Source organism: Pelagicoccus sp. SDUM812002 (assembly GCF_031127835.1).
Classification (GTDB): Bacteria; Verrucomicrobiota; Verrucomicrobiia; order Opitutales; family Opitutaceae; genus Pelagicoccus.
Genome location: NZ_JARXHX010000001.1, coordinates 574,091 through 631,151, shown reverse-complemented (window position 1 = coordinate 631,151; position 57,061 = coordinate 574,091). Strand labels below are relative to the sequence as shown.

The window sequence follows — 57,061 nt, the reverse complement described above, 5'->3', positions numbered from 1 at the left end:
TCATGCCACGGATCTGTCACCTACGGTGATTGCTAAGGCAAAGGAGGGAGTGTATACGGATATGGAAGCACGACGCAGATTGAGTGATTCTTTGAGCACACGCTACTCTACTAACAGGTTTGAAATTGCGATCTCGGTTTGAGATATCGTGGAAGTGTTGGAACATCCCAAACTCGAAGACACTCACGTTTCCTCCGATAATTGCCTGGGATTTTAAATCTCAGAGGCACCTTTATTTCCGTAATCGACTTTCGAAGCGCGATGGACTCGGACAGTTCAGCGAATATAGAGACAGGGATGGTTCTTGTGGTTATTGCGGGGGATCGGTTTTGCGGATTTTTGGTAGATAACATTACCGATGTTTTTGACCACCACGAATCACGGGTCATCCCGATTCCTGGTCTAAAGGATCACAAACGAATAGGTTGTTTGCGTGGAGTGGTTCCGGTTAGCGAAGACAGAAACGTCTTTCTCAACGATTCTAAGGCGCTTAAGACTTTGGCTGCTGAAATCTCGGAGGTGGATGAAATTATCTCTTTTCCAACCGAGTTGATGGAGCCACCCGGATCCGATGGATACATCCGCGGTATGCTGAGTTTACGCGAATCGTTGCGGAAACGTACGTTTTAGTGGTGGCCCGCGACGGAATCCGTTACGGGTTAATAGTCGATTCGGCAGAAGACAGCGTCGACGTCTACAAGAGTTGGATGACCGTCATCCCCAAGGTCATGAACGACAATTCCAATGCAGAATTTCGTGGAGACGTGAGCCGCATTTTTGAGTACGCTCGCCTAGACGGGAAAACAGAGACTCTAATGCTCTACAGTGTGGAGAGCTTTTGCAAAGCTGGCAGAGGGAGTGGCTCCCGTTTAGTCTCTATCGCGAGAGCTTCTTATTTTATTAGTTAGAACGAGAGGGGATGCTCTTAGGTCGGACGTTCCTTCTTTTTGTTCCCCAGGCTTTCGGCCCTCCGAGTATCTCGAACGCTTGTGGAGGAGCTGTTTACGAGGAATAGTGATCTGCAACCTTAAGAGCAGTTTCCTTTAGCTGTGAACGTAGAGACTTTGGTGATAGGGCTATAGCATTTTCACCCCAGCTCAAGATCCAGGATGACACTTCGACTAAGCTCCCGAGGTTGAAACTGATCGTTACAGATCCGTCGTCATGGTATTCGACGGATTGCGATGGGTGCCAGACATTCTCTGATATGTATTCGGAGATCGGATCTAAAAACTTTATCTTAACGCGATGCTTTCCCTCGGGCGAGTAGATGCCAAAACTGCTGCCGAGGTAGTCTTCTGCGGAAAAGCTTTCTGGGACTGAGAAATGGTTTTGGGTCAAACTCGCCGAGCTCGCCCTGCTAAGTAGGAAGGTCCGAATGGCTTCGCGGCTTGTATCCAGCCCGATTGCGTACCATTTGCCGAGAAAGTTAGTAATGTGGTAGGTATGGAGGGTTCTTCGCTCTTTCGACTTGGCCCCAAGTTTTCGATAGTCGAAAGCGATCTCAGCCTTATCAAGTGCGGATCGGGTAAAGGTATTGAGTAAGCTGTCCTCGACTTGCGAGGAACGACCATGTCGGAATGAAATGGTGTCGCTCAGAGCTGCTAAATTCGCGGTTATCGTATCGGGAAGGCTGGCGGCTAGTTTATTCAGCGCATTGGAAAGCGGTTTCTCGAAGGGCGTGCCCTTATAGTAGTCCATCGCTTTCTGGGCGATCGACAGGGCGAGAAGTTCACCTTCGGAGATATCGATCGTCGGCAGACTTTCAACCTCTCGGGTATAGTAATAGCCGTGTTTGGAGGGATGATACTCGACAGGCATTAGCATGCGATCACGGATAAAATCCATGTCTCTCGCTATGGTTTTAGTGCTCACTTCCAGAGCTCGGGCGAGGGACGAGCAATTTGGATACAACCCACGCTTTAGCTCTTGGTGGATCCGAAGCATCCGTTCGATTGCTGGTCGTTTAAGGGAGTGGATTTTTGATTCGTCAGCCATTTCAGGTGTCTACGGTATGATGGATAGGGGATGTCGTGCGGGTAACGTTTTACCGTTTCGTGCACGTTGAAGCGCTACAAACGGACCGCTTTTATAAGGTTACGAATTTTAATTCGGTACAGTAAAAGTACTATCGATAATTATGTTTGAATGAATATAAATGCCTATTTTGGGGATTAATAGAGAATTTTGGTTGATTTATGTACATTGTGACTTTTGTTACGAGACGATGATCACAAATACGCAAAAGCAAATCGCTGCTACAAAAGCCAAGCTCGAAGCTCTCGAAAAGAAGGCTGCGGCTGAAGCTGCAAAGAAATTGACGAATCTTCACGCGGATCTTGGTTTCGCTTCACGTGCCGATCTGATCGTTGCTCTATCGAGCCTCGAATCTGTTAAAGCTAAGCCAGGGCGCAAGCCACAGGCGGTTGTTAAGAAGGCCGGTCGTCCAGCAGTAGCCCAGAAAGCATCCAAGCGTGCTAAGCGCGCCAAGATCACCGAAGAGCTTAAAGCCAAGGTTATCGATGCGGTAAAGGCTGGCGGCAAGGGTGCTGCAATTGCCAAGGAATTTGGTATCTCCATTCCTTCGCTCCAGAACATCAAGAAGGCGGCCGGACTCACCAAGTCCCGCAAGTAGTCAGTCTACTTTTTGTTTTCTAATTTCGAAGCCTGTTCCCTGTGTGGGATCAGGCTTTTTTTTGTTTACTTCAGAAACTGGTAGATCTGCGCGCTTTGTAATTTTGCGTTTGTTGGGGACCGCTCTCTGAAATTCAGCCAGAGCTTTATTTCTACGTTTAAGACTCGGACTCTCTCAGACAACTAATTGTTCTTTGTATGTGAGTTGCGGCTAGTAGCGTTGTAGGCTGTTATCGATTTGAGTCGACCAGGAGTCAATGCCACCACCGACGTTGATTACCCTCTGAAATCCATTTTGTCTAAGGAATTCTACAACTCTAAGACTACGACCGCCGTGATGACAGTGCACTAGGATTTCCTTGTCGTTGGGAAGTTCGTTCATTCGCTCAGGCACCTCGCCCATCGGGATGTGCACGCTGCCGTCAATGGTGCAGATGTCGCGCTCGAACTTTTCGCGAACGTCGACGAGGATGCTCTCTCCCCCGGCTAGGCGTTCTTTGGTTTCGATTACATCAATTTCGATGGGTGACTCGCTCATATTGTATTCTTCGTTCGTGACTGCTTGAGACTGAATTTTAGTCTCACAGGTTTCTTGATAATTCTCTGCTACGACGGATATGTACTTTGGATTGTCGCCGCATAATGGGCAACCGGGATCCTTTTTCAATTTAAGTGTTTTGAACCCCATGTTCAGGGTGTCTATGAAAAGGAGTTTCCCGGACAGGTTTTTTCCTATCCCGGTGATGTGTTTTATTGTCTCCATTGATTGGATACTGCCCACAATACCGCAAAGCGCACCCATTACCCCTGCTTCTCCGCAATTGGGAACAGATCCTGGGGGAGGTGGTTCCGGGAACAGACAACGGTAGCATGGCCCTCCGTCTTTAGGGTGAAAAAAGGAAGCCTGCCCCTCGAATTTAAAAATGCTACCGTAGACTAGGGGTTTTCCTGCGAAGTAGGCGGCGTCGTTGTTGAGGTAGCGAGTCGCGAAATTGTCAGTGCCATCGACGATGATATCGTATTGGGAGAAGAGTTCTACTGCATTGTGTGTCTGGAGGCCTTCCGCATGAAACTGTAACTTCACATGTGGGTTGATTTCCGAAAGCGTGTCTTTTGCCGATTCGATTTTGGGACGATCAATATCGGACTGTCCGTGTATTATCTGTCGCTGTAGGTTGTGTAGTTCTACCTTGTCGAAGTCAGCTAGGCCGATCGTACCAATGCCTGCAGCTGCTAGATACAGTGCGACAGGACTTCCAAGTCCACCAGCTCCAATGATGAGAACCTTCGCCTGCTTTAGTTTTTCTTGGCCACCTACGCCAATCTCATCGAGCAAGATATGCCGGCTGTAGCGGGCGAGTTCTGCGGGGCTAAGTGTAGAGGTGTCAGTAACGGACATGAGTCGGTTTTTGTAGAAGGATTTCCCGGAATCAAACGTATTTGGCAGCGAATCTATTGATCATATGATTGCGTTGAACGTTGACGCCGCGGCGGTCTTGAGCTTTCAGAAGTGGCATGGCAGATCGATACGCTGTAATAATGGCAGGAGGAAAAGGTGAACGCTTTTGGCCCGCGAGCCGTTTGGCCCGTCCAAAACATTTGCTTCCCATCGTTGGCGAGAAGCCGATGTTAACTCAAACGGTTGACCGACTGATTGGACTTCTTCCACCGGAGAACATAATCGTAATTACGAATACCGAACAGCTTGACGGCGTGCGCGATGTATGCCCGATGCTCCCTGAAGACAACATCGTGGCTGAACCTGTCGGTCGCGACACGGCTGCAGCTGTGGGATTAGCGATGTTGCTCGTCAAGCAACGCAACCCGGCTGCCGCTATGGCTATGCTGCCAGCCGATGCTCTCATAAGCGATGCAAATTCATACCAGTCAGCGCTCGATACTGCTTTCAAGGTAGCGGAGTCATCTTCGAGCTTGGTCACGTTAGGCGTCCAGCCAACGGAGCCCGCAACTGGATACGGCTATATCCAATGCGGTCCGGTAAAGGATGTGATCGACAATCGCGATATCTTCACGGTTCGCCAATTTAAGGAAAAGCCGGACCTAGAAACGGCGAAACTTTATCTTCAAAGCGGCGAGTATTTTTGGAATGCCGGCATGTTCGTTTGGAGCGTGGAAACGATTTCCGCGGCGCTCGCGGAGTTTACTCCCGTTCTAAAGGAAGGGCTCGACGAAATCGAAGCCGGCATGAAAGCCGGCAAGGACTTGGTTGGCTTGCTCAGCGACCTTTATCCGCATCTGGAAAAGATCTCTGTGGACTTCGCCATCATGGAGAAAGCGAGCAATGTCATGACTCTCGCAGCGACTTTCGACTGGGATGACGTGGGTTCCTGGCCTGCTATCGAGCGCCATTTCCCTGCGGATCGCGCGGGAAACGTAAATAAAGGTGACGCTCGCTTTCTCGAATGCTCGAACAATATCGTCGTTTCAGGTGACAAGCATCTCGTCGCACTAGTCGGAGTAGAAGACTTGATCGTTGTCACTACCGGAGACGCCACCTTGATTTGCGCCAAGAATAAGGCGGAGAAAATCAAGGAGATGGTCCGCAAGCTGGGCGAAGAAGAAGCGCTCAAGCGCCTACTATAGCCGGTCTTATCGCGGCCTATATGCGGTGTATCGGAGTAGACTACGGCGAACGAAGGGTAGGGGTTGCGTATGGTGACGAAATCGGCGTATCGACCCCGTTGCCTGCTATCGTTAAGGCCACGGAAGCCGAACGTATCCAGGAGCTCGTAGAACTCGCTAAACAACGCCGGGCCACGGAATTCGTATTTGGTTATCCATACAACATGGACGGGTCAGTAGGCTTCAAGGCGAAGGAGGTAGATGCCTTCATCGAAAAGCTGCTGAGGCAAATCGATCTGCCTGTCCATCGATTGGACGAACGGTTGACCTCAGTGGAAGCCTCGAAGGCCTTTCCTAGGGGACGTGACGATGATTTGCGTCGCTCCGGAAAGATCGATTCGGTGGCGGCTAGCTTGATATTGCAGGACTTTCTGAACCAGAATATTGAGCTGCCAGAATACGATCCACACGCAGAGTTCGATGACGGGGGAGACTATCGGTGAGGTGGAAGTGCACCTGCTCGTATGACGGAAGCAGTTATGCTGGCTGGCAGAAGCAACAGGGCCAGACCTCGGTGCAGCAAGTAATCGAGGAGGTTCTGACAACGCTGTTTAAAGAGCCTGCGTTTATTCAAGGCAGCGGGAGAACAGACGCAGGGGTGCACGCTCTCGAGCAGGTTTTTCATTTCGATCGCGAATGGCGACACGGCGGGGAGAGCTTGGTGAAGGCGCTGCATGCTCTGTTGCCTAAATCGATTCGCGTCGAATCGGCGGCAGAGGTGGGCGATGACTTCCACTCCCGCTTCTCGGCGGTATCCAAACGCTACCGCTATTGCTTGAAGCTGGGTGAAGCGGATCCTTTTCAGTGGGCTTACTGTTGGCCAGTCCCCGCCTCGCTGGATTTGAATCTTCTAGGGGCGGCAATGCAGAAGCTCCTTGGAAAACACGATTTCGCCGCTTTCGCTTCCAGCCGCGGAAACGGCTTGGAATACGAGACCACGGTGCGTCACATCACGGAAGCGAAGGTAGAGCAAGATTCGCAATACCTCAACCTCATGTTTCGAGCCGACGGATTCATGTACAAGATGGTTCGCAGTTTGGCGGGAACAGTCGTGAACGTAGGCTTGGGTCGTTTGTCGTTGGAAGCAGTCGATCGTCTGCTGGAATCTGCCGAGCGAATCCCGCTGGTACAAGCAGCACCGGCCAAAGGCCTATACCTTGAAAAGGTATTTTACTCATAGATTACAGAATATAGCATTTAGAGAATTGAATTGCCTGCGTTGTCATAAACTGAGACACAAAATTCGCAAATGTTCGAGAATTGGCCAAACCGAAGCCGAGAATCAGATTCGATAGTAATTCAAGAGTTTGATGGTAAGGTACTTAGTGACGTGCTGCACGAGCACGACATGTTCGAACTGTGTTTCATTTATTTAGGCAAAGGCAAGTGGCAGGTCGGGGCATCCGAGGGAGCTTTTGCTGCTGGCACTTTGCTGCTTTGTCCTCCTCGAGTTTTGCACGCCTGGCGGGGTGGAGAGGGTGGTGGAGCAGGGAACCTTTGTTCAGGAATCGTCCTTCGATTTCGGCGAGAGACGTTGCCAGCCGGTTTGCTGAAACTGCCGGAGATGAGAGCACTTGGAGAGGTCCGAGAAGCGTTATCCGAACCCCTTGTTTTTGAGGTGGTCGACCGGGAGCGTCTTCGAGCGCGCTTGCGTTCCGTGGATCGAGCACAAGGTGTCTTGCGGCTGGCACGTTTTTACGTGGCGTTGGAATTGATTTCAAGTTTCAGTTTTTCGCAAGTTGCTGTACAGCAGGTAGAAGAGAATGGCTTGAGTGCAAGGGAAATGGCTCGAGCAAATGAGCTAAAACGGTTTCTAGCAGAGCGTTTCTCGGGATCCGTTTCTCGGGCTGAAGCAGCTCGCTTAGTTGGATTGGACGAGGCTGCATTCTCACGTTTTTTCCGCAGGGCGATGAGTACGACTTTCGTGGATTATATTGGCAGTTTGCGGGTGCGACACGCGGCCGCCCTGTTGGGAAATAGGCGGGACTTAACGCTCGATGAGGTGGCTGCGAAAAGTGGGTTTGGCAGCCTCCCATCTTTGCATCGGCAATTCAAAAAGAGGCTTGGGACGACGCCTGATTCTTACCGCAAAGCAGCAAATTCCGAATTTCTGGCGCCTTAGCGGAAATTCTAGGATTGTAGTTGCCGAACGGGGTAACGATTCGGATTTTGTTCGGCCTCTAATTTCAACGTCAACCCTCACGCATTATGGGAAAATCATTATTCGAAAAAGTTTGGGACGCGCATACCGTGCGAACCTTGTCCAACGGTCAGACGCAATTGCTGATCGGCACGCACCTCTTGCACGAGGTCACCAGTCCGCAAGCCTTTGGCATGTTGCGCGACCTCAACCTCAAAGTAGCTTACCCACATCGCACTTTCGCGACGGTTGACCATATCGTGCCGACGCATTCCCGCGTTGAGCCGTTTGCGGATCCCTTGGCGGATGCCATGATTAACGAGCTTCGCAAGAATTGTGCGGATACGGGCGTGACGTTCTTCGACATGAACACCGGTAAGCAGGGTATCGTGCACGTGGTTGGCCCAGAGCAAGGCATCACGCAGCCGGGTACCACGATCGCTTGTGGTGACTCGCACACGTCGACGCACGGAGCGTTCGGCGCGATCGCCTTCGGTATCGGTACCACGCAAATTCGCGATTTGTTGGCTACACAGACGATGGCTCTCACACAGCTCAAGGTCCGCAAGATCGAGGTCAACGGAAAGCTTCGCCCAGGCGTTTACGCAAAGGACGTTATTCTCCACATCATCCGCAAGCTCGGTGTGAATGGCGGAACTGGATTCGCATACGAGTACGCGGGCGAGGTTTTCGAGAAATTCTCTATGGAAGAGCGTATGACGGTTTGCAACATGTCCATCGAAGGTGGAGCTCGCGTGGGTTACATCAACCCAGACGAGAAAACGTTCGAGTACTTGAAGGGTCGTCCCTACTCGCCGAAAGGTGCTGAGTGGGAAGCCGCTGTCGAGCAGTGGAAGTCGTTCGCTTCTGACGCGGATTGCGATTATGATGATGTAGTCGCGATCGACGCAGCGGATATTGCTCCGACCGTGACTTGGGGTATCAACCCAGCTCAGGCGATCACCATCGAGGAGAATATTCCAAGCGTGGACAACGTAAAGGACTCCGAGAAAGCCATCACTGCGGAAGCTCTCGAGTACATGAAGCTCGAAGGTGGTACTGCTATTAAAGGGACCAAGGTCGACGTTTGTTTCGTTGGATCCTGCACCAATGGTCGTTTGTCAGACTTCGAGGAAGTGGCCAAGTACCTTAAAGGGCACAAGGTGGATCCGGGCGTTAAGGCAATCGCGGTTCCCGGTTCTCAAATAGTCGATGCGATTTGTAAGGAAAAGGGCATTGACGCGATTTATCGCGAAGCTGGATTTGAGTGGCGAGAAGCCGGTTGCTCCATGTGTTTGGCGATGAACCCGGATAAGTTGATAGGCGACCAGCTCAGCGCGAGTTCCTCCAACCGTAATTTCAAGGGACGTCAAGGCAGCCCAACGGGCCGTACCGTTCTGATGAGCCCGGTGATGGTAGCTGCTGCAGCGATTCGCGGCGAAATCAGCGACTCTCGCGAAGTCTTTGACATCCGCGAAACTGCGAACGCGTAAGTAAAAAGGAACTACACGAAAATGGCTTTAGAAAAAATAACAGAAGTAAGCGGCCGCGGCGTAACCGTAGCTGGCGACGAAATCGATACCGACCGCATCATCCCTGCACGCTTCATGAAGTGTGTAACCTTCGACACCATGGGAGATTATCTCTTCTATGATGTTCGAAAGAACGAGGATGGCAGCGACAAGAAGCACCCGCTCAATGAAGAGCGCTACCAGGGTGCAAGCATCTTGCTCACTGGCGCAAACTTCGGATGTGGCAGCTCCCGCGAGCACGCACCGCAGGCGATCTATCGCTACGGTTTTCGCGGCATCATCGCCGAAAGCTACGCTGAAATCTTCTTCGGCAACTGCACGACGCTCGGTATTCCGTGTTTCATAGCGGCTAAGGAAGATATCGCGAAGATCGCCGCAGCGGTCGAGGCTGACCCAAGCATCGAAATCACACTCGACGTGGAAAACGAGAAGATCGGTTTCGGCTCGGAAAGTGTAACCGCAGTAATCCGCGAGACTGCTAAGAAGGCGTTGGTAGCCGGAAAGTGGGACATGATTGGCGAGCTCAAGGAAGCGGAAACCGAGGTTTCCTCAGTTGCAGCCAAGCTTCCCTACATGGCGAAGTAAGCGGACGCTTTTTTCCTGTGCAGATTTGGTCCGAGGGCATTTGCCCTCGGACCTTTTTCTTGTTCGAAGAGTGTAGGCTGGTTGTTCGGCTTTATGCCTTACGGGGATTGGCGTTTTTTCTGTTGAACAAGCGCTGTGCTTCAGAGTCTTTTGTTGTCTCGGTATTTACAACGCCGAAGCCCTATTATTCGTTACGCTGCATATGCCAGATATCCTCAAAGACGCCGGGATTTTCGTTTATCCTCTCTTAGCTTGTTCACTCGTGGGTGTGTTCGTTATCTGCGAACGCCTCTTCTCTCTACGAAGAAGCGCTATTTTGCCAGACGAGCTCCTTAATGAAGCCACCGAGGGAAGGCGCGGAGCGGGCGAGAACAGTTCCGCATTTGGCCGTATTCTGGGCTATTGGCACAAGCACGAGGCGGATATGAGCGCTGTGAGAGCCTACGCGCGCCTCGAGGTGAATCGTATGGAGCGCGGCCTAGTTTTCCTAGAAATTGTTGTGGGAGCGGCTCCTCTGTTGGGTTTGTTGGGTACGGTGACGGGCTTGGTGACGGTATTTGGTAACGTATCGATGGATACGGGGCTCCCAGAGCCGGCCTTGTTTACAAAGGGGATTTCGATGGCGATGACCACGACAGTGCTTGGTTTGACGGTGGCGATTCCTTGTTTGATTGCGAATAGCTATTTCCAGCGGCGGGTGGAGACTTTTGCTGTGCAGGTGGAATCGCTCCTCGAGCAGCTTGGTTTCAAGGACACATGAGTAGCCTGCTGATACGTAAGCGTCCGAAGCCGACGATCAACGTCGTGCCATTGATGGACGTGTTGACGATCCTGATATTCTTCTTCTTGGTCAGCATGCAGTTCAAGGAGATGACGACCTTGAATTTGACCCTGCCAAGTATCGAATCGGCGGGAAAAAATGAGTTTCCGGATAAGATCCAGATCAGCATCGACGAGGAAGGAGTGATCTATCTCGAGACGAAACCGGTCGGTGTGGATGAGCTAAAGGCTGTTATCTCGCAGCTTTCCAATCTTAGTAACGAAATCCCAGTCCTGATTCGGGCCCACAATTTGACGCCACTAGAGACGGTTACGGATGTGATGGACGCGTGCCGCTTGAATGGTTTGAGCAAGATCCGGCTGCAATCACGCTAGCTTCCTATGGAGTATATTCGGCTAAGCCGAGTCGGGAATCTGCTGAATTTGTTTGTTAATCCAGTGAAGAGGGCAGGCTATTTGGTCGATAACTGAAGTGGAGCCCCGCAGATGCTGGGCGTCTATGGCGTATCTAGCCAACATTTCACACTCACAATGAAAATACTCGGTGCATCGATTGAACGAGAGCTTCCTTACGAAAAGGAGTTAGTGCTACGCTTTGTCGCGGCGCCAGCGATGATCGTTAATTGGCACCCTTGGATCGAGAAGGTTTCAATCTTCGAAGAGCAAGGCCTGCAGTTCCGTCGCTCGGAAATATCAGGAGGAAACTCTGAGTTGATCGAAAAGTATTGGCAGGACGAAGACGGAGACGAGTTCCACTATCAAGTGGTACGGGGTCTCTGGTCGGATTTTCGCTACCGTTCGAAGATCAGCGTGGAGACCTGCAAAGGAGGAAGCCTAGTTTCCTGGCAAGGTCGACTGATGACAAACAAGCCCGATGACGAGGTGGAGCAAATGGAAGCCTTCTTTGAGGAAGGACTGAACGGGCTCGAAGTATTTTTGGCCGATCTTTAGGTTTACTCGCGTATTTGGGTTATATTGGGTCCATTGGGCCTAATGAAATACTACGACTCGCATTGCCACCTTCAGGACGGGCGTCTTTCGGCGTTCACGTCAGATGTTCTGGAGTTGTACAAGCGGCTGGGAGTTGCGGAAGTCGTAACAAACGGTACTGGGCCTGACGATTGGGAAGCTGTGGCTGTACTGGCTCGTGACTCCGAGCTCGTGAAACCCTCCTTTGGCGTGCATCCATGGAAGGTGAACAAAGTGGTCGCACACTGGAAATTGGTCCTCTCGCAGTTTTGGGATTTGTATCCGGAGGCGGGAGTCGGTGAGATTGGGCTAGATCGCTGGATCGAAGGCCATGACCTTGCGAAGCAGGAACCCGTTTTTTTGTGGCAGCTCAGGCAAGCAGCGGAACGTGATATGCCTGTATCCATCCACTGCTTACGTGCTTGGGGGCGAATGCAGGAGCTATTGAACGAGGGGCCGCTTCCTGCACGAGGCTTTTTACTTCACTCCTACGGGGGACCTTTAGAAATGGTACAGCCTTTGGCCAAGCTGGGCGCCTACTTCTCGATTTCTGGGTACTTTGAACTAGAGAACAAAGAGAAGCAAAGGACCGCCTTGAAGGAAATCCCTTTGGATCGGATCCTGATTGAAACCGATGCTCCAGACATGCTCGGCCCAAACTCGAGCGAACGGTATCGTTTCAACGACGACGATTCGCTAAACCACCCAGCGAATATCGTGAATGTATATGCGTTCGTTGCCAGACTTTTCGATATGCCACTCGAAGAGCTGGCCGGTCAAGTTGAGTCAAATTATCTCCGCTTTTTCTGCAGCGAGTAGAAACGTTTTATTCGGCGACTTGTCTCGACACACGGTACAAGTGCCCTTCGTTTTGGTAGCTTTTTGATATCCGATTTTGCTCGAGGATAGTTAGGCTACTCCAATCGAAGTCCATAAAGGCCGCTGGAATATTGGGAGTATTATTAACCTGTTGGTAGAGAACAGCTGCGAGCTGGAAAAGCGTCGCCGGCAAGTTCGTTGCCACCAGTGACCCGCTGCCGACGAGAATCGGTTCGTCACCCTCTGGTTGCGTGAATGATTGGACCTGGTACTCTTGTTCCAGAAATATGTGAAAGCTTTTCAGAGTCCCGCTTCCAACGGTAATGTAGTTGTTGTCGAATGACAGTGCGAGGCGATTGCTAGTGACAGTTGAGTCTCTGTCCCGGTCGACGTAGAGAGTGTTTCCTTCTCGGTTGGCTTTGACGGAGGTAATCTGCAGTAGATTTGGAATCTGGCTGCCTATGATTTCCGTGATCCTTGAATCGCTGCTAAGCTTGAATCGAATCGCTGTGTCGAGAATGACTTGTTCTTGGATATCACCAAATGAGCTTCGACCTGTGCCAAAGTCGAAGGTTTGTAGCAGAGTAGTTTGGGGCTCGAATGCATTCGGAAGCACTTCCTCGAAGTCCCATCCGCTATCGCGTTTAATTTTCGACCTTAGACCGAAGTAAGGGAAATTCGCAAGCGGCGCCGCCTTTAGAAAAGCGTTCTTGATCTGCGATAGCGACTCCCCCGCGTCCAATCCCAGGTGTTCGTAGGAATAGATTGATGACGTGACAAGCGGTTGACTAATGCTCTCGTCTTGGGCTTTGATAGCCGAGACTAGAGGTATGCTACCTTTGTACGTGATACCTGAATACGCAGATTGGTTGCCTGTAAGTTCAATTGCAGACGCGAAAGACTCTATCCGGTTGAGTCCGAGTTCTTCGAGAAAGACTTGCGGTGAAAAGCTGGCTGCGAGCCCTCCGGATGCGATCAGGTCATTTCTTAGGTCGAGGGCTAGCCGATTGAGGGTCGGTAACGCGTTTACGAAAATCGTAATATCTGCCGAGGGGACCTTTTCTGAAATCTCATGTTTATCCAGGAGACCCTGAGTGCTTGGTGAAGATTCTAAGAGGGCGTGATCGAGTAATTTCTCAAGAGATGAGGGAGACGAACAAAGGTAGAATGTGTCTTCGTAAACGCTCCAGCTGAGGTCTATATCTGGGAGATTGGAATCAATTCTAGAAAGAGAAGGGACGAGCGTTTGGTAAGGAATGCTTTTCCGGCTTCTTATGTCCCATCGAAAGTCGATTCCAGTGGACGATGTAGCCTGGCGACTGATCTCGTTCAGTGTTTTGGCAAAATCCACGGAATGCCCGTAGAAGTCGGACAGCAGCGCGAAATCGATCGTACTATTCGCTTCTTTGGAAACCGGTATGGCAGCGATTGTTAGTTGCGTTTTGAAGTGTTTTGAAAGGGAGAGCAACAATGCCTCGTCGATTTCAGAATCCTCTCCAGTTAGATCGAGAGAGGGAATCGATGCTTCTAGAATCTTACCAACCCCCTGAATGACCTGGGCTGAAGCCTGAAGCTGCTCGTCGGTGGCAATTGCGATTCCGAGTTTCCGGAGGTGACGTATTGAGACTGAAGCGTAGGTATCGGCGGGCAGCTTGTGGTCCAGAGGTTCGCGTTCGAAGCCGATGAAATGGGAGTAGAGAAAATAGCTGGCGGAGATGAGCGCAAGAAAGAGTGTGGACCCGATCGCTGTCTTCTTTCCCATACGTCTCTTTAGCTTCTCTGAGCCGTTCTTTCTAAAAGGGCGACGGCGAATATTCCGACTACCATCAACGCGATTCCGAGTAAGGTATTTGTGTCCCCGAGGGAGGGAACGAACCATTCATAACCTTGGACTATTTTCTCTTCGTCTTTCAGCACGAGCACTCCGATCTCGTCCGTCAGGTAGACTTCGTTCTTCCATGGCCAGATGATGACGAGGGACCCCAAAATAAATCCCGTCAAGGTACTGAGCGTGGAATCGTGGAAACGTTCGAGAAGGTAAGAAATCGCACGCGAAAGAATGATGAAGCCAATTCCGCCACCAACTGCAAATGGTACGATGATTTGGAGGTTGCTGATGATCGCGTCCGAATCAGCAATGAGGATCGATTCGACGAAATTGGGCACAGCTTGTAGCATTACTAACTGGTAGTTACCCATGAGAATTAGCACGAAAGAGCCTGAAAGCCCGGGTAGGATCATGCTGCATACTGCTACCATTCCGCATATCGCGACGTAGAAGTATGCTGGGTTCTCTTCAGCCGGTTTCAGAAATGCTAATGCGAGGGCTGCTAGCGTCCCAAGCGCAAATGTGACGTAAACAGTCAGCGAACGTTGTCTAATATTTTTGGATACAAAGTAGACAGATGCTAAGATGAGCCCGAAGAAGAAACTCCAGACGAGGACCGGTTGGTTGCTGAAAAGCCAATCGAGTGCTTTGCCGAATGACAGTAGGCTGATGAAAACGCCCAGTCCCAAGGGAATGAGAAACTTAAGGTTTAGGTGTGCTGCCAGTTCCTTGATTTGGAAGCGTCGAGCGAGGTTTAGAGCCTGAAGATCGAATGCCTTCAGGCTGTCGATAAATTCTTGATAGATGCCGGTGACGAACGCGATAGTTCCGCCGCTTACACCCGGAATTACATTGGCAGCGCCCATAGCAATGCCCTTGAGGAAGAGGAATAGGTAGGATCCCATTTGGCTAGGTTTAAGATGGTTATAATATCCTTACTCCGAATCGCTGAGAGTTTCGAGTAGCTTCTTCACGACCTCAATGAGCGAAGGTATCGCCTCCACCATACTATCTCTGCAGGCTTCGTACTGGCGTAAATCGCCGCCGAAGGGATCGGGGATCTGATTGTCGGTGTCGTTCCCGATAAACTGTCTCATAAGAAACGCGTTGGCGGGAGGTGGATCGATTTGGTAGTTCAACATGGCGAGGTGTGAGTCGGTCATGCAGAAATACGCAATGGCGTTGTCTACTAACGGCTGGTTGAGGCTTTGGCTTTGATGGCTCTCCAAATCGATTCCGACTTTCTTGAGGGCTTCTACAGAGTTTTTGCTTGCCGCCTGTCCTGGAAATGCGGATACGCCAGCTGAGGAGATTTTAAGATCTTTTATCGGACCGTCTTGCGCGTTCAGGGCGTGTCGGAAGAGGGCGGCAGCCATTGGGCTTCGGCACGTGTTTGCTGTACAGACAAAAACGATTTCGTTGGGAGTGTCGGGCATGCTCGCTCGAAGCTAGCTTAAGAGATCGATCTGTAAACAGCCGATTTAGGCGGCGATGCGATTTAGCATGGATCACAGAAAACGCCCGCTCGGGAGCGGGCGTTTCGGGGAAGTTTATAGCCAATCAACCCTTTTTTCCTGATCCGGCGTTCGAGTGGTTTTGGCCGAAACCGTCTCGTATAATGGTGGTCGTGATTTCTCCCTCCCACTCTACTGCGGGCTCGACGCGTTCGGCGAATTGTTTGAGTGCGGACTGTCCTCGAGAGATGTAAAAGCTATTTATTTGCAGAAGTTGGTCGCCTGGCTTGAGACCGAGTTGGTCAGCAAGAGAATCTTTTTCGATGCTTACAATCTGAAGGCGATCTGAAAATTTGAGATCCGATTTCGCGATTCGTACCAACTCTTCGGGAAAATCGTGGATATTGGCGAGAACAACGCCGAAGTCGTCCACCGGAGGACGTTTTGCGATAATTTGCTGAATCGCCTCGTTCAGTTGGTCACTGGAACTAACGAGCGTCAGCTCGCGTTCATTCGTTCGTAGAGAAGGCTCTGAGTGAATCGTGATTGGAGTCGCTAGGGCGAGACCTAGGAATATCTTCAGAAGTGAAGAGCGTAGCATGTTTGTAGATTGAAGTGTTTTACGTCTGATTGGATTTAGTAAAAGTACTTAAAGCACTTTAACAGCAACCATTTTCTTACGATGGTAGTACACCCACGGTTTACGGAATCCGTATTGCTTTGGATTCAGGAAGTGCCTAAATGGTTCCGCTTTTACCTGAAGAAATACTCAAGCCATTGCTGGGCAATTGATTGCAAATTAGGCCCAACGCGCGAGACACCTGTTGGGTCACGCTAAGTGCACCTAATGAGCCTTATTAAGCGAAGTGCTAACCAGTCGCGATCGATGTTTTGTAAATTCTAGGAACCCGCTTGGTTATGGAGCATAGGATTTCCCATGAAATGGTACCTGCCCAGCGAGCGAACTGCTCGACTTTTATCTCACCTCCCTTTTGTGCTCCGATGAGGCATACTTCCTCTCCCGCGAGCGGGGTAGGATCGAGATCGGTGACGTCGATAATCGTTTGATCCATAGTCACGCGTCCGAGATACGGACAACGTTGTCCTTTTATGAGTGCGAACCCTTTGTTACTCAGTGAACGTGGAATACCGTCTCCATAGCCTGCGCATAGGATAGCCACTTTACTGTGGCGCTTAAGGCGGCAGGTCCTTCCGTAGCTTATCTCGGTTCCAGCGGGCAGGTCCTTTACGATCGAGATGCGAGTCTTAAAGCTGAAAATTGGAGTCGTCGGGACACGCGCGAAAAGGGATTGGGCGTAGGGGGTGATCCCGAATTGGAGTAGCCCGATTCGTACAGCATTATAGGTGCTCCCTGGAGTGAAACTCGTCAATCCAGCGCTGTTATCAGCATGGATGAGCAGGTCTTCTGGTTTGATCCAACTAACTGCCGAGATGGCGGTCATGAAGCGTCGCCTCTGGCGCTCCGTAAATTCTACATCCGTTTCCGCATGGGAGAAATGAGTGTATATACCGTCTAGTTGGAGGTTCTTGGCTTCTTTTACGGAGTCGAACAATGTGTGGGCGTATTCGTGCCAAATGCCGAGACGTCCCATGCCAGTGTCGATCTTCAGGTGCACTTTCAATACGGTGTTGCGTTCGGCAGCCAAGGTGTCGAGAAATTCGACCTCCTCGACGCTCGAGAGAGTTGGGATCAGATCGTATTCGAAGAGAAATTGCGCCTCTTCTTTGAGTGTGGCTCCGAGAATTAAGATCGACCAGCCCGTGCCCCCAATCTCCCGAATCGTTGCAGCTTCGGCTACATTCGCTACTCCGTACATCTCGATGCCTGCTTGCATGAGTCTAGCGACTGTCTGATGCATACCATGCCCATAGGCGTCGGCCTTAACAACGGCTATGTAGCGGACGTGTGGGGGGAGTGCCTTTTTGATCGCACTCAGGTTACGCTCCAGCGCGGCAAGGTCTATTTCGGCCCAGCAACGTCTCGGAAATTGGTCGAGTCCATTCATGCTTCGGGCGCGGAGTGGATTTTTGCCTCCCATTTCTTGTAGTCGTTGGTGCGCACGGTAATTGGACTGGCTTCGCGGGCGGGTGTAAGCATCGGAAGATACAACTCTTCCGAGAAAATAGGACTTGGATCGTAGGACAGTCGGGTAAGTGCGGCACCGGTTTGGGTCCAACTCGGAAATTCTTCGAAGGTAACGAGGAGCCCTTCTGCAGATTCCAGAGCTTCGTTGGAAATCAAGTGTAATTCTTGCTTGGAAGGGTTCGGGAAAGGCAGTGCGTTCCAAGAAGATCGTCTAGCGTCTGTTACTACGATTCCCGATGCCTTTAGTTTTCGAGATGCGATCAGACCTCCGACCGCCAAACTATTATAGTAGTAAACGTTTCTGGCTGCTTCGATGCCGATGCCTTTCCATGAGCGAATAGCCATCGATGCGGTACGAGCTCCCAGCATCGATCCAGGACCGGCGCAAAATGCGATGGAAGCGATATTTTCCAGTGAAATGTCCGCTTCGTCCAATACTGCGTCGACGAGTTTGAAGAGAGTTTTGCTCGGATCTTGCGACTCGGATTTTGCTATCAGGCCGTGGGCGTCTAGCTTCAGGCCGACCCAAGTCTTGCGGGACGAGGTATCTAGTACGAGGAGAGGGTATTCCGGCGCTTGGTCTGACATTTTGCGAGCAAGCACAGTCAGCAGTGAATCGAGCGCCGCACAAGCGCGAATTGGCGAAAGCGGCTTCAAGGGTATTGGTCCGGGCGGAGGCTGGCCAATTGGCTTTTGCTCTCTGACTTGCCTAATTCCATTGACCGACTGGAAAAATGTCTTCTAGTTTGCGCGATTTTCTCCGGCTAACTGAAACCTGGACACCCGCTATACGCTGTGAAAATCGACATACAAGACGTCAACGATACCCGTAAAACCCTCGCGGTTTCTTTTGAAGCTAGCGAAATCGCTGCCGAAGAGGCCGAACTGCTCAAGCAGTTCTCTAAGCAGGCGAAGATTCCTGGCTTCCGCCCAGGAAAGGCGCCGGTCAATATGATCCGCCAGCGCTTCGGCAAGCAGATCAAGGACGAGCTCCGCCAGCGCGTGATCTCCAAGGCTTACCAAGACGGTACCAAGGAAGCGTCTCTCAATCTTATTAATGTAGTGGATCTTGCTGACGCGGACATCGCGGCAGACCAGGATGCCGAGTTAAAATTCACGGTAGACATTCGTCCGGAATTCGAGATTGCTGACTATAAGGAATTACCGGTAACCGGCCTTTCGGAAGAGGTTTCCGATGCCGACGTCGAAGAGGCGATCGATCGTATTCGTACAGAGCGTGCTGAATTCGTCCCAGTTGAACGCGAAGCTGCCAACGGCGACTACGTCAAGTTTTCGCACGAGGGCACCATCGACGGTCAGCCGATCAGCGAAATCGCCCCGGAAAAGCCTGTTTATGCCAAAATGCCCCAGACTTGGGAAGAGATCGGTTCCGAGCATGGCCTTATCCCTGGTCTCGGCGACGGACTCGAGGGTCTGAAGACCGGCGACAAGAAGGAGATCGAAGTAGAATTCCCAGCTGACTTCAATGTCGAGCCACTCCAGGGCAAGAAGGCTGTTTACGCAGTTGACGTTCAAGAAGTTCGCGAGCGTAAGCTTCCCGCTCTCGACGAGGAATTCTGCAAGGCTCAAGGCGTTGAAAGCGTAGAAGATTTCAAGAATCGCGTTACCGAAATGGTTAAGGGCAAGAAGACCCAAGATCGCCGTGCTGATATCCGCCGTCAGGTAACTGAAGCGATCGCTGCAAAGGTAGACATTCCACTTCCTGAGAGTCTTGTCGATTTCGAGACCGAAATGGCGATGCGACAAGTCGTGCAAAACAACGTTCGCAAAGGCGTAGCCCAAGACAAGCTCGAGGAAAACAAAGAGCAGATCCACGCGGAGTCCCGTGCGGCAGCCTCTGAAGCGGTAAAGCTGCAACTCATACTAACTCAGATCGCGACCAAGGAAGGAATTCAAGTGACTGACGAGGACATGAGCCGCTTCATTATGCAGCGAGCCTACCAGTCCGGCCAGAAGCCGGATGCCATCGTGAAGGACCTTCGCAAGGACCAAGAGCAAGTTCGTCGCATTCAGTCGTCCCTCTTATACGATAAGACTCTTGAATTCTTGGTCGATCAGGCTAAGGTCTCCGAGGCTTAGTCACGAGCCGACGCCTAGATAGCTAGGTGGCAATCCGCATCAAATAAATTACCCAACGTGTCATACTACTTACCCAACGTTATAGAAAACACCGGACGCGGCGAGCGTAGCATGGATATCTACTCCCGTCTCTTGAAGGACCGTATCGTATTTATCGGTACGCCCATCAACGACGAGATTGCCAACGCTATTATCGCGCAGCTGCTCTTCCTCCAAATGGAGGATCCCAAGAAGGATATCAACGTTTACATCAACTCTCCCGGTGGCAGCGTCACTGCAGGAATGGCGATTTATGACACGATGAACTTCTTGTCTTGTGAGATCTCTACATGGTGCATCGGCATGGCTGCGAGCATGGGCACGATCCTGCTCGCCGGCGGGACCAAGGGTAAGCGCTACGCATTGCCTAACAGTCGAGTCATGATCCACCAACCATCGGGTGGAGCTGGAGGGCAAGCTTCTGACATCTCTATTCAAGCCAAGGAAATCATCCGCTGGCGCGAAACGTTGAATCAAGTGTTGGCTGAAAAGACAGGCCAATCGGTGGAGCGGATCCAAAAAGACTCGGACCGCGACTACTGGATGACTTCGAAAGAAGCATTGGACTACGGCGTCATCGACCACGTTTACACTGGCAACAATCCTAAGACGGAAAAGTAATTCTCAGATATGGCTAAATCTTCACGCATGACCCTTTGTTCCTTCTGCGGTAAATCGCAGTCGGAGGTCCGCAAGATGATTGCCGGTCCCGGCGTCTACATTTGCGACGCGTGTGTGTCGGTGTGCAAAACCATCATTGAGCGCGAGCTCGGTGGTGAGGAGAAATCCGACGAGGAAAAACCCGCCTTCAAGCTTATCAAGCCAGCGCAGATCAAGGCCGTCCTTGATCAGCATGTGATCGGGCAGGTCCACGCGAAAAAAGTTCTTTCAGTAGCCGTCTACAACCACTACAAGCGTCTCGGCTTCGAAGTCGGCAAGCAAGGTGGTGGCGATGGCGATGAAGAGGCTGTGATTGCGGCTCCTCCATCCGAATACGCTGATATCGAGGTCGATAAGAGTAATATCTTGCTCGTAGGCCCCACTGGCTCTGGCAAGACTTTCCTCGCTCGCAATCTCGCCCGTATTCTAGACGTGCCTTTCGCCATAGCAGACGCCACTACGCTAACCGAAGCAGGCTACGTGGGTGACGACGTAGAGAACATCGTACTTCGTTTGCTCCAGTCGGCTAACTATGACGTGAAGCGTGCGGAGTGCGGAATCATTTACGTGGACGAAATCGACAAAATCGGCCGCAAAACGGAAAACGTATCGATCACAAGAGACGTTTCTGGAGAAGGGGTACAGCAAGCACTGCTCAAAATCCTCGAAGGCACGACTTGTAACGTACCACCCCAAGGAGGCCGCAAGCATCCGAATCAAGAGTACATTCAAGTCGATACTTCGAAGATTCTCTTTATCTGTGGCGGCGCCTTTGTGGGTCTCGATGAAGTTATTCAGAAACGATCTGGTGGCTCGACGCTCGGATTCGGAGCAGGCAGCAAGCAGGATTTTTCTGGTGAGGATGTCATGAAGAAGATCGAGCCGGAAGATCTAGTGAAATTCGGAATGATCCCCGAATTCATTGGCCGTTTGCCGGTCGTATCTGTGTTGGAGCAACTCAGCGTTGAAGATTTGGAGAACATTCTTCTCAACACCAAGAACTCGATCATCAAGCAATATTCGAAGTTGTTTGCGATCGATGGTGTAAAACTGAATCTTACTCCAGGTGCCGTTAAGGCGGTGGCGGAGAAGGCCATCGAACTCAAGACGGGAGCCCGTGCCTTGCGTTCCATAATGGAGAACCTCACACTCGAGATCATGTATGAGATTCCAGACCGTGACGATATCGATGAAGTCGTCATCAATCGCGACGTCGTTCTCGGAAAGAAGAAGCCGGTATTCAAAAAGTCGGAGTCCAAGAAGGACGCAGCGTAATCGCTGAATGAATACTAAACATTTCTAAGCCACCCTCAATGAGGGTGGCTTTTTGGTTCCAACACCGGTTGAGAAGGAGATGATGATGTGGGAGTAGGTCGACTTGGAAGTCGTCCCTCAAAGACACTAGTCGCTGGACCGGCCGTTTCGACCCGCTCCGCCCTGTCAGAGCCACAAAACGAAAAAGGGCAGTATTCCTCGCGGAACACTGCCCCAATGGCGGGATGTGCCACAGGGTGGCATCTAGGAACCTGTTTAAACTGTTAGTTGCGGACCTCGCATATCCTTGAATTCCAAGAAACGCTCGTGCATCTGGAATGCAGTTTTCAACGTCTGGGGTGTATGACCGCCTTTGAAACTGTGGAAATATTCGAGAAGCTGGTCACGGTACTCGGGATGTACGCAATTGTTTAGGATTGCATTGGCCCTGCCTTGGGGGTCCTTGGATCGCAGATCGGCTATGCCTTGCTCCGTAATAAGTACCTGCACGCTATGTTCGCTGTGGTCGAGGTGGCTCACAAACGGAACGATCGTGCTGATAGCTCCCCCTTTGGCTATGGATGGACATGTGAAAATCGAGATATAGGCGTTGCGAGTGAAATCGCCCGACCCTCCGATTCCGTTCATCATTTCCTTACCCATGACGTGGGTGCTGTTCACGTTTCCAAATAAGTCTACTTCAATCGCTGTATTGATGGAAATGATACCCAGACGGCGAATGATCTCCGGATTGTTGGAGATTTCCTGTGGACGAAGGAGGAGACGGCGTCTGAAGTAGTCGTAATTGTCATACGTTTGCTTCAAAATCTCCGGGCTCAAAGTAAGCGAAGTCGCGCTGGCAAACCTGATTTTATCTTCCTTCATCAAGCTGATCACGGAATCTTGAATCACTTCCGAGTACATTTCGAAACTTGGAATGTCATCGTTGTCTCCGAGAGCTCCTAACACCGCATTGGCAATGTTCCCGACTCCTGACTGGATCGGAAGAAATTCCGAGGGTATGCGGCCCGAACGGATTTCGCTTGCGAGAAAGGTAGCTACGTTCTCACCAATTTTCATCGTTGTCTCGTCGGATTCGCGGAATCCGCCGATCTCGTCTGGTTTGTCGGACGCCACAACGCCAACAATCTTGTTCGGGTCTATTTGTACGTATTCCGTTCCGATTCTACCATCGCAGCGGCAGAGGTTGATCGGGCGACGAAGCGGCGGATCGAGGGGCTCGTAAATGTCGTGCAAGCCATAAAGTGACTCTTGATGCGAAGTATTGAGCTCGATGATGACCTTTTCCGCGACCCGTGCGAGTGTCGGCGATGCGCCTACCGAGGTGGTAAGGATCACCTTTCCGTCTGGCTGAACTTCGCTGGCTTCTATCACTGCGACATCTACCTTGCCCAAGAATCCGTAGCGCAGGTTTTGCGGCAGCTGGGAAAGATGCATGTCGAAGAACTTCGTTTTACCGATATTGATGTTCTTGCGCAGGAATTTGTCGGACTGGTAGGGAGTTCGCCATGCAACCGCGTCAGCCCTAGCGAGCTCGCCATCGAGGGAGTCACCGGTCGAAGCTCCGGTAATGACGCCTATTTTGAATTCCCTCCCGGAGCTGTGCTCCTCCTTGGCGAATTTCGCGATCGCGGTGGGGACGACTTTTGCAGCGCCAGCAGGAGTAAATCCACTGAAACCGATCGTCATGCCGTTTGTTATATAACTAGCTGCTTCCTCTGGAGTGAGTTCTTTGAGCTTATTCATTTCTATCTGTAGTAATTCGTGCCGTGCGGGTTAGCCGCGCGGTCTTTTCTGGAATAATCAATCGTGAGCGTGAGCCTAATGGCCGCCGCCCATCACAGTCATGAAATAGCCTGCCACTAGGGCAGTGCCGATGACGCCGGCTACATTCGGTCCCATGGCATGCATGAGAAGGAAGTTGCCGGAATCCGCCTTTTGTCCTTCAACCTGGCTGACTCGCGCTGCCATCGGTACGGCGGAAACGCCGGCTGAACCGATGAGCGGGTTGATCTTGTTCTTGGAAAACAGGTTCATGAACTTCGCCATGAGGACTCCGGAAGACGTAGCGATACCGAAGGCCACAATGCCTAGTCCGAGAATAGCCAAGGTTTCCGTTTTCAAGAACCGGTCACCTGTCATAGTGATGCCGACGCTCGTTCCGAGAAAGATTGTGATGATATTGATCAGCTCGTTTTGCGCGGCTTTCGAGAGGCGTTCGGTTACCCCGCATTCACGGAGGAAGTTGCCGAGCAAGAGAAGTCCGATCAACGGCGATGCAGCAGGAACCAGAAGTATGCAGAATATCACTACAACTAGGGCGAATATTAGCTTCTCGAGTCGCGACACTTTTCGCAAAGACTTCATGCGAATCTTGCGTTCCTTTTCCGTGGTCAAGGCCTTCATGATAGGAGGCTGGATGACGGGAACCAGAGCCATGTAGCTGTAGGCAGCTACAGCTATCGGAGCAAGCAGTTCAGGAGCGAGGCTATTGGCAAGGAAGATGGAAGTCGGCCCGTCGGCCCCGCCGATGATCCCGATGGCAGCCGCTTGGCTGGAATTGAAGATCCCCATTGCCATGGCACCTGCGTAGGTAGCGAACACGCCGAATTGGGCAGCTGCTCCTAGCAAGAGGGTGCGAGGATTTGCGATGAGGGGGCCGAAATCAGTCAGGGCGCCTACGCCGAGGAAAATCAGCGGTGGGAACAGCTCTAGGATGATGCCGAGGGAGATGTAGTGGAAGAACCCTCCAGTATGCTGACTGTGGACCTGCGCTAATCGGGCGCCTTGGACGACGCGGTCCCCGCTTGAAACCTCAAGTTCTGCGATACTGCCGGAGGCGTTGGCCCAAACAAGGTTGTCTGTTGAACGTATCGACACAGGTACCGAGTTTACGGTGACATCGATCTCAGTGAAGTCTGGGTCGACTGCGAAACTCTGCTGGCGGTCCGGCCTGACGACGAATAACAAGGTTTGCCCTTGTACTTCAGCCTTGGCGAATTGATCGAGAAGCAAGGCTTCCGCCTCGGTCTTCTTTTTCAGTTGGCCGACCAAGTTTGGCATCTCGTGGACGACTGCCGGCATGCTGACCTTTTGGTCTAGCTCGACGGTCGAAACGATGACCGTTCCGCTGACTGGGCTGAGGATAGGCCCGGCCGGCGGGTTGACCATGTTTTGCGTCGGCAGGTTCGCGAGCAGCGCTCCGAAGGCGATGGGGACGAGCAACAAGGGCTCGAACTTTTTAAACACCGCCAAGTAGAGGAGAACTGCCGCCACGAGCCACATGACTATCATGCGCCACTCGAGAGCGAAGAATCCCGTTTGGTAGAATAGCTCTTCGATTTGCTTCATAGCATTTGGGTGGATGGTTTCTGGAACTGGTCCGGGCTATGAAAGGGTTAGAAGGGCTCCGCCTTCATCCACCGATTGTCCGTCGGATACATGAATGGCGGTAACGGTACCTGCAGCGGGAGCGCTGACGATGGTGTTCATCTTCATGGCTTCAAGCGTTACGACTTGGTCTCCGGCAGCAACCGTGTCGCCGATCTTAACGTCGACGGAAACGACCTTGCCCGAAAGTGGGCTTGGAACGTCGCCAGCTTCAGCGGGAGCGGAACTGGTCGCCGCAGGGGCGGGAGCTGCTGCTACGGGAGCAGCGGCTGCAGCCGGCCGAGAGCGGGCAGAGTTTGCGGAGCGCTTACTGGGCTCGTTTTCCTCGCCGAGTATCTCGACGTCGACGTCGTAAGTTTTGCCTTCGATTGTGATGCGTAGGTGCTTCATATGAAATGGTGTCTGAAAATTATTATGTAAGTTTCTGATGGATACGTGTTTGTTCTAGCGGACGCGGTGGGAGGAGAAGATCTCCCTGCGACCTTCTTGAGCCCAGCCTTGGCTAGAGCCTCTGATGCTTACTATCTTTTGTGGCCGCCCTTTCAGGATGACATGCGTTGCGGTCGCGATGAGCGCGATGATGTGCTCGGGTATGTCTCCCTCCGTCTCGATGCCGTCTGCTCTTGGTTCCGGCTTTCTGGAGATGGACGCCGCTTGCGGCTTCTTAGCCTCTGGCTCTTTGATGAGCCGGGTGCAAAGAGCTCCGATTATCGTCGTGACGATTGAGAGGGTTGCCAGCACGACGAGTACGAAGAGAAAGCCGATCACTATGAATGATACGTTCTCCATCACGGTCGGTTTGGCGGCGAATGCTGCTATGGTAGGAATCATGATAGCCTTAAGGTGTGCATTTCTTGGTATTTATCCAGCGACTCGATCAGAGAGGGATATTGCCATGCTTCTTGGGTGGACGGGTATCGCGCTTGGAAAGCGTGAGACGGAGCGCCTGAGCTATTTTCGAGCGCGATTCCGCGGGCTCGATCACGTCGGTGATCATTGCGTTCGCCGCCGCTTGGTAAGGCGATGCAAATTCATCGTGATACTCTTCCACGAGCTCGGCCGTGCGCTTGGCCGGGTCTTCCGCATCGGATAGCTCCCTCTTGAAGAGAACGCCCACAGCGCCTTCTGCTCCCATGACCGCTATCTCCGCAGTTGGCCAAGCGTAGACGACATCTGCTCCCATGTCAGCCGAACACATAGCGAGGTAAGCTCCGCCGTAGGCTTTGCGCATGATGAGGGTGATCTTTGGTACCGTTGCGGATGCATAGGCAAATAGCATCTTCGCTCCATGACGAATGATACCGCCACGCTCTTGGGCAAGCCCCGGCATGAATCCGGGAACGTCGACAAGGTTGACGATGGGGATGTTGTAAATGTTACAGGTACGAATGAAGCGCGCTCCCTTATCGGACGAGTCAATGTCCAGAGTGCCGGCTTTCACTTTCGGGTTGTTCCCGATGATACCGACGATGATGCCTCCGATACGGGCAAACCCCGTGATAATATTCGGAGCGAAATCTCGCATGATTTCGAAGAAGTGAGCGTCGTCCACCAGATATGAAATGACCTCGTGGGTATCGAGCGGCATTTTATTGGTGTCGGGTACGACCTCATTCATGCGTGGGTCGTAGGGAATCTCCCAATCAGCGTCGAGCTGGTGTGGGGGATCTGAAATATTGTTGCTGGGCATGAACGAGAGAAGTTCCGCTGCCAGCTCGATGGCGTGCTTGTCGTCGTCGGCGACAATGTGGATGTTACCTGCGACTGAAGCGTGTGCGGCAGCAGTTGCAAATTGTTCCAGCGACGCGTTTTCGCCAGTTGCTGCTTTGATAACGCCGGGACCACAAATGAACATGTTCGCGTTCTTTTGAGTCATGATAATGAAGTCGGCAAGAGCTGGCGAGTAGGCTGCTCCACCAGCGCAAGGGCCGGCGATGATGGCGACTTGGGGCACGACACCGGAGAGGAAGACGTTCTTGTAGAACACCTGACCGTATCCAGAAAGTGAATCCACACCCTCTTGGATGCGAGCTCCGCCGGAGTCGTTTACAGAAACGACGGGAATACCGGTATCGTGAGCATAGTCCATAAGATCGCAGATCTTCTTGGCGTGAATGCGTCCCAGGGCTCCACCTCCGACGGTGAAATCCTGGCTGAAGGCCGCAACGGGTCGACCATCCACGAAGCCAGCTCCGCAAACCACGCCGTCTCCGGGTAGCTTCTTGTCCTTGAGGCCGAAACGGTGGCAGGTGTGGGCGGCGTGCTGGCCGAACTCCTGGAATTCACCGTTGTCGAATAAGGCCTTGAGGCGCTCGCGGGCCGAGAGTTGTCCCTTGGCTTTGCGTTTATCCAGTTTGTCTTTTCCGCCCGCGAGTTCCGCGGTTTTACGTCTTGCGGAAAGGTCTTCCAACAATTTTGGGTTAATGCTCATGTTTCGAAATGTGTTCTTGAATTGCGTTGGCGTATTACCGTTGCAGCCCGCTTAATCCTTCTTGCTCATGCAAAGTTCGGTCAGGACGCCGTAGGTCGACTTCGGGTGCAGGAAAGCGACAAGCTTTTCGCCAGCCCCTTCGATAGGCACTTCATGGATCAGGGCGACGCCGCTGTCCTTGGCCTTGCCGAGCTGCGACTCGATATTGTCAGTGCGGAACGCGATATGGTGGATGCCTTCACCCTTTTTCTCGATGAACTTGGCGATCGGACTATCCGGAGCAGTCGCTTCGAGAAGCTCGATGTGCACGTCGCCTGCGGCGAAGAAAGCAGTCTTCACCTTTTGGGATTCGACAACCTCAGTGCCATGGAGCTCGAGGCCGAGCGATTCTTCGTAGTAGCGAGAAGCCTTCTCTAGGTCCTTCACCGCGATTCCAATGTGGTCGATTTGCTGAATCATTATTTAAAGATAGGTTTGTCTTTAAATGAGACTTGACGATAAGAAATTCTAAAGTCAAACATTCTTACATATCACATTAACTAATTTAACAGTTTTGATGCGAGAGCCTTGAGGGGCACGGCTAGAGGAAGGATTTCGCTTCGCTCCGGGACTCGCTAGACCGACATTTCAACATGAGCACAGAAACGAACCAAGATCTTCTAAAAGATTTTAAACAAGCGACTTACGAAGAGTGGCGTGAAGCGGCGGAAGCGTTGCTTAAGGGCGCTCCTTTCGAGAAACGTATGCTTACGAAGACTCCCGAAGGGATCGTGCTGCAGCCGATCTACCGACTTGAGGATGTCGCTGAACTGAAAACATCAACTGACGCGCCCGGCGAGGGAAATTTCGCTCGCGGAGCGAATGCGAGCGGTTACTTGGGAAATGCATGGGAAATTGCCCAAGAGCAGCCTTACGGAGATCCGGCGGTCTTCAACGAAGCTTTGTTAAAGGATCTCGATGCTGGGCAGAGTGCGGTAAACGCGTTGCTGGACGTAGCGACCCAGCTCGGTATGGATCCGGACCAAGCTGAAGACGCTCAGGTGGGGGAGTGTGGTCTTTCTCTAGCTACCTTGGATGACCTGAAAGTGGCTTTCGGGGGATTGAAGGCAGACTACTTGCCAGTTTATTTCCAGTCTGGTTGCGCGGGGCTCGCGACCCAAGCTCTCTTTAGTGCTTGGATGAAGAGCCAAGGGCTCGATCCATCCAAGGTGAAGGGAGGCCTCAACATGGATCCGTACGGAGTCCTAGCTAGCAGAGGCAAGTTGCCCGCATCGCTCAATGCCCTCCTGGACGAGCTGTCCTTGCTGGTGAAGCAAAACGCCAAGAACTCCCCTAATTTCACTTCGGCTGGAATTAGCGGCATTCCGTACCACGGTGCTGGAGCCAGCGCGACCGAGGAACTAGCCAGTATACTGGCTTCGGGTCTGGCTTATCTAAGGGCCATGGACGAGAGAGGCGTTTCGGTCGACGACGCCGCTGCCCAAGTTCGTTTCACCCTTTCGATTGGTGGGAACTTCTTCATGGAGATAGCCAAGTTCAAGGTAGCCCGCATATTGTGGGCGAAGATAGTCAAGGAGTTGGGAGGCGGTCCAGAAGCTTGCCGCATGCAGATCCATGCTCGAACGGGTATGGCGAACAAGACGCAGCTAGATCCGTACGTTAATATGCTGCGTACGACGACTGAAGCATTTTCCGCAGTGGTCGGCGGCGCTTCGAGTGTTTGCGTTGGTTGTTTCGATGAAGCAGTGCGTTTGCCCGACGACTTCTCGCGTAGGATAGCTCGCAACTTGCAAGTGATTCTTCAGGAAGAATGCGAACTGACTCACGTCATCGACCCAGCCGGAGGTTCCTGGTACATTGATTCGTTGGTAGAAGAACTTGCCAAAAAGGCGTGGGAAACTTTTCAGGGAATCGAAAAAGACGGTGGTATTCTGACTGCGCTCCAATCTGGAAAATGGCAAGAGACGCTCACTGCCACCCGTGCAAGTCGGGAGGCGACGCTAGGACAACGCCGTGCCAGTTTGATTGGTACCAACCAGTATCCAAATCTAGAGGAGAAGCCTTTGAAGCGGGGAATCGTAACGACTCCGGCGTTCAAGGAAAGAGCTCGTGAAGCGGCGAAATTACGTCGTGCGTCGAACGATTGTGCATCGGTCCGAAAGGCATATGAAAATGCAGCGGATGATGGGAAGGTCGGAATTCTGGTCGATGCGGTAGAAAAAGGGGCGACGGCCGCTTGTATCACCCAACTCTTCCGTTCAGACGCAGTAGAAGAGAGTCTGTCCGTGCCACTACCCAGCTGGCGATTGGCTCAAAACTACGAAGCCTTGAGAGCGGCCGCTTCTAAGTACCAGCAAAAGACCGGTACCGCTCCGCAGATCTTCCTCGCAAATCTCGGTCCGCTGAAGAAGCACAAGATTCGAGCCGACTTTACGCGGTCTTTCTTTGCGGCCGGTGGTTTCGAGTGTCAGTATTCAAATGGTATCGAGGATATCGGTACGGGCGTAAAGGACTTCATTAAGTCAGGAGCGCGAATCGCTGTGATCTGCGGTACGGATCCCGACTATATGGAGACCGTCCCCGCTTTGGCCGAGTCCCTGAAAACGGCGGCTCCAGATATGAAACTGCTCCTAGCGGGATTCCCAGGTGAAAACCTTGAAGCGTTCAAGCAAGCCGGACTCGACGATTACATTTTCGTCAAGTCAAACAACTATGAAGTGAACAAGGCCTATCTCGAATGGTTGGGCGTCTTGTAATTGAAAAATTTAATACGATGAAAACAGTAGATTTCTCGACACTTGCCCTAGAGGCGAACGGGACAGAGGCTCAACCTTCCAAATGGGAAGAGTCCTTCAAAGCCGAAAACGGCAAGGCTCCCGCAGAAACGTCCCACGAGACGATGGAGCGCATCCCGGTTAAGCCGCTCTATACCAAGGTAGACTGTGAAGGCATGAACCATCTCGGCTTCACGGCCGGTTTGGCTCCGTTTCTCCGCGGTCCATACGCCACGATGTACGTCTTCCGTCCGTGGACGGTACGTCAGTATGCGGGCTTCTCCACGGCGGAAGAGTCGAATGCTTTCTACCGCCGCAACATTGCCGCCGGACAGCAAGGGCTCTCGGTCGCATTCGACTTGGCAACGCACCGCGGTTACGACAGTGATCACCCGCGTGTCTCTGGAGATGTCGGCAAGGCTGGCGTTGCGATCGATTCGGTAGAGGACATGAAGATCCTTTTCGACAAGATCCCACTCGACCAGGTTTCCGTATCGATGACTATGAATGGGGCGGTTATTCCGGTCCTCTCATTCTATATTGCAGCAGCACTCGAGCAGGGATGTACCCTCGACCAGCTTAGCGGTACGATACAGAATGACATTCTCAAGGAGTTCATGGTGCGTAACACGTATATATACCCGCCAGCTCCCAGTATGAAGATCATAGGAGACATTTTCGAGTTCACCTCGCAAAAGATGCCTCGCTTCAACTCTATCTCTATCTCCGGTTACCACATGCAGGAAGCGGGGGCCACCGCTGACCTTGAAATGGGTTATACCCTCGCCGATGGGCTCGAGTACCTCCGAAAGGGCGTGGACGCGGGGCTTGATATCGACAGCTTCGCGCCGCGACTCTCCTTCTTCTGGGCGATCGGCAAAAACTTCTTCATGGAAGTCGCCAAGATGCGGGCAGCACGTCTGCTTTGGGCAAAGCTCGTCAAGCAGTTCAACCCCAAGAATCCTAAGTCGCTCGCTCTGCGAACGCACTCTCAGACCTCAGGCTGGTCGCTCACTGAGCAGGATCCATATAACAACGTCGCCCGTACTGCGATCGAAGCATTGGCCGCTGCTTGTGGACATACCCAAAGTTTGCATACAAATGCCCTCGATGAAGCCATCGCGCTTCCGACTGATTTCTCGGCACGTATCGCGCGTAACACACAGCTCTTCCTCCAGGAGGAGACGGGTATTTGCGATGTGATCGATCCCTGGGGCGGCAGCTACTATGTAGAGTCCTTGACCAAGGAGTTGATGGAAAAGGCTTGGGCCCATATCGAAGAGATCGAGTCTCTCGGCGGCATGACCAAAGCGATCGAAGAAGGCATTCCAAAGCTTCGTATCGAAGAAGCGGCTGCCCGTCGCCAAGCTCGTATCGACAGCGGCGCGGAAACAATTGTGGGACTCAACAAATTCCGTCTCGAGAAGGAAGATCCGCTGGAGATCCTCGACATCGACAACTCCGCCGTGCGTGACTCGCAAATTAAGCGTCTCGCTGAGCTCCGAGCCAATCGCGACTCTAACAAGTGCAAGGCAGCTCTCGACGCACTCGCAGCTTGCGCTGCGGGAGGTGAGGGAAACTTGCTCGGACTCGCAGTGGAGGCGGCGCAAGCCCGTGCTTCGCTAGGCGAAATCTCGGATGCGATGGAAGCGACCTTTGGCCGATACAAGGCGCAGATCCGTTCGATCTCAGGCGTTTACTCGAAGGAATTTGGAAAGGGTAGCTCTATGGATGAAGTTAGTAAGCTCGTCAAAAAGTTCGAAAAGCTCGAAGGCCGTCGCCCCCGAATCATGGTCGCCAAGCTAGGCCAGGACGGACACGACCGTGGCGCCAAGGTGGTTTCGACCGCGTATGCAGATCTTGGATTCGATGTGGATATCGGTCCGCTTTTCCAAACTCCGGAGGAGGCTGCTCGTCAAGCGGTGGAAAACGATGTGCACGTACTTGCCATGAGTTCCTTGGCTGCAGGGCACAAGACACTGCTGCCCATGTTGGTCGAGGCCTTGAAGTCCCATGGACGCGAGGATATTTTGGTTGTTTGCGGCGGGGTGATTCCTGCACAGGACTACGACTACCTCTATGCAAATGGAGCGAGCGCGATCTTTGGTCCTGGAACCATCATCCCAGAGTCCGCGAAGAAGATCCTCGAGACCTTGATCGACACGCTGGAAGAGGACGCATGAGCGAAAAGGGTAAAACCCGTTCGCCAGAGTGGCATCCGAGCGACGCCGACAAGACAAAGTTTGCGGGTGAAGTAATGGCCGGAAAGGTCGAAGCTTCGCCCCCGATCAAAGTCGTGCGTCGGCCGCGTCGGCGTCCTCTGGATGCAGACGAACTCTACGAGGGAATTCTGGCCGGAAACCGTACGGCGCTGGCTCGCGGCATCACCTGTGTCGAAAGCGAGGCTCCACGACATCAAGAAATCGCTCGCGAGTTGTTGCGTCGTTGTCTGCCGCATTCTGGAAATTCTGTTCGTATCGGCATCACGGGAATTCCCGGTGCCGGCAAGAGTCAGTTTCTAGAGTGCATGGGTAAGATGCTTTGCGAAGCGGATCATCCTGTGGCCGTACTCGCGGTCGATCCGAGCAGTTCTGTAACGGGAGGAAGTATCCTCGGTGACAAGACACGCATGGAGAATCTTTGCCGCGATGTTCGGGCGTTTATTCGTCCGTCTCCGGCGGGTAAAACACTCGGTGGCGTGGCAGCCAAAACACGTGAATCCGTCATCCTGTGTGAAGCCGCTGGATACAAAGTGATCTTTGTCGAAACTGTGGGAGTCGGGCAGAGCGAAATTGCGGTCCGCTCAATGGTGGACTTCTTTCTCTTGCTACAATTGGCAGGCGCTGGCGATGAGTTGCAGGGCATCAAGAAAGGCGTCATCGAAATGGCGGACGCCATCGTCGTGAACAAGTCCGATGGCGACAATGTCCGCCGAACGAAGGTGGCCTGCGGTGAATACGCTCGCGTGCTTCATCACCTGCACCCGTTCACCGAAGGTTGGGAACCGAAAGCACTTTGTTGTTCCGGTCTAGAAGGAACAGGCGTTTGGGAGATCTGGGAAATGGTCCAGGAGTTTTGCCAGACGCTGAAAGCGGAGAAGCGATTCGACGAAATCCGAGCCAAGCAAAATGCGAAATGGTTTCGCTCCTTGTTGGAGCAGCGAGTCCTTGAAGCGTTCTATCGCGAGCAGGGGCTTAGCAGTAGCTTCGCCGAGCTAGAGATAGATGTATCCGCGGGAAGAATACCAGTGATCGAAGCGGTTGAGAAAATAATGGAAGTTTCGTGCTAGCTGGTTACTTCGTCGCCAACCACTCCATGGACTTGTCGGCCATGAATTGGATCCAAGCGGGGTGTTCGTTCATGCAGGGAATCGCTACGAAGCTTTCGCCTCCGGCTTCGAGGTATTCCTCTTTTCCTTCCATAGCGATTTCTTCGAGCGTTTCCAGGCAGTCGGAGACGAAGGCGGGCGTCATGACAATGAGCCTCTTCTTGTCCTGCTTCGGTAGCTCCTCGAGGACATGGTCAGTATAAGGCATGAGCCAAGGCTCCCGTCCGAGTCTTGATTGGAACGAGATGGACCACTTGCCGTCTGGGATGCCTGCTCGTTTAACGAAGAGCTCGGTGGTCTTGACGCATTGGTGCTTGTAACAAGTGGCGTGAGCTGGGTTGCAAGTGGTACAGCAGTCTTTGACGATTGTGCAATGCCCTTTGGAAGGATCGCCTTTGCGAAGATGGCGCTCTGGGATGCCATGGTAGGAGAATAAGAGGTGATCGTATTCGTCTTCTAGATACGGTTTGGCGCTCTTGTAGAGGGCTTCGATGTACGAGGGGTCATTGTAGAATGGCTGTTGGGTAGTGACCTTCATCTCGGGTGCTTGGGCGGCAACCTCCTCCATGACTTTCACAACGACGGTTTCGTAGCTGGACATGGCGTAGTGCGGGTAGAGAGGAACGAGGAAAACGTTTTTCACTCCGTTGGCTTTCATGCGATCGATGGCTTCCGGAATCGATGGGTTCCCGTAGCGCATGGCGAGTTCTACAGTGGGCTCGATTTTCTCTTGCAGAAGCGTTTGTAGGTTCTTGCTGGTGACGATGAGAGGGGAGCCTTCGTCGGTCCAAACCTTCTTGTAGGCTTCGGCGGAGCGTTTTGGTCGTGTCGGCAGGATGAAGCAGTTCAGGACGAACTGCTGCAGTGGCTTCCAAGTGTCCAGAACGCGGTCGTCGGAGAGGAACTCCCTTAAATAGCGACGCACGTCCTCTGTGGATGTCGAGTCAGGTGATCCTAGGTTTACGAGAAGTACTGCGTTTTCGCTCATAGTAGTGTGCTGTATAAATGGGGTGACGCGGCAAGCATCAAGAAAACTGCGGCAATTGGGGGCATTTTGCGTTAAATAGCAGCCGTCGAAAGTTTCGATAGCTGAAATGGATGGCTCCAAAAGTTTCGATTTTCCCTAAGAGATTCAGCTGTGTATCCGAGGCGTTTTCGAAACAATTCGCGGAAGAAACTGAAGTCACTGTAGCCGAGGTTGATGGCGATCTCCTCGATAGGCAGAGTGGGTTGCTGGATTTGCCGTTTGGCTTCCTCCCTGCGACGGCGAATGACGTATTGAATCGGCGGTTCGTTCATCATACGGCGGAAGCAGCGAGCAAACGGGCTTTTGGCCATACCTGCTTCGATTGCGAGGGCGGCGATTGTAAGTTTGCGGGCGAGGTCGTTTTCGACGGCGTGCAAGGCTTCATACGCATGAGAGTCGAATTCGTCAGAGTGGTTGCTGGTTTCTTCAACGAGTAGTCGGATAAGCATATTAATGGCGTCCTGAAAAAGCGGATCGCTCGATTTGCGAGAGACTGCGACTTCGGCGAACGTTTCTAGGTGGCGTACTTTTCGGACGAATACGCTCAAGGACTTTTGCGGTGGCTCATCCTTGGAAGCTGCGCGATTTGACGTATCCAGAATGTCGAAGCGAGCAAGGAACAGAAACAGGGGGGGGAGGTGTTGGCGGGCCTCCAGCCGGGAACCTGGTTAGGAAATCGCAGATTCCCTGGCAATTCGGAGCGTTTTTCGTCGATTTCTAGAATTCCGCGGCCGTCGAAGACCACCAGTAGGGTGTGAGTCTGGTAGAGACTCAACTTTCCAGATCCATGTGGGCTCACAATGGTAGAGCAGCGGTGGTGCAGTAAGTCGAAGCTTCCCGTGACCTAGAGTCCTCTTCAAGTCTTCGAGAGGTGTCGAATTCGAGTGTAACTAGACGAAGAATTTTGTCTAATGGGAATATCGAATTGGTCTCGGATTTCGGTCGTTGTCTAATCGCCGTGTAATGTCTCAAAAAAAAGCCCGACGTGTATCGCGTCGGGCTTTGAAATTTTTAGCGTAGTGAAAAGCCAACTACGACTAGCAGCCGTAGCGTGCGTTTTCGCCGAGTTGCTCCTCGATGCGGAGGAGTTGGTTGTACTTGGCGATACGATCGGAGCGACTAAGAGAACCGGTCTTGATCTGGCCGGAGTTTGTAGCAACGGCGAGGTCGGCAATGGTCGCGTCTTCCGTTTCACCGGAACGGTGAGACGTAACGGAAGTGTAGCCCGCGCGGTGAGCCATTTCGATCGCGTCGAGAGTCTCAGTGAGCGTACCGATTTGGTTGACCTTGATGAGGATGGAGTTACCAGCGCCGAGCTTGATGCCCTTGGAGAGGTAGTCGACATTAGTTACGAAGAGGTCGTCACCAACGAGCTGGCAAGTGTCGCCGAGAACCTTTGTTACTGCGACCCAACCGTCCCAGTCGTTTTCGTCCATACCGTCTTCGATGGAGTCGATGGGGTACTTGTCGCAGAGTTCCTTGAGGAAAGCTGCTTGCTCTTCGGAGTTACGCTTGGCCGCGCTTTCACCTTCGAACTTGGTGTAATCGTAAATGCCGTCCTTGAAGAACTCGGAAGCGGCGCAGTCGAGTGCGATGGAGACGTCGCCGCCGTCTGCCTTGCGTCCTGGCTTGTAGCCAGCGTCCTTGACGGCTTGGATGATGGACTCGAGCGCGTCTTCGGTACCGTCGAGAGTAGGGGCGAAACCACCTTCGTCACCGACTGCGGTGGAGAGGCCACGCTTCTTGAAGATCGCCTTCAGGGCGTGGAATACTTCTGCACCCATGCGGAGACCTTCCTTGAAGGAAGGAGCGCCGACGGGACGGATCATGAACTCTTGGAACGCGATTGGCGCGTCCGAGTGAGAACCGCCGTTGATGATGTTCATCATCGGAACCGGAAGAGTCTTGGCGTTAGGTCCGCCGATGTACTGGTAGAGTTCGAGGCCGGAAGCTTGAGCGGCTGCTTTGGCGACTGCGAGGGAAACGCCGAGGATGGCGTTCGCGCCGAGCTTGCTCTTGGTCTTGGTGCCGTCGAGCTCGATCATTGCCTTGTCGATGGCGACTTGGTCGCAAGCGTCCATGCCTTCGATCTCCGGGAGGATGAGCTCGTGAATATTGTCAACTGCCTTGCTGACGCCCTTGCCGAGGTAGCGACTCTTGTCGCCGTCGCGGAGCTCGAGTGCTTCGTGCTCGCCGGTGCTGGCTCCCGATGGAACGGCTGCTCGGCCGATGATTCCAGAAGCGAGTATTACGTCGACTTCGACTGTTGGGTTGCCGCGTGAGTCGAGGATCTCGCGTGCGTTGATGTCTATGATATCAGTCGTCATTTTCTTTTGTGATATTTAACGATTTTCCGGCGGGCAGATCCCGACGAAGGGCTGGAACTTATGACTGGGCTCTGGGGAAATGCAAGGCTGGGAAGCGCAACATTCGCGTGCACTTCATTATTTGCTTTTTAGGTGTTTGTCAGGCGCCGCTCGACGAGCTATTTCGAGTAGAAATGAAAATCGCCATCATTAGTGGGACGAGCATTGAGAAGACGGATACCTTTGAGGATTGGCAGGTGCGGAGCGTCCAGACCGAGTTTGGTAAAGTCGTGGTCAAGACGGATGGCAAACACGTCGCCATGAACCGTCATGGTTTCGAAAGGGCGTTGCCACCTCACAAAATTAACTATCGGGCTAATATCGAGGCCCTGTGCCAGCTTGAGGTGGAGTCTGTAGTGACGCTTAGCTCCGTGGGGTCGGTCACGGTGGATATTCCCCCCGGCAGCTTGGTGTCCTGCCAAGACTACATGAGTTTTGCTCCCATGACCTTCATCGACGACCGGATGAGTGCATTCGCTCCTGTCATCGGCAACCGCCATTTAGAGGCGATCCGTTCACGCTGTAGTCAGCCAATTTTGACGGGCAAAATTTACATGCAGACTCCAGGTCCGCGTTTTGAGACAAGAGCGGAGGTGCGAGCGGTGAAGGCGCTGGGAGGGGATCTCGTCGGAATGACTTTCGCGAACGAGGCGGATTTGATTTTGGAGCGAGGTTTGGATCTCACTGCGTTTTGCATGGTCGACAACTATGCCCACGGCGTAAGTTCTTCCCAGCTTTCCCTGGAAGCGTTTCGAGGGTTGGTCGCCAAGAACCAGGCTACAATCAACTGTTTCCTATCTGAGCTCGTGGACTATTTGCGGATTTGCTCCTAGCATTTGGAGAGTCACCAAGGGTATGCTTTTGAGTGCTAAAGTTGTTCTGTGGGTGGAGGCAGCATTTCCCAAGGAAATGCCCTCAGTCTTCAGTAAATTTGAGCCTCCGAATGCCGATAAAGAGGGAGTTCGAACAACCTTAGCTAAATTGTTACACCCTAAGATCTTATGATGAGCGAATTTCTTCCTGCTAACGCCCTCAACGAGTCTCGCGCAACTCTCAGTCGGTTGCGAGAAGCTATGCGTTCCAAAATCAAGGGAAAGGAAGACGTTATCGATCAAGCGCTTATTTGTCTCGCTGCCGGCGGTCATGTTTTGATCGAGGACTTGCCTGGGGTGGGGAAAACGACCTTAGCCTATTGCTTGGCCAAAGCGATGGATACAGAATTCAAGCGGATCCAATTCACGAGCGACATGCTGCCGACAGACGTTACCGGCGTGTCGATCTACGATGAGCGCGACCGTGAATTCCATTTTAAACCCGGTCCTATTTTCTCAAACATCGTACTAGCTGACGAAATCAATCGCGCCACACCGAAGACCCAGTCGAGTCTCTTGGAGGTGATGGACCATGGAAAGGTGACGGTCGACGGAAACACCTATGGGGTAGGAACGCCCTTCATGGTGATCGCGACTCAAAACCCAGTGGATTACGAGGGAACGTTTCCATTGCCGGAGAGCCAGATGGACCGCTTTTTGATGCGTCTCCAAATGGGATATCCTGACCCCGCAAGCGAGTTGGAGATTTTGGCCGACGGGAACCCTAGCTACGACGAAATGGTAGTGGAAGATGCGGTAGAACCTGCTGCCATCGAAACAATGCAGGCCACCGTGAAGAAAGTATTCATCGAGCACTCCATACTCGAATACATGCTGAAGCTGATAACCGCCACCCGTACAGAAAGCGAGTTCAAGGCTGGTATCAGTGTTCGAGGTGGAATCGCTCTGAAAATCGCTTCCCAGGCCCGAGCCTTATATTTGGGACGTGATTTCGTAATTCCAGAAGATGTACTTCAGGTTGCCCAGTCCGTGATGGGCCATCGTCTCAATCTCCGCCGTCCATCCTCCGACGCCTTAGAAGAGCGTCGTATGGTGGAAGGGATTCTGGGGCGTTTGCTCAATGCTATCCCGCAACCCAAGTAAGCGAGCCCATGGCAGCTCCTGTAGCAGAAGAGCGTTTTGACTGGAAAGGGCCAGCGGTTTCGAACCGCAGGGGCTCTTTGCTGCGAAGGCTCTTCGAACTCGTTGTCCCGCCGAAGGGTCACAAAGTCATCCCGACAGGGTCAGGCATGTTGCTCATCTTCATCGGGCTAACAATCGGGCTCGCAGCCTACAATACCGTAAACAATATTTTGTTCGCGGCTCTGGCGCTTCTGATCGCTGCGTTAATCATGAGTGGTGTGATTTGTTGGGGAAACCTGCTCTGCGCTCGTTGGCGTCTTGAGACGAGTTCGACTTTTCGCGTAGGAGAGGAAGGGCAAGCAAAGATCGTAGTAGAAAATGCCCGTCAGCGCTTTCCACTGTTCTGCGTTTCGTTTGGTTTGAGGACGGAGGCGATTGACGAAAAGCGGCGCTTATACATGAAGGAACGTCTCGATCCAGGAGAAGAAATGGTGCTAGTTTGGCGTTTCAAGCCGATTCGAAGGACGAAAACAACTGTCGTGATCGAAAATGCGGTTTCGAGTTTCCCTTTTGGTTTCTTGTCCAAGTTCCTCCCAGGAGACTGTGAGGCGGAGATTCGTGTTTGGCCGAAGAGGATCGCCTACACGCGCTACCGTAGTCCAGAATTAACGGGATTACTGCAAGGTCGCAGCAGCAAGAAGCAAGGTATCTCGGGTGAATTGATCGGATTGCGCCACTACGAAAAAGGCGATGCGCAGCGCTCAATTCATTGGAAGGTATCCGCAAAGCAAGGACGTCTCATCGTTAAGCAAAACGCAACCGAAACCCAGTCGCTTTTCGACATCATGGTTGACCCAGCTTCTTACCTTTGGAAGAGCGATGAGTCTTTCGAAAAAATGTGCTCCTTTGCTTCGAGCCTCGCGGAAGATCTATTTTTGGAAGGCAAGCTTGATAGCTGCTTTGTAGTAGGTGGACCGAGCATTCGTATTCAGCGTGTTTCGGACCTGGAAGCGTTCTTCGATGCGTTAGCGGAATTAGTACCTTCCGATTTGGAATATGGATACAAAGAGTTTGGTGGAGTTAATCGAATCTGCTTTCAACCTATATCGGGTGGAAGCGTAGGAGCTTTTGTGAATGAAATCCAGGTTGGACAGGCATAGTCTAGAGGATCTCCTCACATTGAAATGGATGCTCGGGGCGTTGATGGGCTTGGTGTGCATCACGACTTTGTTCAACATCAGTGGCCACAGCAAGATACCGGCTTTGGTGGCAACTTCGGTGGTGATACTCGCTTTGATCAAGCCGGCATGGATTGCTCGCGTGCCGCAGATCGTGTGGAAAGGCTATGCGATCGCGATCGTACCGCTAGTCTTGATCGATGTTCTAGCGAAAGACACCATCCCGGCTCTGCTCGATCTTAATACTTGGTTGATTCTGTTTCGTTGTCTTAACCACAACAAGCGACGTGAGGAAATGCAGCTAGCGCTTTTGTGCCTGTTCCTTATCATCATGACTGGTATTCTTACGGCGACGCTTGTATTTGGATTTCAGTTACTAATATTTTCAGCTCTGGCGATCTCCTATCTTGTTATAAATACATCGATCGAAACGAAAGCGGAAGGTGATTATGAGATGCTGGAAGAGATGCGTAAATCGCAACAGATTTACTTGTTGAGAGCGCTGCGATCAGTGTTCTCCACTCGAATTATCTTTCTAGGAACCTCGATGTTTTCATCGATGATATTTGTCGCTGCGATCGTTTTCATCGCCATTCCTCGCATAGATATCGAAGACAAGGTAAGCCTCTTCAAGATGAAGTCCAAGGAGTCGCTCTCTGGATTTAGCGATAGCATAAAGCTTGGTGAAGTTACGAACATCAAGAACGACGACAGCGTCGCCCTTCGTGTAGATGTTCCGGACAATGCATCCGTTCCGCTGACACCCTATTGGAGAATGCTAGCCCTAGATGAATACAATGCCGGATCTTTCAAGCTTTCCGAGAATCTCAAGGCCTTGCAGGACAGCCCTTTGGCGTCGCCGTATCATGCTATTCGCTACTGGCCGGATCGGCGGTTCGCGCAATCGCCGACGAAGTTGGATCGAGACCGCTGGACTTTCTTTCTCGAGCCTGAGGTGAGTCGCTACCTTCCGATCTTGGGAACGTTCAAGCACATGACGGTATCAAGCTTGACGGATATCTCGATCGGCCCGCACATGCATTCGATTGCCCTGAAGGAAACAAATTCCAAAATGATTTCCTATCAGTTGGAGGCGATCAACTTTACCGGAGTTGTTCCGGATGTGTCTGCAAACTCGTACCCGAAATTTCTGACAGATTCCTTCATGGATGAGCCTCAGAGGAACAAGGTCAGATATCCTGAAACTTTGTTATCTCTACCCGGGGAATCGCAAGCTGCATCGGTTTTTAGAAAGGCTGCTGTGGAAATCTCGGAAGGCAAACGCTTGCCTCCGCTGGACTTCGCTCTACGAGCCGTGCAGTATTTGGGAAAGGACCACAGTTATTCAATGTCAGTCAACCTGCCTCCGGTTGAGGATATGAAGGATCCGGTTGCTCGCTGGTTCAGCTCAGACCTGCCTGGACATTGCGAGTTTTTCGCTTCTTCCTTTGTTCTGACGGCCCGTGCTGCAGGCCATCCTGCTCGAGTTGTCGTGGGATTCAAAGGTGGGACTTGGAACCCGTACGAAAAGTACTTCATGGTGAGGAATGCTGACGCCCATGCTTGGGCAGAGATATACGATGGTGCCGGAAATTGGATACGGGTCGACCCTACACCTGGGTCGGAAGCTCCAGTCTTAAACCCTATGACTGAGTTAGTCAGTCAACGTTACGGCGAGGCTGATTCTTCCGCCTTTCTCGACAGCTTGAGGCTGCTCTGGTATCGCCGCATCGTAAACTTTGACGAGACCGCCCAAAAGGAAGCAGCGATTCAATTGAAAGATTTCTTCCTCGCGTATATCGCTGTGGCAGAGCGGTGGGCGAAGAACGCGGGAGACTATATGTACTTTTGGGTCATGTCTCCGTGGGGCTTCTGGCGTATTCTGTACATGGTGTTCTTGGGTGCGATACTTGTATCGGCTTTCATGATACAGAGAAATATGACGCTAAACGTCAAGGAGTTGATTCTCGCCCCTTTTAGGCGGGGGGACCCCATTCGCCGAAAAGCGAGTAAGCTTCTGGGCAATCTAACCGCTCGGACCGTAAGAGATAGGGAGCGATTCGAGAAAGTGGTTGCCGATCTTCAACGCTTGAGGTTCGGAGCTAAGGAAAGCTGGCCGAACGCTCGGCTGGTTTTCAAGGAAGCGCGGCGGTTGCGGTAGGCGGAGGAGTGAGTGCGTCGGGGTTTTTGGAGGTGTAAGCTTCCAGCATCGCTCGTGCGATAGGAGCGGCGTGTACTCCGCCGAAAAAGTTTTCATTGAGGGTTTGTCCTTCGATGATAACTGCGAGCGAAACCTGAGGATTTTCAACCGGCGCAAAAGCCACGATCCAGGCTAGTTCGATTTTTCCCCCATCCTTTGCAACCTCTGCAGTGCCGGTCTTGGCAGCGATCGAAAGACCATCGACTTTAATCCTTTGACTACTTCCCATCTGCGCTGATGCGATCATGCCGTTCAACAGTATTTGATGTTGGTCTTTGGTCAGCCCAGTAGCTTTGGGTGGGGGGCGTTGAGCGACCTGTTGAGGGCTAAGGCGAAGGATACTGGGAGTTGAGACTACTTCGTTGCGGCCAACGCTTGCAGCGAAAACAGCCATTTGGAGGGGCGTTAAACGCGTGAACCCTTGACCGATCGCGAGGTTCGTGTCGTCGCCAGCGTACCAAGCTTGGCCTGTGATCTTCCGTTTGTATTCCTTGGTGCCGACTCGCATGGAACCGGTTTCGTGTGGCAAATCTATGCCGGTGCGATTGGCGAGCCCCCAGTAGGTTGCCTCGTTGCTGATTATATCGACACCTGTATCCAATCCAGTGAGGTAGAAATAGACGTTGCAGCTATCTCGAATCGCTTCCCACAGGATTTCCTCCTGGTGTCCGGTCTGCTTCCAACATCGCTGGACGGCACCACTGGAGAAGCGGTAGTAACCGGGACAGTAGTGTGCGGTATCAGCAGAGATGATGTTCGCTTTCATGGCCGCGGCCGATGTTAGCAGCTTGAAAGGTGAGCCCGGTGGGTAAACGCCTTGGATGGCTCTGTTTTGCAGGCCACTGTTCTCCTTCATCTTCTCGTAGGTTTCGTTGCTGATGAAGGGCGTCGTATCGTTGAGGTCGTAGTCGGGCTTGCTCACCATGGCGAGAACCTCGAGTGTGCTCGCATCGAGCATAACGGCCGCTCCTATGTTCTCTTTGTCTTTGCCCTCGCTTTGGTCGTAGTACCAAAACGCGTTCTCAGCAGCGTTTTGAATGTCGATGTCTAGGGACAACTGGATGTCATTGCCCTTTGTAGGATAGCGGCGCTCTTGGCTTTCCACCTGGAAACCGTACGGGTCGACGACCCAAATTTCCATTCCCATTTCTCCTTGCAAGATATCGTCAAATTGCTTTTCGACGCCGGAGCGTCCGAAGGTCCCTTTTTCGGCGAAGGTCGTTAAGTCTTCACCCGGAAGTCCCTCATCGGGCGTCAATACGGTCGACGAAACGTAACCGAGCGTATGCGATGCGGTGGACTCGTAGGGATAGTTCCGTTGGTTGGATACATAAACTTGGACTGGAGATTGGACGGGTAGGGACTCCAGCAATACAGCGAATTCCTCGCGTGTAATGTCGTCTATGATAGGAAAGGGTAGCAGCGGATTGTAGTTAAGGTGCGTCGAGACCTTTTCGATGTCTACCTTGTCCTCGCGACCGAGCATCCGGTTAACGTCGTCTAAGTAGGTTTGGATCACATTCGCACGAGCCTGCTTTTGCAGCCTGCCAGTTCTGTAGTCCTCATTTCTTTCGCGGTAATCTCGAACAAGAATGCGGTACTCGTTTCGGAAAGCGCTTCGAACGCCAGCATCCGAGAGGTAAACAACAGCGGAAAATTTCGGTTTGTTACCGACTAGCAGCCGACCCTCTCTATCGTAAATATTGCCCCGCGGCGCCGGGGTTACGATGCGTCTGTGGTTTTGGACTTTTACGCGCTCGGAAAAGAAATCGGTCTCGATGAGTTGTCGATAGCCCACTGTGCCGAGTAAGGTAGAGATCATCAGCGCTAGGAGACCATAGAACAGGAGCAATCGCCCCTGATACTTCATCTTTTCCTCAGCATTCATCGTGCTTCCCGCTGTTCCTCCGCTAGATTAATTCCGAAAATCGACAAGGCTCCGATTTGCATATCGAAGAAAAATCGGTTGATTAAGACGACGACAAGCGTGCTGGCGAAAAGGTTCAATGCGAGTGGACCAAAGTGAATTCCCTCGGCTCCAAGATACCGAATAGCGCCAAAAGTGTAAGCGGCGAATGAGGCCAGATTGAGAAGGATAGAAGTGGCGAGGGCGGAGCTGGTGACCTTTCGCCTGACTCGGGAGCGAAGCACGTGGGCTATAGTAAACAGAGTAATACTCGCTATGAGGGTGAAGCCGAACGGTAGCGGTAGTTTGCTGTCGATGAAAAGGGTGACCGGGACAATGGAAAGCATCCCTTGCTTGTAGTTAAGCTCTAAGGCGCTGAACGAGATGAGCATACCAAGCGCAAATAACTGGATCCCAGTTGATGAAAGATAGTAGTTCGCTTGGGTCAGGAAGAAGAGGGTGATGTAGTGTCCAGCGGCAACTAGAAGCCAACGATAGTTCGAAAAGCTAATCATCGCTCAGGTGGAATTTGAATCATCACGGCTACTTCGGTGAGCGAGGCCAGCCGTTCGTCTAGAAGAACCTCTCCGTCGTAGAACATGCCGCCCGCTCCCTGTTTGAGGCGACGTATCTCTCCTACTCTGATCCCCGCGGGATAGACGCCTCCCATGCCGGAGGTTACAAGTGTAGGCAGGTCATTTGTATCCGAAATTTGAATATCGACTGGGATGAACTCGGCTATGCCAACTGGTGTGGCGAAGGATTCCGCTCCTCCGCCTCGATAGCTCATGGGGCGATTGTCTCCCCCTATCACCACTGCGAGCCGTAAGTGGCTGTTACTAATGATATCGACAACAGAGGTATAGGCGTGCACTTCGCTCACGCGACCTACAACGCCCCCTACGAATACGACGGGAGCTCCCACAGGTATGCCGTAGTCTCTGCCTTTGCGTATAATGATGCGTTGCCACCAAGCGTTGAAATCGCGCTCAACTACGCGCGCAATTTCGTACTGGTAATCGGGTCGAGACGGGAGCTGCAACAGGTTTTCCAAGCGAGAGATTTCGTCTCTCAAGGTATTGTTTTCGAGGGCAGTTAGTTCGTATGCGGCATTGAGCCTAGCGAGCCCTTGCCCAGCTTCGTAAAGCTCGTTTTTTGATTTCGTCCGGGCGGCCCAAAAATCCTGAAGGTCGCGAACATAGGAACTGGTCAACGAAACGGGAGCTTGGAATTCGTAGAAGCTTGTCTTGGCGATCGACTTGATGAACACGGGAAGCATCAGCCAAGCCATGGTAGCTACGCCAAGGACTATGATGGGTTTGAATTGACCGAGTCTCTTTCTGTACAAGGCTCAATCCTTAGCTTAGGGTGTTATGCGAGATCCAGCGGCCCTAGTCCTTCGCATTGCTTGTGACGTAGGGAAGCAGGTCGTTTAGTTCGGCCAATACTGCACCGGTTCCGTTTGCTACGGCTGACAGGGGATCGTCAGCGATAGTGACAGGCAATCCGGTACGCTCGCAGAGAAGACGGTCGATACCGCGGAGAAGAGCGCCGCCACCCGCGAGGACGAAACCGCGATCGACGAGGTCAGCTGAAAGTTCGGGAGGGCAGCGTTCAAGGGCACTGCGAACCGCTTCCACGATAGCACTCACAGTGTCGGCCAATGCTTCGCGAATTTCCTGGGACGAGATCATGATGGTTTTGGGGAGACCGGCCACTGAGTCTCGTCCTTTGACCTCGATCGTCATTTCTTCGTCGAGTGTGTTTGCGGAGCCGATACGAAGCTTGATCTCTTCGCCGGTACGCTCGCCGATGAGGAGGTTGTATGCTCGCTTCATGTAATTGATAATTGCCGCGTCGAGCTCGTCGCCGCCAACGCGGATACTCTTTGCATAAACGACACCGGCCAAGGAGATGATAGCCACTTCGGTGGTACCGCCGCCGATATCAACGATCATGTTAGCGGCGGGTTCTTCCACTGGCAGGCCAACACCGATTGCTGCGGCCATTGGTTCTTCGAGAAGCATTACCTCGCGAGCTCCAGCGTGTGTGGCGGATTCCTTAACGGCCCGCTTTTCAACTTCGGTGATTCCAGATGGAATCGCGATCACCACGCGAGGCGGGATGATCTTAGCAGTCTGCACTTTCTTTATGAAGTAGCGCAGCATGGCTTCCGTAATGTCGAAATCGGCAATGACGCCGTCCTTCATCGGGCGGATGGCGGTGATGTTGCCCGGAGTACGTCCGAGCATCTTCTTCGCTTCGTTACCAACCGCGAGAACGCGTCGCGTCGCGCTGTGTATTGCGACCACACTCGGCTCTCGGAGAACGATACCTTTGTCTTTGGAGTAGACCAAGGTGTTCGCTGTTCCTAAGTCGATACCGATGTCGTTAGAGAAGAGACCGAGAAGTTTACGCCACATGGATAGCTAAGATGCTCAATAAAAGGACCTTTCGAAGCAAGTGTTTAAACGCGTAGCTAGGCAAATGCAAATTTGTAGCTGGAAGCTTTTATTTCTAGCTGTCGATTGAGAGCTTGGAGGACCGGATTTGCGGCTTTTCTGCCTTGCAGGGCAGAGTTTGAAGCTGGGTTGCAGGCGAGAAAAAGCCAGTCGCCTGCGAAAGGGACTGGCTTGAAAATGTATTTGAGAATCGGAGACGACAGGGTGGCCTAGCTTTCCGTGGTGGATTTTTGTTTTTCCTTTTCCACTGATGGCTTGGGAGCGCTCGCTTTGGGTTCCTCCTCTATCGCGTTGCGCACCTCTTCTTCGATATTGCTGGTGGCCTTCTTGAATTCCTTGATTGATTTGCCAACTCCGCGAGCGAGCTCAGGGAGCTTCTTCGCACCGAAGAGCAGGATGAAGATTACGATCACGATCGTGATCTCCGGCCAGCCCATATTCATAAATCCGAGTACTGCGTTACTTGCTTGCATCTAAAAGTGTTTGAATCGTTAGAGCCCCCCCTTGTAAAGCCAATTAGCAGAGGGACCTGATGGCGAAGTTGGCTACTTCTTTTCGTCCTTGCCGCCTTCTTCGGCGCCAGAAAGGAACGTGTTTGGTCCGTCGAATTGCTCGTTCTCGAAGAAACCGTGCAGCTGGCGGATACGGGTTGGGTGACGCATCTTACGAAGCGCTTTGGCCTCGATTTGGCGAATGCGTTCGCGGGTCACCTTGAATTGCTTGCCCACCTCTTCTAGGGTACGGCTGTAGCCGTCTACGAGACCGAATCGAAGCGAGAGGACCCGCCGCTCGCGCTCGGTTAGAGAGTCGAGGACGTCGATGATCTTCTCGCGGAGAAGGCTGAAGGCGGTTTGGTCGTACGGGTTTTCGGCCGACTTGTCTTCGATGAAGTCGCCGAAGTTGGTGTCGTCGCCATCGCCCACTGGGCTCTGTAGTGAGATCGGTTGCTGAGCCATCTTCATGATGGTCTGGACGCGCTCGACCGGAAGGGCCATTTCTTCCGCCACTTCTTCTGGAGTCGGTTCGTGACCGTACTCTTGGAGAAGCTGCTTCTGCACCTGCATCACCTTGTTCAAGGTTTCGATCATATGGACCGGGATGCGGATGGTACGGGCTTGGTCCGCGATGGAGCGAGTGATCGCTTGGCGGATCCACCACGTTGCGTAGGTGGAAAATTTGTAGCCTCGGCGGTACTCGAACTTTTCCACGGCCTTCATGAGGCCCATGTTACCTTCTTGTATGAGATCGAGGAAGGATAGGCCGCGGTTGGTATATTTCTTGGCGATGGATATTACCAGGCGAAGGTTGGCTTCGACCATCTCGGTCTTGGCCTTGTGGGCTGCCTTTAGGTGCCTGCGAACCTCCGCGATGAGTTCGAGCAGCTTGTCTGGCTCGAGGCGGTAGGTGTTGTGGTAAGCTTCGAGTTCCTCGTGAAGCGGCTCGGTCTTGATATGGGTGTCCGCAGTGCTTTTTGGTTTCTTGGAGCGTTCGAGTTTGCGATAAATCGAGTTGATCCGGCTCAGATCCTTGCTGATGGTTTCGTCGATATATTCTTCGAATACCTTAAGTTTAAAGAAGAACTTTGGGAAAAAGGCGCGGAGGGTGTTTTCCTGTTTACGGAAGCGGGAACGAATTTTCTTCTTCTTTTCCGCGTCTGTTTCCTCTTGGAGCTCCTCCCAAGTGGCCATCATGCGGCCGTAGGTCTTCTGGCTCTTGTCTACGTGGATCGGAAGATCATTGAAGAACGTTTCGCGGTTTTCGATTTTCTTATCGATGACGATGCGGTCGAAACGCTCTTCGCGATTGAGGAGCTTTTCTGCGAGGTCGATGGTGAACTCTGCCATCATACCCACCGAGAAGAGCTCTTCCTGGGCTTTTTGCTCCGCGTTTTCGATGCGCTTGGAGATTTCGACTTCCTGTTCGCGTGTGAGCAGAGGCACTTGGCCCATCTGCTTGAGGTACATGCGAACGGGGTCGTCTAGAATATCGTGCTGACTCGCCTTGGTTTGCTCCTCTTCCGCTTCCTCCTGCTTGGCCTTGAAATTGTCCACTTCCTCGGGGTCGAGAATGTCGATTTCGAGGTTTTGCAGAATGGAGATTACGTTGTCGATGTCGTCCTGACTGTCGACGCCTTCCGGGAGAGCTTCGTTGATGTCGCCGTGCGTGAGGTAGCCTTGCTCCTTGGACTGACGGATCAGGTAGCGGATTCGCTCGTTTACCTGATGCTTGCTAAGGCTAGGCTTTTTCTCTTCTTCGCTTTTCTTCTTGCGTGGCATGTTGCTGGGTCTGGTGCTGTCTTATGAAAATAAAGAACCAAGCTGAGGCGGTTTATGCTTCAGTTGGTTTAATGCAAATAGTTCTCCGAGGAGGGCACTAGCGGCGGGGTCGTCATTGGTTGCCTGTTTTCTACCGATTTCAAGTTTTATTTCCTTGCTCTTTCGATCTACGAACTTGACGACCAAACGCTTGAGAGCTTCGTTGGCAAATCGTTCTGGGTTTTCTTGTTGTTTGGCCTCGAAGTAAATCGAGGAGGCGAGCGTTCTTTCTTCGGCGCTCTCTAAGTGTTCGTTAAGCGAATCGGGCCCATTCCACATATCGTGGAGGAATTCGTTCAAAACGAAGTTGAGCAATTTCCCTGCCGGAAGTGTGGCGTCTATCCAGTCGGGGTCAACCAAATGGGCGACTTGGTTCCCGAGGTCTGACTCCAACATGCAAAGAGCGAGTAGGTCATGCTCCACGGAATAGACCCTGTTTGCACGCTTTGGTTCGCTAGGGGACGCAATTTGTTGAGATTGTGGAGTTGCAGACTGTGCCAAAGGTGGAGGTGGGGTGGGGCGTTGCTGCCGAACCTGTTGACCGGAGAACCGTTGGAAATCCGAAATAGTAGCGTCCTCGTCCAATTCGAAAGCTTCTGCCGCTTGTTTTACGAACTCGATCTTGGTCGCCTCGGAATCTGACTGTTCTATAATGGAGAAGACTTCGCGAATGGCCTTGGCCTTACTTTGAGGAGTTAGGCGTTCGCCGGGCGGCATGTGGGCTCTGCAAGCGAACGGGATGGGTTGGAGTTCGCGTTTGAGTAATTGGTCAAGCGCCTCGCGTCCACCTTCGCGAAATATGTCGTCGGGGTCTTCCTTGTCGGTGAGTGGGATAAATGCTGCTTCGACGCCTTGAGCGAGGGCGAGCGGGAGCATGCGAAGGGCGGCTTTTTGTCCTGCGGAGTCTCCGTCGAGCAGCACGACCAGCCGTGATTCGTAACGTTTGAGCAATCGCAGCTGGGATTCAGTAATGCCGGTACCTTGAGGAGCTACTGAGGTGGTGATGCCCACTGACCAGCAACGTATTGCATCGAGTTGGCCTTCGACCATGACGAATGGCGTTTCCGGTTTCACCTCCATGCGAGCGCGATCGAGGTTGAAGAGCAGGTTGCCTTTATGGAAGATCGGAGTTTCGGGGGAGTTGATGTATTTCGCCTCGTGACTGGGATCGTCTTTGGGAGTGACTTCGAGCTGACGGGCGGTGAAAGCGGTGACGCGCCCTTGGTGGTCACGAATCGGTATCATCAAGCGCCCGCGAAAACGATAGCCCATGCGATGCGGGTCGATTCCGCGCTTCGCGTAGAATAGACCGCATGCCTCCATGGCCTCTTTTGAGAACCCTTTTTTGACTGCTCGTTCGCCAAGGGCGACGCTATTGATTGGGGCAAAGCCGATTTTGAATTCCTCGGCGATGTCCAAGGAAAACTTGCGGCCGTCAACCCAGTACTTGCGTATCCATTCTCCAGCCTTGTCGGCCGCCAAAAACTGTTCGCGAAAAAAGTCTGTCGCCAGCTCGTGGATTTCGAAAAGTTCCTGACGAAGGCTTCGTTCCTCCCGAGCTCGACTGTTGCCTTGTTCGTACTCGAGTTCGAAGTTGAAGCGTTTCGCGAGCGCTTCGACTGCTTCAGTGAAGGTTAGGCGTTCCGTTTCCATGACGAACGCAATTGCATCGCCGGAATTGCCGGAACTGAAACACTTGTAGAAGCCCTTATCCGGAGAAACGTAGAAGGAAGGCGTCTTCTCATTGTTGAAAGGACTGAGCCCCTTGTAATCCGCACCCGCTTTTTTCAGCGTGACCTCGCGGGAGACGACATCGTAAATATTGATGCGGTCCTTGAGATCGCGGATACTGCTGGGTTTGATGGCTGGCATGAGGGGCCCGACGAGGCTGCGCGCAGGATCCTTATCAGTTGCCGTTTTGCAAGTACTGTTTCGCTTCTTTGTAGCCAGTGGCTCCGCGTGGGGCGATCGACATGAAATCTCGGTACGCAGCGGTCACGATAGAGCGTGGAGCGTTTGCGTTGCGAAGGGTTTGAGCGAGGGTTAACGCGATGGCTGGGCTGCGGGGGAAGAGGAGTCGCAAAGCCTTGATTTCCTCCAAGACTTGCGTGGTGTTCTGGGTATTGGCGATGGTCAGCAAATACTGGTTTGCTATAACCTCGGAGCGTGGGGCTCGGCTCCTCGCTTGGAGAATCGTGTTCTCCGCGTCGTACCAATTACGTTGGGCGAAATATGCTAACGAGAGGCGGTACCAGAGCTGCGGGTCGTTGTCGTTACTACCGAGCAGTTCCCAGAACAGCCCGATTGCTTCGTCGTAGCTGCCAGCTTCGAAGGCGGAAACCGCTTGATCGTAAGGGCTGAGCTCCAACGCTTCGGTCTCATCAGCCGAGCCGGTGGAGTCTGGAAGCCCATTTTCGACTTGAGACTCGTATTCGTCGTCGTCGAAGAGAGCAATCGGGGGTCTTGCTGCAGTTGACTGACTGTTCTCGGTGGGGTTAGTCGCTGCCGTCTCTTCAACCGACTCTGGAGGTCGTTGGATGCCGATCGAGTCAGAAAGTTGGACTAGTTGTCGGGGTTCTTGCGGCTCTTCATCTGTGAATTGTTGGGCCTCGAGCTCATCGCGTTCTTTTTCCAGCTCGGCGGCTGCGGCGGCGATTTCGCGGCGGGCCCGGTCCCAACTGTCTAGTACCGTCTTCGATTCTTGGATACGTGGATCGCTGAAGTCTGAACCGTAGCGTTGCCCGTACTGGGTCAGCCAAGTGGTTGCTTGCTGAAATTGCTTGAGGGAGGTCTCGAGCTTGATGAGTTCGGCGAGAGCTTCCTTAGAGGCTCCATCGTCGCCATAGGCTGCGGCTTGGCTGAACCATGAGCGGGCTTGGGCGTTATTGCGACTGGCGAGGAAGAGTTGACCAAGTTTGAGGGCGGGTTGGGAGGAGGGTGTAATTTCGTTCCATTTGCTGGCGGCCTTGATTGCGTCGGTAAGTTTGCCGAGCTTTTCGTTCTCGAGGGCAACCGTCTTCCAGGCGAGAAAATCTCCCGCGTGGTTTTTGAGATAGGCTTCGAAGGCGGTTACTGCGGCTTGGCTTTGGCCAAGGGTAGAGCGAATCTCGCCGATCTTTACCCAAAGCTGATCGGCTTCGGGATCCAGCTCGATCGCCTCTTCAAGCAAGGCAGCAGCCTCCTCGAGATTGCCGGCATTTTGCAGCGCTCGAGCGAGAGCGATGCGGAGTTCGTTGGAATCGGGAAAGGAATCGAGTCCTTCGCTCAAAATTTCGATGGCGAGGTCGGACCGGTCCTCAAAGAGCGCCTCGTTCGCATCTGCTTGAACCGACTGGATACGCTCCTCCCGGCTGGCACAGCCGCTGATGACTGTGGCGAGGCCGGCTATAGAAAGAAGGATCAGCGCTCGTACGAGCGACTTGTGAGTGATGCACATTGAGAAGAGAGACGGTCTGGAATAGGGTGGACTACGGGAATAACGATACAATCAACCAAGGTTGTAGTGAGGCGTGCCGATTTTTGACAACTTTTATTTGCTTTTGGTGTCAGCGATCTGCGAGTTCCTAATTGATCCTGCCTGGAATCAATCGCAGTCTCCCTCCGTTCTACCAACATGTTTTGCCTCAAGTGACTAAAGCATTCCCCATCTTTCCCTCGTTTCTCCTGCGCCGAATTCTGCGCTTCGAGATTGTTGCGGCGTTGATCGTTCTGCTCGTCGGATCCATTGAAACGCTCCGAGCCCAAGATCAGCTGGATCTATTCGCTGAGGCACCTGCCCCGCCATCGAATCGCGTTTTCGAGTACAGGCTGAGCGATTTTGACTTGGCCCACTACTCGGATGCGGTCGAAGACATGATCAACCTCTTCGAGCAAGCGAACGACAAAAAGCTGCAGAAAGGTGAAAAAGGGCGAGTCGGACTGAAGGTCTACAGCGATTCCGGACCTGGATTGAGTACCCCGGAACCGTTAGTGGAAGCGGTGGTGCTCGCTTTGGAAAAAAGAGGGTTTGTGCGCAACGAGATTTTCATCATCGGCATGAACGCGATAAAGCTGCGAGATTCGGGCTTTTTGCCTCCGCTGAGCAAGCGAGCTTACGACTTCCACCAAGTTTTTGTACGCTCGCTCGATTCGGGGCAGTACTACCATGAGAAATGGTTCTATGATAGCCCCCTACCTGCCAAGTCAGCCAAGTACTGGATCGATGTAGCGAGCGAAAATCCTTTTCCGGCGAAGGATGAAGATGAGTTGGCTAGAAAAAGCTATCTGCCGGTGCCGCTTCTCCACGAGGTCGACTTTTGGATCAACCTCCCGTGCTACTCGGACCATCCAGTTCTCGGCGTGAACGGTGCTTTGATGAATGCGACCCTGTGGAACGCCAGCAACACGACGCGATTCCTCAACAGTCCCGCCAACGCCCCAGTCGCGGTAGCTGAAATGGGAGCTATTCCCGAGCTTCGCGAAACATGGCAGCTCAACATTGTTAGCCTCGAGCGCTACCAGTACATTGGTGGTCCGATTTTCAATTCTCTTTATACGGTTTCCGAGCCGTACGTATTGCTCAGCGACAACCCAGTAATGCTCGATTCGCTTATGGCGGAGCGGATCAACCGGCATCGCTCGAAAAATGGGTTTGCTCCCTTGCCCGAACAGATGAAGATCCTTGAGTTTTCCGAGCAGCTCGGATTGGGCGATAGAGACATAGCGTTAATGGACCTGATTCGGGCTAACTAGCCACTTATCAGATTTTTGAATACGCCGTGCCCACAAAACAGGTAATCGTAGAAACGTCCCTGTCCACCTATCCGATCCATGTCGGTCGCTCCCTGGGCGGTCAACTCATAGAAGAGATAGAAGGACTGATATCCAATGGAGCTCTAGTAGCTGCCGTCACAGACAGCAATGTTCGCGAGGCGCAAGCAGCTTGGTTCGAGGCCTTAGGCGAGAAGGTGGCTGTGTTCACTGTTCCAGCAGGTGAGACGAGTAAGAGCGTCGCTCACTTCGGTGAGGTGCTAGACTTTCTTGCGGCGCAGAAGCTAGACCGCGGCGGCGTGGTGCTCGCAGTGGGCGGCGGTGTGGTCGGTGACCTCGCTGGCTATGCGGCGGCCTCGTATCTGCGGGGTGTGCGTTTCATCCAAGTGCCAACGACTTTGTTGGCAATGGTCGACAGCTCGGTCGGTGGCAAAACGGGCATAAACATTTCTGCTGGCAAGAACTTGGTCGGGGCCTTCCATCAACCGATCGCGGTGTATTCAGATATAGATATGCTTAAGACGATGCCCCCGCGGGAGTTTGCTTCAGGCATGGCTGAAGTGATCAAACACGGGATGCTGCAGGATTTGGAATTGTTCGAGCTTCTGGAAGCGTCCCCGATAGGCGGGCCCGACGACGAGAGGCTTGGGTCAGTGGTCGAGTGGAATTGCAAGATCAAGGCTGCGGTCGTGAATGCGGACGAAAAGGAAACCGCCGCCAGTGGCGGACGAGCTTTGTTGAATCTTGGCCATACTTTCGGACATGCCGTGGAAAACGTGGCTGGCTACGGCCAGTACCTGCACGGGGAAGCGATTGGCATAGGTCTGGTAGCTGCTGCGATTTTAAGCGAGCGCCTAGGTTTTATTTCGTCTACCGACGTTGAACGTATCCGAAAAGTGGTTTCGGGGCATCGATTGCCCACAAAGCTCAATTCGCCGCTCCCGGCTGACAAGCTGCTCTCGGCGATGCGCTTGGACAAGAAGGTGAAGGCTGGAGTTATTCGCTTCGTAATCATGAAGCGTATCGGCCAAGCTGAGACAATCGAGTCGGCAGATATGGCGATGATCGAAGCGATTTGGCGTGAATGTGGCGCCTCGTGATCTAACTCTTCTGAAATCCATAAAACCATGCAAAGCGTCGAAGAAGCGATTGTTAGTGAATACTTCGAGCAGAACGGTTTTCTGGTGCGTCCTCTCCGAAAGTCGCGAGCTCAGACGAAAAAAGGAATCGACGAAGGGCTCGACCTCTACGTGCGCAACATGGTTTTTGTGGAAGGTAGCCGCGATCCGAACTTCCTGCTTTTCTCGAGCGAGCTTCGTTATCTCGAAAGCGCGATCATTTGCGTGAGGGGATGGTTTAGCGACAAGGCGGCGTTGGCTAGCATGACGGGCGGGGCGGAAATCCTGAAGCATCTGGAAACCTACGTTTTCAAAAAGGCCGACAAATGGTTCGCCTACGATCCAGCGGTGAGCTTCGGCACCAAAACGCCACCGAAGAATATATTAGTAGCTCCCGTCTTTCCGACCCAAGAGCCCCACCGTTCGCAGTGCGTCGAGCTACTAAAGGAAAAAGGTGTGGATGGGATCATCTCTTTTAAGTCGATGGCCCTCGACTTAATTGATCGCGTGGATACGAAGCAAATCTACGAGAAGTCGGACCTACTTCAAACCCTGCGAGTTCTGAAAAATTTCGACCTGATTAAAGACTCGCAGATGAATCTGCTAGGGTAGGGAAACGAAAAAACCGGTACCTCGAGAGGAACCGGTTTAAGAAAGTCTCATAGTCGCTTGCCGACTATTTTTTCTCGGCGTTCAGCTTGCGTTGGTGGGCTAGAGTCACCTTGAACATCTGCAAGCAAAAGTAGAAAGTGCCTGCCGCGGGAAGCGCGGTGAAGCCGGCGATGAGGTTGATGATTAATGCGTCTTCGCTAGGGACGTGTGGCTTAAACCAGAGAGCGAAGAGAGCCCATACGATGGCGACGAGGACTACGTCGAAGGCGATTGTTTTTGGCGTTATTTTAAGCACTTTGGACATAACGGAGGAAATTGGTAGTCGGAGAACTCTCTGTGTCCACCCATTTTGTGTATTTGGCGGCGGAAAGTGCTCGTTTCAGCGAATATTGACCGCGCACAGCCGGTTTTGCGGATTGAACTTAGCGATTTTGCGGAAAGACACAGGAAAAAGAGTATCCTTCACGGATTGTGGAATTTGTCCGGATTTGGTATTCTTTTGGCACGCTCAATCAAATGAGCGGACAGGAAACGAAAGCAGGACGAAAGTAATTTTTCCTCTGATTTTAGTTCCAAAACTGAGTCGTTGCTTGGCCGGGGCGGATGTGGGACCGCCCCGGTCTTCTCGTATCTGATCCTCGCGACCCGCTTCTCGGTCACTGGAGTTCGATCAGTGAAACGCCTTTGATCAGAGCCGCTCCAATATCCTCTTGCGAGGGCTCGGTCCTCGTTGACTCAGCGACCTGAGTAAGCTTGGATACAGATGCTAGATATGCGGCGCGGCGCCTGGCTCTGCTGGTGAAGCAACGAGGGGAGGATGGCGTCAATCGAGCGGTACAGCCGCCCGTTTTTTTTGGTCTTAGTCGCCAGTAGGCCTGCGGGTTTCAGGAGAAAGAGCCTCGTCCTTCCTGCTTGCTGTTATTCGAGCTCGCGGAGGCGAAAGTTACGAATCTCGATATTTGACTCCTCAGCTTGTATCGTGATGAACCCGGATGTGGCGGAAGCGTTTTTGCCTTCGTTAACCAGTTTGTCGTTGAGGTAAACCTTGATTGTGTCGCCTTTGGTCACGATGTGCATGGCATTCCACTCGTCAGGCTCTTTCTCGAGATCCTTCTTGGGTTTTCCGAATTCGCGGGGTTCGGGTTTTGGGGTGAGTCTGATACGGCGATTTCGCTCAGCTGCTTTATCGGGCATTTGTTCTTCCTCGACGTCGATCGTATTGTTCAGAACCCAGAAGTCGCCTGAGTGATCGGGCTCCAGTTGGATTTCAATACTTTCTGGCCAAATGCTGTGGGCGGTATCTGACGTACTGTGAATTTGAATACCGCTTTTCCCGGGCTCGTCCGGCCAGCGATATTCGAATTTGATCTCGTAGTCTTCGTACTCGTCCAAGGTTTGGATGTACCCCTCAGGCTGGTCTTCACCTTTGATTACGAGCGTGCCGTCAGCTGTTATTTCGAAGACATCCTCAGGCTCCGTTTCTTCGAGGAAGTCGAAGTAGAATTCGTTTAAGTCCGTGTCCTTGAAGAGATAGGTCCAGTCGTCTTGAGCAGCGGCGGAATTGGCGAGGAAAAGGGTGAGAATCAAGTAGGATAGGGTTCGTGTAATCATGATAATTGTCGGGTGGAGATTATCTTAGCTGTTCGTTGCAAGCTGGCAAGGGCTTGTGGCACTTATCAATAGGG

Annotated in this window: 53 protein-coding genes and 1 pseudogene (1 of these 54 only partly in view); 27 read left to right on the top strand and 27 right to left on the bottom strand. The window is 52.5% G+C overall.

The window, feature by feature from the left end; all coding sequences use genetic code 11:
- The 3 genes and pseudogenes from QEH53_RS02575 to QEH53_RS02565 form a co-directional block, all read left to right on the top strand.
- Positions 1–142: pseudogene (locus tag QEH53_RS02575) on the top strand (protein-glutamate O-methyltransferase CheR) (it extends 419 nt beyond the left edge of the window).
- 59 nt (positions 143–201) lie between these two features.
- Positions 202–630, top strand: coding sequence for a chemotaxis protein CheW (locus QEH53_RS02570; protein ID WP_309021557.1), 429 nt, complete (start codon positions 202–204; stop codon positions 628–630).
- 2 nt (positions 631–632) lie between these two features.
- Positions 633–908 (top strand): hypothetical protein, encoded by a 276-nt coding sequence (locus QEH53_RS02565; RefSeq protein ID WP_309021556.1) that lies wholly within the window; start codon positions 633–635, stop codon positions 906–908.
- Between the two features lie 94 nt (positions 909–1,002).
- Here QEH53_RS02565 and QEH53_RS02560 read toward each other — a convergent pair whose 3' ends face one another.
- A complete protein-coding gene (locus QEH53_RS02560) occupies positions 1,003–1,998 on the bottom strand; it encodes a WYL domain-containing protein (protein WP_309021555.1) in 996 nt (331 codons plus the stop codon).
- A 229-nt stretch (positions 1,999–2,227) separates the two neighbouring features.
- Here QEH53_RS02560 and QEH53_RS02555 point away from each other — a divergent pair, with 229 nt between their 5' ends.
- Entirely contained in the window at positions 2,228–2,635 is a 408-nt protein-coding gene (locus QEH53_RS02555; RefSeq protein ID WP_309021554.1) for a hypothetical protein, read from the top strand.
- A 210-nt stretch (positions 2,636–2,845) separates the two neighbouring features.
- On the opposite strand, the gene moeB is transcribed toward QEH53_RS02555, so the two are convergent.
- A complete protein-coding gene (gene moeB, locus QEH53_RS02550; RefSeq protein ID WP_309021553.1) occupies positions 2,846–4,033 on the bottom strand; it encodes a molybdopterin-synthase adenylyltransferase MoeB in 1,188 nt (395 codons plus the stop codon).
- 116 nt (positions 4,034–4,149) lie between these two features.
- Here moeB and QEH53_RS02545 point away from each other — a divergent pair, with 116 nt between their 5' ends.
- The 10 genes from QEH53_RS02545 (at position 4,150) to QEH53_RS02505 (ending at position 12,102) form a co-directional block, all read left to right on the top strand.
- On the top strand, positions 4,150–5,238 hold the full coding sequence (locus QEH53_RS02545; RefSeq protein ID WP_309021552.1) for a sugar phosphate nucleotidyltransferase: 1,089 nt from the start codon (positions 4,150–4,152) through the stop codon (positions 5,236–5,238).
- 20 nt (positions 5,239–5,258) lie between these two features.
- Positions 5,259–5,720, top strand: a complete 462-nt coding sequence (ruvX, locus tag QEH53_RS02540) for a Holliday junction resolvase RuvX (protein ID WP_309021551.1) — start codon at positions 5,259–5,261, stop codon at positions 5,718–5,720.
- Positions 5,717–6,457: a tRNA pseudouridine(38-40) synthase TruA gene (gene truA, locus QEH53_RS02535; protein ID WP_309021550.1), complete on the top strand. Its 741-nt coding sequence runs from the start codon at positions 5,717–5,719 to the stop codon at positions 6,455–6,457. The genes ruvX and truA overlap by 4 nt, the downstream gene beginning before the upstream one ends.
- A gap of 69 nt (positions 6,458–6,526) precedes the next feature.
- Complete coding sequence (locus QEH53_RS24380) at positions 6,527–7,399, top strand: AraC family transcriptional regulator (protein ID WP_369426402.1); 873 nt, start codon at positions 6,527–6,529, stop codon at positions 7,397–7,399.
- Positions 7,400–7,485: 86 nt separating this feature from the next.
- A complete protein-coding gene (gene leuC / locus QEH53_RS02530) occupies positions 7,486–8,910 on the top strand; it encodes a 3-isopropylmalate dehydratase large subunit (RefSeq protein ID WP_309021549.1) in 1,425 nt (474 codons plus the stop codon).
- Between the two features lie 21 nt (positions 8,911–8,931).
- Complete coding sequence (leuD, locus tag QEH53_RS02525) at positions 8,932–9,534, top strand: 3-isopropylmalate dehydratase small subunit (RefSeq protein ID WP_309021548.1); 603 nt, start codon at positions 8,932–8,934, stop codon at positions 9,532–9,534.
- A gap of 202 nt (positions 9,535–9,736) precedes the next feature.
- On the top strand, positions 9,737–10,294 hold the full coding sequence (locus tag QEH53_RS02520; protein WP_309021547.1) for a MotA/TolQ/ExbB proton channel family protein: 558 nt from the start codon (positions 9,737–9,739) through the stop codon (positions 10,292–10,294).
- Positions 10,291–10,689 carry a biopolymer transporter ExbD gene (locus QEH53_RS02515; protein WP_309021546.1) on the top strand — a complete coding sequence of 133 codons (399 nt, stop codon included), beginning with the start codon at positions 10,291–10,293 and terminating at the stop codon, positions 10,687–10,689. Before QEH53_RS02520 ends, QEH53_RS02515 begins: the two co-directional genes overlap by 4 nt.
- A gap of 156 nt (positions 10,690–10,845) precedes the next feature.
- A complete protein-coding gene (locus QEH53_RS02510) occupies positions 10,846–11,265 on the top strand; it encodes a hypothetical protein (RefSeq protein WP_309021545.1) in 420 nt (139 codons plus the stop codon).
- Between the two features lie 42 nt (positions 11,266–11,307).
- Positions 11,308–12,102 (top strand): TatD family hydrolase, encoded by a 795-nt coding sequence (locus QEH53_RS02505; protein WP_309021544.1) that lies wholly within the window; start codon positions 11,308–11,310, stop codon positions 12,100–12,102.
- 7 nt (positions 12,103–12,109) lie between these two features.
- Here the strand turns inward: QEH53_RS02505 and QEH53_RS02500 are convergent, their stop codons facing one another.
- From QEH53_RS02500 to QEH53_RS02475, 6 genes are all read right to left on the bottom strand, one after another.
- Positions 12,110–13,864 (bottom strand): hypothetical protein, encoded by a 1,755-nt coding sequence (locus tag QEH53_RS02500; RefSeq protein WP_309021543.1) that lies wholly within the window; start codon positions 13,862–13,864, stop codon positions 12,110–12,112.
- Positions 13,865–13,872: 8 nt separating this feature from the next.
- Positions 13,873–14,835 carry a DUF368 domain-containing protein gene (locus QEH53_RS02495; protein WP_309021542.1) on the bottom strand — a complete coding sequence of 321 codons (963 nt, stop codon included), beginning with the start codon at positions 14,833–14,835 and terminating at the stop codon, positions 13,873–13,875.
- Between the two features lie 30 nt (positions 14,836–14,865).
- Positions 14,866–15,366: a low molecular weight protein arginine phosphatase gene (locus QEH53_RS02490; RefSeq protein WP_309021541.1), complete on the bottom strand. Its 501-nt coding sequence runs from the start codon at positions 15,364–15,366 to the stop codon at positions 14,866–14,868.
- Between the two features lie 124 nt (positions 15,367–15,490).
- The gene (locus tag QEH53_RS02485) at positions 15,491–15,985 is read right to left on the bottom strand and encodes a hypothetical protein (protein WP_309021540.1); all 495 of its coding nucleotides are present in this window, start codon (positions 15,983–15,985) and stop codon (positions 15,491–15,493) included.
- Between the two features lie 268 nt (positions 15,986–16,253).
- A complete protein-coding gene (gene alr / locus QEH53_RS02480) occupies positions 16,254–17,411 on the bottom strand; it encodes an alanine racemase (RefSeq protein ID WP_309021539.1) in 1,158 nt (385 codons plus the stop codon).
- Positions 17,408–18,079, bottom strand: coding sequence for a hypothetical protein (locus QEH53_RS02475; protein ID WP_309021538.1), 672 nt, complete (start codon positions 18,077–18,079; stop codon positions 17,408–17,410). The genes alr and QEH53_RS02475 overlap by 4 nt, the downstream gene beginning before the upstream one ends.
- Positions 18,080–18,286: 207 nt before the next feature.
- Between QEH53_RS02475 and tig the strand changes: the two genes are divergently transcribed.
- Genes tig through clpX form a run of 3 tightly spaced genes read left to right on the top strand, consistent with a single transcriptional unit; the run spans position 18,287 to position 21,565 of the window.
- Complete coding sequence (tig, locus tag QEH53_RS02470) at positions 18,287–19,591, top strand: trigger factor (protein WP_309021537.1); 1,305 nt, start codon at positions 18,287–18,289, stop codon at positions 19,589–19,591.
- An 18-nt stretch (positions 19,592–19,609) separates the two neighbouring features.
- Complete coding sequence (gene clpP / locus QEH53_RS02465) at positions 19,610–20,251, top strand: ATP-dependent Clp endopeptidase proteolytic subunit ClpP (RefSeq protein WP_309021776.1); 642 nt, start codon at positions 19,610–19,612, stop codon at positions 20,249–20,251.
- A 9-nt stretch (positions 20,252–20,260) separates the two neighbouring features.
- On the top strand, positions 20,261–21,565 hold the full coding sequence (gene clpX / locus QEH53_RS02460) for an ATP-dependent Clp protease ATP-binding subunit ClpX (protein WP_309021536.1): 1,305 nt from the start codon (positions 20,261–20,263) through the stop codon (positions 21,563–21,565).
- Between the two features lie 255 nt (positions 21,566–21,820).
- On the opposite strand, the gene QEH53_RS02455 is transcribed toward clpX, so the two are convergent.
- The 6 genes from QEH53_RS02455 to mce form a co-directional block, all read right to left on the bottom strand.
- Positions 21,821–23,311 (bottom strand): acetyl-CoA hydrolase/transferase family protein, encoded by a 1,491-nt coding sequence (locus QEH53_RS02455; protein WP_309021535.1) that lies wholly within the window; start codon positions 23,309–23,311, stop codon positions 21,821–21,823.
- A gap of 75 nt (positions 23,312–23,386) precedes the next feature.
- Entirely contained in the window at positions 23,387–24,850 is a 1,464-nt protein-coding gene (locus QEH53_RS02450) for a sodium ion-translocating decarboxylase subunit beta (protein ID WP_345785696.1), read from the bottom strand.
- A gap of 102 nt (positions 24,851–24,952) precedes the next feature.
- Positions 24,953–25,345 (bottom strand): biotin/lipoyl-containing protein, encoded by a 393-nt coding sequence (locus QEH53_RS02445; RefSeq protein ID WP_309021533.1) that lies wholly within the window; start codon positions 25,343–25,345, stop codon positions 24,953–24,955.
- Positions 25,346–25,399: 54 nt separating this feature from the next.
- Entirely contained in the window at positions 25,400–25,786 is a 387-nt protein-coding gene (locus tag QEH53_RS02440; RefSeq protein WP_309021532.1) for an OadG family protein, read from the bottom strand.
- 46 nt (positions 25,787–25,832) lie between these two features.
- A complete protein-coding gene (locus tag QEH53_RS02435; protein WP_309021531.1) occupies positions 25,833–27,386 on the bottom strand; it encodes an acyl-CoA carboxylase subunit beta in 1,554 nt (517 codons plus the stop codon).
- 51 nt (positions 27,387–27,437) lie between these two features.
- Positions 27,438–27,845, bottom strand: coding sequence for a methylmalonyl-CoA epimerase (gene mce, locus QEH53_RS02430; RefSeq protein WP_309021530.1), 408 nt, complete (start codon positions 27,843–27,845; stop codon positions 27,438–27,440).
- Positions 27,846–28,018: 173 nt separating this feature from the next.
- On the opposite strand from mce, the gene QEH53_RS02425 reads away from it, so the two are divergent.
- Genes QEH53_RS02425 through meaB form a run of 3 tightly spaced genes read left to right on the top strand, consistent with a single transcriptional unit; the run spans position 28,019 to position 33,449 of the window.
- The gene (locus QEH53_RS02425) at positions 28,019–30,142 is read left to right on the top strand and encodes a methylmalonyl-CoA mutase family protein (RefSeq protein WP_309021529.1); all 2,124 of its coding nucleotides are present in this window, start codon (positions 28,019–28,021) and stop codon (positions 30,140–30,142) included.
- A gap of 17 nt (positions 30,143–30,159) precedes the next feature.
- Positions 30,160–32,343 (top strand): methylmalonyl-CoA mutase, encoded by a 2,184-nt coding sequence (scpA, locus tag QEH53_RS02420; protein WP_309021528.1) that lies wholly within the window; start codon positions 30,160–30,162, stop codon positions 32,341–32,343.
- Complete coding sequence (gene meaB, locus QEH53_RS02415) at positions 32,340–33,449, top strand: methylmalonyl Co-A mutase-associated GTPase MeaB (RefSeq protein ID WP_309021527.1); 1,110 nt, start codon at positions 32,340–32,342, stop codon at positions 33,447–33,449. The genes scpA and meaB overlap by 4 nt, the downstream gene beginning before the upstream one ends.
- A 4-nt stretch (positions 33,450–33,453) precedes the next feature.
- Here the strand turns inward: meaB and hemH are convergent, their stop codons facing one another.
- The 3 genes from hemH to eno all read right to left on the bottom strand — a co-directional run bounded on the left by hemH (position 33,454) and on the right by eno (position 36,842).
- Positions 33,454–34,476, bottom strand: coding sequence for a ferrochelatase (gene hemH, locus QEH53_RS02410; RefSeq protein WP_309021526.1), 1,023 nt, complete (start codon positions 34,474–34,476; stop codon positions 33,454–33,456).
- Positions 34,477–34,547: 71 nt separating this feature from the next.
- A complete protein-coding gene (locus tag QEH53_RS02405; protein WP_309021525.1) occupies positions 34,548–35,063 on the bottom strand; it encodes a helix-turn-helix transcriptional regulator in 516 nt (171 codons plus the stop codon).
- Between the two features lie 489 nt (positions 35,064–35,552).
- The gene (gene eno, locus QEH53_RS02400; protein WP_309021524.1) at positions 35,553–36,842 is read right to left on the bottom strand and encodes a phosphopyruvate hydratase; all 1,290 of its coding nucleotides are present in this window, start codon (positions 36,840–36,842) and stop codon (positions 35,553–35,555) included.
- Positions 36,843–37,015: 173 nt separating this feature from the next.
- On the opposite strand from eno, the gene QEH53_RS02395 reads away from it, so the two are divergent.
- The 4 genes from QEH53_RS02395 (at position 37,016) to QEH53_RS02380 (ending at position 42,175) form a co-directional block, all read left to right on the top strand.
- Positions 37,016–37,714, top strand: a complete 699-nt coding sequence (locus tag QEH53_RS02395) for an MTAP family purine nucleoside phosphorylase (protein ID WP_309021523.1) — start codon at positions 37,016–37,018, stop codon at positions 37,712–37,714.
- Between the two features lie 168 nt (positions 37,715–37,882).
- Complete coding sequence (locus tag QEH53_RS02390) at positions 37,883–38,857, top strand: MoxR family ATPase (protein ID WP_309021522.1); 975 nt, start codon at positions 37,883–37,885, stop codon at positions 38,855–38,857.
- Between the two features lie 8 nt (positions 38,858–38,865).
- A complete protein-coding gene (locus QEH53_RS02385) occupies positions 38,866–39,996 on the top strand; it encodes a DUF58 domain-containing protein (RefSeq protein ID WP_309021521.1) in 1,131 nt (376 codons plus the stop codon).
- Positions 39,971–42,175, top strand: coding sequence for a DUF3488 and transglutaminase-like domain-containing protein (locus QEH53_RS02380; protein ID WP_309021520.1), 2,205 nt, complete (start codon positions 39,971–39,973; stop codon positions 42,173–42,175). The genes QEH53_RS02385 and QEH53_RS02380 overlap by 26 nt, the downstream gene beginning before the upstream one ends.
- Here the strand turns inward: QEH53_RS02380 and QEH53_RS02375 are convergent.
- The 8 genes from QEH53_RS02375 to QEH53_RS02340 form a co-directional block, all read right to left on the bottom strand.
- Positions 42,150–44,102, bottom strand: a complete 1,953-nt coding sequence (locus tag QEH53_RS02375) for a penicillin-binding transpeptidase domain-containing protein (RefSeq protein ID WP_309021519.1) — start codon at positions 44,100–44,102, stop codon at positions 42,150–42,152. The two genes, QEH53_RS02380 and QEH53_RS02375, sit on opposite strands and share 26 nt — an antisense overlap.
- Entirely contained in the window at positions 44,099–44,635 is a 537-nt protein-coding gene (locus QEH53_RS02370; RefSeq protein ID WP_309021518.1) for a hypothetical protein, read from the bottom strand. The genes QEH53_RS02375 and QEH53_RS02370 overlap by 4 nt, the downstream gene beginning before the upstream one ends.
- The gene (mreC, locus tag QEH53_RS02365; RefSeq protein WP_309021517.1) at positions 44,632–45,468 is read right to left on the bottom strand and encodes a rod shape-determining protein MreC; all 837 of its coding nucleotides are present in this window, start codon (positions 45,466–45,468) and stop codon (positions 44,632–44,634) included. Before mreC ends, QEH53_RS02370 begins: the two co-directional genes overlap by 4 nt.
- Before the next feature lie 43 nt (positions 45,469–45,511).
- On the bottom strand, positions 45,512–46,543 hold the full coding sequence (locus QEH53_RS02360) for a rod shape-determining protein (protein ID WP_309021516.1): 1,032 nt from the start codon (positions 46,541–46,543) through the stop codon (positions 45,512–45,514).
- Positions 46,544–46,791: 248 nt separating this feature from the next.
- The gene (locus tag QEH53_RS02355; protein WP_309021515.1) at positions 46,792–47,055 is read right to left on the bottom strand and encodes a twin-arginine translocase TatA/TatE family subunit; all 264 of its coding nucleotides are present in this window, start codon (positions 47,053–47,055) and stop codon (positions 46,792–46,794) included.
- 72 nt (positions 47,056–47,127) lie between these two features.
- Positions 47,128–48,858 (bottom strand): RNA polymerase sigma factor RpoD, encoded by a 1,731-nt coding sequence (gene rpoD, locus QEH53_RS02350; protein ID WP_309021514.1) that lies wholly within the window; start codon positions 48,856–48,858, stop codon positions 47,128–47,130.
- A 21-nt stretch (positions 48,859–48,879) separates the two neighbouring features.
- Positions 48,880–50,769, bottom strand: a complete 1,890-nt coding sequence (gene dnaG / locus QEH53_RS02345; RefSeq protein WP_309021513.1) for a DNA primase — start codon at positions 50,767–50,769, stop codon at positions 48,880–48,882.
- 34 nt (positions 50,770–50,803) lie between these two features.
- The gene (locus tag QEH53_RS02340) at positions 50,804–52,333 is read right to left on the bottom strand and encodes a tetratricopeptide repeat protein (RefSeq protein WP_309021512.1); all 1,530 of its coding nucleotides are present in this window, start codon (positions 52,331–52,333) and stop codon (positions 50,804–50,806) included.
- 191 nt (positions 52,334–52,524) lie between these two features.
- On the opposite strand from QEH53_RS02340, the gene QEH53_RS02335 reads away from it, so the two are divergent.
- The 3 genes from QEH53_RS02335 to QEH53_RS02325 are packed head-to-tail and all read left to right on the top strand — an operon-like array spanning position 52,525 to position 55,376.
- Positions 52,525–53,628: a hypothetical protein gene (locus QEH53_RS02335; RefSeq protein ID WP_309021511.1), complete on the top strand. Its 1,104-nt coding sequence runs from the start codon at positions 52,525–52,527 to the stop codon at positions 53,626–53,628.
- A 26-nt stretch (positions 53,629–53,654) separates the two neighbouring features.
- Positions 53,655–54,746: a 3-dehydroquinate synthase gene (gene aroB, locus QEH53_RS02330; RefSeq protein ID WP_309021510.1), complete on the top strand. Its 1,092-nt coding sequence runs from the start codon at positions 53,655–53,657 to the stop codon at positions 54,744–54,746.
- Positions 54,747–54,773: 27 nt separating this feature from the next.
- A complete protein-coding gene (locus QEH53_RS02325; RefSeq protein ID WP_309021509.1) occupies positions 54,774–55,376 on the top strand; it encodes a hypothetical protein in 603 nt (200 codons plus the stop codon).
- A gap of 64 nt (positions 55,377–55,440) precedes the next feature.
- Here QEH53_RS02325 and QEH53_RS02320 read toward each other — a convergent pair whose 3' ends face one another.
- Positions 55,441–55,680, bottom strand: coding sequence for a hypothetical protein (locus QEH53_RS02320; protein WP_309021508.1), 240 nt, complete (start codon positions 55,678–55,680; stop codon positions 55,441–55,443).
- Between the two features lie 614 nt (positions 55,681–56,294).
- Positions 56,295–56,987, bottom strand: a complete 693-nt coding sequence (locus tag QEH53_RS02315; RefSeq protein ID WP_309021507.1) for a DUF1080 domain-containing protein — start codon at positions 56,985–56,987, stop codon at positions 56,295–56,297.
- Between the last annotated feature and the right edge of the window lie 74 nt (positions 56,988–57,061).

What these genes read in the sequence shown, in the direction of transcription:
- QEH53_RS02560 (WP_309021555.1), bottom strand. Translation starts at nt 1,998, where the DNA reads ATGGCTGACGAATCAAAAATCCACTCCCTTAAACGACCAGCAATCGAA.
- QEH53_RS02555 (WP_309021554.1), top strand. Translation starts at nt 2,228, where the DNA reads ATGATCACAAATACGCAAAAGCAAATCGCTGCTACAAAAGCCAAGCTC.
- moeB (WP_309021553.1), bottom strand. Translation starts at nt 4,033, where the DNA reads ATGTCCGTTACTGACACCTCTACACTTAGCCCCGCAGAACTCGCCCGC.
- QEH53_RS02545 (WP_309021552.1), top strand. Translation starts at nt 4,150, where the DNA reads ATGGCAGATCGATACGCTGTAATAATGGCAGGAGGAAAAGGTGAACGC.
- ruvX (WP_309021551.1), top strand. Translation starts at nt 5,259, where the DNA reads ATGCGGTGTATCGGAGTAGACTACGGCGAACGAAGGGTAGGGGTTGCG.
- QEH53_RS24380 (WP_369426402.1), top strand. Translation starts at nt 6,527, where the DNA reads ATGTTCGAGAATTGGCCAAACCGAAGCCGAGAATCAGATTCGATAGTA.
- leuC (WP_309021549.1), top strand. Translation starts at nt 7,486, where the DNA reads ATGGGAAAATCATTATTCGAAAAAGTTTGGGACGCGCATACCGTGCGA.
- leuD (WP_309021548.1), top strand. Translation starts at nt 8,932, where the DNA reads ATGGCTTTAGAAAAAATAACAGAAGTAAGCGGCCGCGGCGTAACCGTA.
- QEH53_RS02520 (WP_309021547.1), top strand. Translation starts at nt 9,737, where the DNA reads ATGCCAGATATCCTCAAAGACGCCGGGATTTTCGTTTATCCTCTCTTA.
- QEH53_RS02515 (WP_309021546.1), top strand. Translation starts at nt 10,291, where the DNA reads ATGAGTAGCCTGCTGATACGTAAGCGTCCGAAGCCGACGATCAACGTC.
- QEH53_RS02510 (WP_309021545.1), top strand. Translation starts at nt 10,846, where the DNA reads ATGAAAATACTCGGTGCATCGATTGAACGAGAGCTTCCTTACGAAAAG.
- QEH53_RS02505 (WP_309021544.1), top strand. Translation starts at nt 11,308, where the DNA reads ATGAAATACTACGACTCGCATTGCCACCTTCAGGACGGGCGTCTTTCG.
- QEH53_RS02500 (WP_309021543.1), bottom strand. Translation starts at nt 13,864, where the DNA reads ATGGGAAAGAAGACAGCGATCGGGTCCACACTCTTTCTTGCGCTCATC.
- QEH53_RS02495 (WP_309021542.1), bottom strand. Translation starts at nt 14,835, where the DNA reads ATGGGATCCTACCTATTCCTCTTCCTCAAGGGCATTGCTATGGGCGCT.
- QEH53_RS02490 (WP_309021541.1), bottom strand. Translation starts at nt 15,366, where the DNA reads ATGCCCGACACTCCCAACGAAATCGTTTTTGTCTGTACAGCAAACACG.
- QEH53_RS02485 (WP_309021540.1), bottom strand. Translation starts at nt 15,985, where the DNA reads ATGCTACGCTCTTCACTTCTGAAGATATTCCTAGGTCTCGCCCTAGCG.
- alr (WP_309021539.1), bottom strand. Translation starts at nt 17,411, where the DNA reads ATGAATGGACTCGACCAATTTCCGAGACGTTGCTGGGCCGAAATAGAC.
- QEH53_RS02475 (WP_309021538.1), bottom strand. Translation starts at nt 18,079, where the DNA reads ATGTCAGACCAAGCGCCGGAATACCCTCTCCTCGTACTAGATACCTCG.
- clpX (WP_309021536.1), top strand. Translation starts at nt 20,261, where the DNA reads ATGGCTAAATCTTCACGCATGACCCTTTGTTCCTTCTGCGGTAAATCG.
- QEH53_RS02455 (WP_309021535.1), bottom strand. Translation starts at nt 23,311, where the DNA reads ATGAATAAGCTCAAAGAACTCACTCCAGAGGAAGCAGCTAGTTATATA.
- QEH53_RS02450 (WP_345785696.1), bottom strand. Translation starts at nt 24,850, where the DNA reads ATGTGGCTCGTGGCGGCAGTTCTCCTCTACTTGGCGGTGTTTAAAAAG.
- QEH53_RS02445 (WP_309021533.1), bottom strand. Translation starts at nt 25,345, where the DNA reads ATGAAGCACCTACGCATCACAATCGAAGGCAAAACTTACGACGTCGAC.
- QEH53_RS02440 (WP_309021532.1), bottom strand. Translation starts at nt 25,786, where the DNA reads ATGATTCCTACCATAGCAGCATTCGCCGCCAAACCGACCGTGATGGAG.
- QEH53_RS02435 (WP_309021531.1), bottom strand. Translation starts at nt 27,386, where the DNA reads ATGAGCATTAACCCAAAATTGTTGGAAGACCTTTCCGCAAGACGTAAA.
- mce (WP_309021530.1), bottom strand. Translation starts at nt 27,845, where the DNA reads ATGATTCAGCAAATCGACCACATTGGAATCGCGGTGAAGGACCTAGAG.
- QEH53_RS02425 (WP_309021529.1), top strand. Translation starts at nt 28,019, where the DNA reads ATGAGCACAGAAACGAACCAAGATCTTCTAAAAGATTTTAAACAAGCG.
- scpA (WP_309021528.1), top strand. Translation starts at nt 30,160, where the DNA reads ATGAAAACAGTAGATTTCTCGACACTTGCCCTAGAGGCGAACGGGACA.
- meaB (WP_309021527.1), top strand. Translation starts at nt 32,340, where the DNA reads ATGAGCGAAAAGGGTAAAACCCGTTCGCCAGAGTGGCATCCGAGCGAC.
- hemH (WP_309021526.1), bottom strand. Translation starts at nt 34,476, where the DNA reads ATGAGCGAAAACGCAGTACTTCTCGTAAACCTAGGATCACCTGACTCG.
- eno (WP_309021524.1), bottom strand. Translation starts at nt 36,842, where the DNA reads ATGACGACTGATATCATAGACATCAACGCACGCGAGATCCTCGACTCA.
- QEH53_RS02395 (WP_309021523.1), top strand. Translation starts at nt 37,016, where the DNA reads ATGAAAATCGCCATCATTAGTGGGACGAGCATTGAGAAGACGGATACC.
- QEH53_RS02390 (WP_309021522.1), top strand. Translation starts at nt 37,883, where the DNA reads ATGATGAGCGAATTTCTTCCTGCTAACGCCCTCAACGAGTCTCGCGCA.
- QEH53_RS02385 (WP_309021521.1), top strand. Translation starts at nt 38,866, where the DNA reads ATGGCAGCTCCTGTAGCAGAAGAGCGTTTTGACTGGAAAGGGCCAGCG.
- QEH53_RS02380 (WP_309021520.1), top strand. Translation starts at nt 39,971, where the DNA reads ATGAAATCCAGGTTGGACAGGCATAGTCTAGAGGATCTCCTCACATTG.
- QEH53_RS02375 (WP_309021519.1), bottom strand. Translation starts at nt 44,102, where the DNA reads ATGAATGCTGAGGAAAAGATGAAGTATCAGGGGCGATTGCTCCTGTTC.
- QEH53_RS02370 (WP_309021518.1), bottom strand. Translation starts at nt 44,635, where the DNA reads ATGATTAGCTTTTCGAACTATCGTTGGCTTCTAGTTGCCGCTGGACAC.
- QEH53_RS02360 (WP_309021516.1), bottom strand. Translation starts at nt 46,543, where the DNA reads ATGTGGCGTAAACTTCTCGGTCTCTTCTCTAACGACATCGGTATCGAC.
- QEH53_RS02355 (WP_309021515.1), bottom strand. Translation starts at nt 47,055, where the DNA reads ATGCAAGCAAGTAACGCAGTACTCGGATTTATGAATATGGGCTGGCCG.
- rpoD (WP_309021514.1), bottom strand. Translation starts at nt 48,858, where the DNA reads ATGCCACGCAAGAAGAAAAGCGAAGAAGAGAAAAAGCCTAGCCTTAGC.
- dnaG (WP_309021513.1), bottom strand. Translation starts at nt 50,769, where the DNA reads ATGCCAGCCATCAAACCCAGCAGTATCCGCGATCTCAAGGACCGCATC.
- QEH53_RS02340 (WP_309021512.1), bottom strand. Translation starts at nt 52,333, where the DNA reads ATGTGCATCACTCACAAGTCGCTCGTACGAGCGCTGATCCTTCTTTCT.
- QEH53_RS02325 (WP_309021509.1), top strand. Translation starts at nt 54,774, where the DNA reads ATGCAAAGCGTCGAAGAAGCGATTGTTAGTGAATACTTCGAGCAGAAC.
- QEH53_RS02320 (WP_309021508.1), bottom strand. Translation starts at nt 55,680, where the DNA reads ATGTCCAAAGTGCTTAAAATAACGCCAAAAACAATCGCCTTCGACGTA.
- QEH53_RS02315 (WP_309021507.1), bottom strand. Translation starts at nt 56,987, where the DNA reads ATGATTACACGAACCCTATCCTACTTGATTCTCACCCTTTTCCTCGCC.